Origin of the sequence: Mycobacterium sp. (genome assembly GCF_047975165.1) — a bacterium.
GTDB lineage: Bacteria > Actinomycetota > Actinomycetes > Mycobacteriales > Mycobacteriaceae > Mycobacterium.
This window is the reverse complement of record NZ_JBKECZ010000035.1, coordinates 1-45,360: the sequence shown is the minus strand read 5'-3', so window position 1 is coordinate 45,360 and position 45,360 is coordinate 1. Positions and strand designations below refer to the sequence as shown.

General features: G+C 66.0%; 39 protein-coding genes and 3 tRNA genes. 23 read left to right on the top strand and 19 right to left on the bottom strand.

The genetic code is table 11. The features are described from left to right. Both ACK5M9_RS03480 and ACK5M9_RS03475 read left to right on the top strand, forming a co-directional pair. On the top strand, positions 1 to 606 hold a 606-nt coding region (locus tag ACK5M9_RS03480), incomplete at its 5' end, for an IS256 family transposase (protein WP_416891807.1). 331 nt (positions 607 to 937) lie between these two features. Further along, positions 938 to 1,714 (top strand): transposase family protein, encoded by a 777-nt coding sequence (locus ACK5M9_RS03475; protein ID WP_416891806.1) that lies wholly within the window; start codon positions 938 to 940, stop codon positions 1,712 to 1,714. Here the strand turns inward: ACK5M9_RS03475 and ACK5M9_RS03470 are convergent. From ACK5M9_RS03470 to ACK5M9_RS03455, 4 genes are all read right to left on the bottom strand, one after another. After that, the gene (locus ACK5M9_RS03470) at positions 1,629 to 2,336 is read right to left on the bottom strand and encodes an exonuclease domain-containing protein (RefSeq protein WP_416891805.1); all 708 of its coding nucleotides are present in this window, start codon (positions 2,334 to 2,336) and stop codon (positions 1,629 to 1,631) included. The genes ACK5M9_RS03475 and ACK5M9_RS03470 overlap by 86 nt on opposite strands. A gap of 527 nt (positions 2,337 to 2,863) precedes the next feature. Then, positions 2,864 to 4,180 (bottom strand): IS256 family transposase, encoded by a 1,317-nt coding sequence (locus ACK5M9_RS03465; RefSeq protein WP_416891804.1) that lies wholly within the window; start codon positions 4,178 to 4,180, stop codon positions 2,864 to 2,866. 194 nt (positions 4,181 to 4,374) lie between these two features. Beyond that, positions 4,375 to 5,775 (bottom strand): type II toxin-antitoxin system HipA family toxin, encoded by a 1,401-nt coding sequence (locus tag ACK5M9_RS03460; protein WP_416891803.1) that lies wholly within the window; start codon positions 5,773 to 5,775, stop codon positions 4,375 to 4,377. Next, the gene (locus ACK5M9_RS03455) at positions 5,768 to 6,019 is read right to left on the bottom strand and encodes a helix-turn-helix transcriptional regulator (protein WP_416891802.1); all 252 of its coding nucleotides are present in this window, start codon (positions 6,017 to 6,019) and stop codon (positions 5,768 to 5,770) included. The genes ACK5M9_RS03460 and ACK5M9_RS03455 overlap by 8 nt, the downstream gene beginning before the upstream one ends. An 847-nt stretch (positions 6,020 to 6,866) precedes the next feature. On the opposite strand from ACK5M9_RS03455, the gene ACK5M9_RS03450 reads away from it, so the two are divergent. Both ACK5M9_RS03450 and modA read left to right on the top strand, forming a co-directional pair. Continuing rightward, on the top strand, positions 6,867 to 8,588 hold the full coding sequence (locus ACK5M9_RS03450) for a PPE family protein (RefSeq protein WP_416891801.1): 1,722 nt from the start codon (positions 6,867 to 6,869) through the stop codon (positions 8,586 to 8,588). A 73-nt stretch (positions 8,589 to 8,661) separates the two neighbouring features. Next, a complete protein-coding gene (gene modA / locus ACK5M9_RS03445; RefSeq protein WP_416891810.1) occupies positions 8,662 to 9,417 on the top strand; it encodes a molybdate ABC transporter substrate-binding protein in 756 nt (251 codons plus the stop codon). Between the two features lie 235 nt (positions 9,418 to 9,652). Here modA and ACK5M9_RS03440 read toward each other — a convergent pair whose 3' ends face one another. After that, positions 9,653 to 10,825: a Fic family protein gene (locus ACK5M9_RS03440; protein ID WP_416891800.1), complete on the bottom strand. Its 1,173-nt coding sequence runs from the start codon at positions 10,823 to 10,825 to the stop codon at positions 9,653 to 9,655. Between the two features lie 308 nt (positions 10,826 to 11,133). Between ACK5M9_RS03440 and ACK5M9_RS03435 the strand changes: the two genes are divergently transcribed. Both ACK5M9_RS03435 and ACK5M9_RS03430 read left to right on the top strand, forming a co-directional pair. After that, on the top strand, positions 11,134 to 12,216 hold the full coding sequence (locus tag ACK5M9_RS03435; RefSeq protein ID WP_416891799.1) for a helix-turn-helix domain-containing protein: 1,083 nt from the start codon (positions 11,134 to 11,136) through the stop codon (positions 12,214 to 12,216). An 18-nt stretch (positions 12,217 to 12,234) separates the two neighbouring features. After that, positions 12,235 to 12,780 carry a hypothetical protein gene (locus ACK5M9_RS03430; protein WP_416891798.1) on the top strand — a complete coding sequence of 182 codons (546 nt, stop codon included), beginning with the start codon at positions 12,235 to 12,237 and terminating at the stop codon, positions 12,778 to 12,780. A gap of 341 nt (positions 12,781 to 13,121) precedes the next feature. Here the strand turns inward: ACK5M9_RS03430 and ACK5M9_RS03425 are convergent. Beyond that, a tRNA-Leu gene (locus tag ACK5M9_RS03425) sits at positions 13,122 to 13,204 on the bottom strand. A gap of 588 nt (positions 13,205 to 13,792) precedes the next feature. Between ACK5M9_RS03425 and ACK5M9_RS03420 the strand changes: the two genes are divergently transcribed. The 7 genes from ACK5M9_RS03420 (at position 13,793) to pknB (ending at position 23,662) form a co-directional block, all read left to right on the top strand. Continuing rightward, complete coding sequence (locus ACK5M9_RS03420; RefSeq protein WP_416891797.1) at positions 13,793 to 15,550, top strand: DUF3662 and FHA domain-containing protein; 1,758 nt, start codon at positions 13,793 to 13,795, stop codon at positions 15,548 to 15,550. Between the two features lie 125 nt (positions 15,551 to 15,675). Next, on the top strand, positions 15,676 to 16,143 hold the full coding sequence (locus tag ACK5M9_RS03415) for an FHA domain-containing protein FhaB (RefSeq protein ID WP_416891796.1): 468 nt from the start codon (positions 15,676 to 15,678) through the stop codon (positions 16,141 to 16,143). Beyond that, positions 16,140 to 17,642, top strand: coding sequence for a protein phosphatase 2C domain-containing protein (locus ACK5M9_RS03410; RefSeq protein ID WP_416891795.1), 1,503 nt, complete (start codon positions 16,140 to 16,142; stop codon positions 17,640 to 17,642). Before ACK5M9_RS03415 ends, ACK5M9_RS03410 begins: the two co-directional genes overlap by 4 nt. Further along, positions 17,639 to 19,051, top strand: coding sequence for an FtsW/RodA/SpoVE family cell cycle protein (locus ACK5M9_RS03405; protein WP_416891794.1), 1,413 nt, complete (start codon positions 17,639 to 17,641; stop codon positions 19,049 to 19,051). The genes ACK5M9_RS03410 and ACK5M9_RS03405 overlap by 4 nt, the downstream gene beginning before the upstream one ends. After that, positions 19,048 to 20,526, top strand: a complete 1,479-nt coding sequence (pbpA, locus tag ACK5M9_RS03400; protein WP_416891793.1) for a D,D-transpeptidase PbpA — start codon at positions 19,048 to 19,050, stop codon at positions 20,524 to 20,526. The genes ACK5M9_RS03405 and pbpA overlap by 4 nt, the downstream gene beginning before the upstream one ends. Continuing rightward, a complete protein-coding gene (locus tag ACK5M9_RS03395) occupies positions 20,523 to 21,785 on the top strand; it encodes a protein kinase domain-containing protein (protein WP_416891792.1) in 1,263 nt (420 codons plus the stop codon). Before pbpA ends, ACK5M9_RS03395 begins: the two co-directional genes overlap by 4 nt. Continuing rightward, the gene (pknB, locus tag ACK5M9_RS03390) at positions 21,782 to 23,662 is read left to right on the top strand and encodes a Stk1 family PASTA domain-containing Ser/Thr kinase (RefSeq protein WP_416891791.1); all 1,881 of its coding nucleotides are present in this window, start codon (positions 21,782 to 21,784) and stop codon (positions 23,660 to 23,662) included. Before ACK5M9_RS03395 ends, pknB begins: the two co-directional genes overlap by 4 nt. Here the strand turns inward: pknB and ACK5M9_RS03385 are convergent. Beyond that, a complete protein-coding gene (locus ACK5M9_RS03385; RefSeq protein WP_416891790.1) occupies positions 23,640 to 24,347 on the bottom strand; it encodes an aminodeoxychorismate/anthranilate synthase component II in 708 nt (235 codons plus the stop codon). The two genes, pknB and ACK5M9_RS03385, sit on opposite strands and share 23 nt — an antisense overlap. A gap of 35 nt (positions 24,348 to 24,382) precedes the next feature. Continuing rightward, positions 24,383 to 25,126 (bottom strand): DUF881 domain-containing protein, encoded by a 744-nt coding sequence (locus ACK5M9_RS03380; protein WP_416891789.1) that lies wholly within the window; start codon positions 25,124 to 25,126, stop codon positions 24,383 to 24,385. 175 nt (positions 25,127 to 25,301) lie between these two features. Here ACK5M9_RS03380 and crgA point away from each other — a divergent pair, with 175 nt between their 5' ends. After that, complete coding sequence (crgA, locus tag ACK5M9_RS03375; protein ID WP_416891788.1) at positions 25,302 to 25,583, top strand: cell division protein CrgA; 282 nt, start codon at positions 25,302 to 25,304, stop codon at positions 25,581 to 25,583. A gap of 172 nt (positions 25,584 to 25,755) precedes the next feature. Continuing rightward, positions 25,756 to 26,199, top strand: a complete 444-nt coding sequence (locus ACK5M9_RS03370) for a PH domain-containing protein (protein ID WP_416891787.1) — start codon at positions 25,756 to 25,758, stop codon at positions 26,197 to 26,199. 112 nt (positions 26,200 to 26,311) lie between these two features. Here ACK5M9_RS03370 and ACK5M9_RS03365 read toward each other — a convergent pair whose 3' ends face one another. From ACK5M9_RS03365 to dnaA, 11 genes are all read right to left on the bottom strand, one after another. Then, complete coding sequence (locus ACK5M9_RS03365) at positions 26,312 to 26,860, bottom strand: peptidylprolyl isomerase (RefSeq protein ID WP_416891786.1); 549 nt, start codon at positions 26,858 to 26,860, stop codon at positions 26,312 to 26,314. 132 nt (positions 26,861 to 26,992) lie between these two features. Further along, positions 26,993 to 27,565: an orotate phosphoribosyltransferase gene (gene pyrE / locus ACK5M9_RS03360; RefSeq protein WP_416891785.1), complete on the bottom strand. Its 573-nt coding sequence runs from the start codon at positions 27,563 to 27,565 to the stop codon at positions 26,993 to 26,995. Positions 27,566 to 27,710: 145 nt separating this feature from the next. Beyond that, positions 27,711 to 27,783: transfer RNA gene (locus tag ACK5M9_RS03355), tRNA-Ala, on the bottom strand. Between the two features lie 48 nt (positions 27,784 to 27,831). Further along, positions 27,832 to 27,905 (bottom strand) — tRNA-Ile (locus ACK5M9_RS03350). 61 nt (positions 27,906 to 27,966) lie between these two features. Continuing rightward, the gene (locus ACK5M9_RS03345; protein ID WP_416891784.1) at positions 27,967 to 28,818 is read right to left on the bottom strand and encodes a DUF3566 domain-containing protein; all 852 of its coding nucleotides are present in this window, start codon (positions 28,816 to 28,818) and stop codon (positions 27,967 to 27,969) included. A 120-nt stretch (positions 28,819 to 28,938) separates the two neighbouring features. Further along, complete coding sequence (gyrA, locus tag ACK5M9_RS03340; protein WP_416891783.1) at positions 28,939 to 31,452, bottom strand: DNA gyrase subunit A; 2,514 nt, start codon at positions 31,450 to 31,452, stop codon at positions 28,939 to 28,941. 35 nt (positions 31,453 to 31,487) lie between these two features. Continuing rightward, positions 31,488 to 33,521 carry a DNA topoisomerase (ATP-hydrolyzing) subunit B gene (gene gyrB, locus ACK5M9_RS03335; protein WP_416891782.1) on the bottom strand — a complete coding sequence of 678 codons (2,034 nt, stop codon included), beginning with the start codon at positions 33,519 to 33,521 and terminating at the stop codon, positions 31,488 to 31,490. A gap of 251 nt (positions 33,522 to 33,772) precedes the next feature. After that, positions 33,773 to 34,312, bottom strand: coding sequence for a DUF721 family protein (locus ACK5M9_RS03330; protein ID WP_416891781.1), 540 nt, complete (start codon positions 34,310 to 34,312; stop codon positions 33,773 to 33,775). Continuing rightward, positions 34,309 to 35,466 (bottom strand): DNA replication/repair protein RecF, encoded by a 1,158-nt coding sequence (recF, locus tag ACK5M9_RS03325; protein WP_416891780.1) that lies wholly within the window; start codon positions 35,464 to 35,466, stop codon positions 34,309 to 34,311. Before recF ends, ACK5M9_RS03330 begins: the two co-directional genes overlap by 4 nt. A 12-nt stretch (positions 35,467 to 35,478) precedes the next feature. Further along, on the bottom strand, positions 35,479 to 36,675 hold the full coding sequence (dnaN, locus tag ACK5M9_RS03320; protein ID WP_416891779.1) for a DNA polymerase III subunit beta: 1,197 nt from the start codon (positions 36,673 to 36,675) through the stop codon (positions 35,479 to 35,481). Between the two features lie 479 nt (positions 36,676 to 37,154). Further along, entirely contained in the window at positions 37,155 to 38,639 is a 1,485-nt protein-coding gene (gene dnaA / locus ACK5M9_RS03315) for a chromosomal replication initiator protein DnaA (protein WP_416891778.1), read from the bottom strand. A 583-nt stretch (positions 38,640 to 39,222) separates the two neighbouring features. Between dnaA and rpmH the strand changes: the two genes are divergently transcribed. The 8 genes from rpmH to ACK5M9_RS03275 all read left to right on the top strand — a co-directional run bounded on the left by rpmH (position 39,223) and on the right by ACK5M9_RS03275 (position 45,220). After that, positions 39,223 to 39,366: a 50S ribosomal protein L34 gene (gene rpmH / locus ACK5M9_RS03310; RefSeq protein ID WP_077100535.1), complete on the top strand. Its 144-nt coding sequence runs from the start codon at positions 39,223 to 39,225 to the stop codon at positions 39,364 to 39,366. A gap of 22 nt (positions 39,367 to 39,388) precedes the next feature. Then, on the top strand, positions 39,389 to 39,748 hold the full coding sequence (gene rnpA / locus ACK5M9_RS03305; protein WP_416891777.1) for a ribonuclease P protein component: 360 nt from the start codon (positions 39,389 to 39,391) through the stop codon (positions 39,746 to 39,748). Continuing rightward, on the top strand, positions 39,745 to 40,107 hold the full coding sequence (gene yidD, locus ACK5M9_RS03300) for a membrane protein insertion efficiency factor YidD (protein ID WP_416891776.1): 363 nt from the start codon (positions 39,745 to 39,747) through the stop codon (positions 40,105 to 40,107). Before rnpA ends, yidD begins: the two co-directional genes overlap by 4 nt. Then, entirely contained in the window at positions 40,091 to 41,239 is a 1,149-nt protein-coding gene (gene yidC / locus ACK5M9_RS03295) for a membrane protein insertase YidC (RefSeq protein ID WP_416891775.1), read from the top strand. Before yidD ends, yidC begins: the two co-directional genes overlap by 17 nt. A 198-nt stretch (positions 41,240 to 41,437) precedes the next feature. Continuing rightward, positions 41,438 to 42,088 carry a protein jag gene (locus ACK5M9_RS03290; protein WP_416891809.1) on the top strand — a complete coding sequence of 217 codons (651 nt, stop codon included), beginning with the start codon at positions 41,438 to 41,440 and terminating at the stop codon, positions 42,086 to 42,088. 347 nt (positions 42,089 to 42,435) lie between these two features. Beyond that, positions 42,436 to 43,074: a 16S rRNA (guanine(527)-N(7))-methyltransferase RsmG gene (gene rsmG, locus ACK5M9_RS03285; RefSeq protein WP_416891808.1), complete on the top strand. Its 639-nt coding sequence runs from the start codon at positions 42,436 to 42,438 to the stop codon at positions 43,072 to 43,074. After that, a complete protein-coding gene (locus ACK5M9_RS03280; RefSeq protein ID WP_416891774.1) occupies positions 43,071 to 44,231 on the top strand; it encodes a ParA family protein in 1,161 nt (386 codons plus the stop codon). The genes rsmG and ACK5M9_RS03280 overlap by 4 nt, the downstream gene beginning before the upstream one ends. Then, entirely contained in the window at positions 44,228 to 45,220 is a 993-nt protein-coding gene (locus tag ACK5M9_RS03275) for a ParB/RepB/Spo0J family partition protein (RefSeq protein WP_416891773.1), read from the top strand. The genes ACK5M9_RS03280 and ACK5M9_RS03275 overlap by 4 nt, the downstream gene beginning before the upstream one ends. Positions 45,221 to 45,360 lie beyond the last annotated feature (140 nt).

The following is a 45,360-nucleotide window of genomic DNA, read 5'->3' as shown; positions in this document are numbered from 1 at the left end:
GGGTGGCTGACGTTCTGGCGGTCGCTGACCGCCCGCGGCCTGTCCGGGGTCAAGCTGGTCACCTCCGACGCGCACGCCGGACTGGTAGCCGCGATCGGCGCCACCCTGCCCGGCGCGGCCTGGCAGCGCTGCAGAACCCACTACACGACCAACCTCATGGCGAAGACACCCAAGAGTTCGTGGCCCTGGGTGCGTACCCTGTTGCATTCGGTGTTCGATCAACCCGACGCTGAAGCGGTTGCCGATCACTATGATCGGATCATCGACGCGCTCGCCGACAAGCTCCCCGACGTTGCCGACCACCTCGAAGCGGCCCGACCCGATCTGCTGGCATTCACCGCGTTCCCCAAACAGATCTGGCGCCAAATCTGGAGCAACAACCCCCAGGAGCGACTCAACAAAGAGATCCGGCGCCGCACCGACGTCGTCGGTATCTTCCCCGACCGCGACGCCCTGATCCGCCTCGTCGGCGCCGTCCTGACCGAACAACACGACGAATGGGCCGAATCCAGGCGCTACCTCGGCCTCGACGTCCTGAGCAAATCACGCACCGTCGGCGAGACCACGACAGAACAGGAGGCCACCCCCGCGGCACTGACCGCCTGAACCATCGCCTCGAAGAATCACACGACGACGTTGTACACCACGTTCCTGGACTTGACCCCGCCGCGCGGCGTCGAGAGCGGCAACACGGTTGGGCTCAACTTGTTCTGACCGCCGCAACCTCGCCATACCCGATTAGATAACGTATCTGGATGCCAACAGCATCTCAAATGTGTTGGCACGCAGCGAGAATGTTGCGGCGGTCCTATAATTCAGGCGCTTCCCGGTTCTGTGTGGGTCGGGAGCAGCCGGGTTGGGCGGTCAGCGGCAGGATCTGTGGGATGCGCGACATCGAGTTGTACCGCCATCTGTTGGGACTTCAGGCCTCTGGAAAGTGAGCCGAGTCGAGCTATCGGCCGACGACGGGCGAGTCGATGTCTGGGTGGAACATCCAGCCCGGACCCGGTTTGGCTGCCCGGATTGCGATGCGGTGTTGGCGGTCTATGACCACACCGACGAGCGCAGCTGGCGGCATCTGGACTCGTGCGCGTTCATGACGTTCCCGCATGCCAGCCCACCGCGGGTGGCCTGCCCCGATCACGGGGTGCGCCAAGCCCGGCTGCCGTGGGCCGAGCCGCACTCACGATTCACCATGCTGTTCGAGCGGCTGGCCACCGACGTGCTCGTGGCGTTCGACGTGGCCTGGGCAGCAAAGCTGCTGCGGATCAGCTGGGATGAGGCATGGCATCTGATGGACCGCGCGGTGGCCCGCGGTCTGGCCGCCAAACCCGCCAGCGTGCCGGTCCACCTCGGGGTCGATGAGAAAGCCGCGGGCGACAAGAGCTTGGCCGACTCAAAATATCTGTGGCTGTACTCCGCGGAGAACCTGCCCGCCCGCCACCACGACCGCTTCGCGGCCCTGCGCGCCGGGAACCTGAAAACCGCCCGGGCATGGGCCATCAAGGATGGCCTGCGCCACCTATGGTCCTATTGTCCAGCTCGACCTGCTCGGATAGCACCCTCCGCCGCGAGAATCGGGAACCTTCGCCGCCACCTGCCCCGGCCACCCGAGCTCAACTCACCCGTCAGCGCGACTCCGTCGGCCATCCCGGCCGGATCGACCGGGCGGCCTCCAGGTTGCCCTTGCGTTCAAAGAACTTGCCGAGGCTGAGCTGTTGCTCTTTGCGCCAGCGCTTTTGCCCATCGTGTAGTTCATCGAGTGAGTAGTCGGCCAACGCCGGGTACTGCGCCGCGATCCGGGGAACCAGCAGGGCGGCGGCCAGCGCATCCGCGCTCGAGGTGTGCGCATTCTCCAGCGGGACACCGTAGAGCTCCGCCAACGTCGTCAGCGTCCGCTTGCCCCGACGGTAGGTGTCGACGTGCTTGTCCAGAACGAACGGATCGATCACCGGGCGAATCTCACCCAGCCGTGCCACCAGAGTCGCCACACCGTGGCGTTCGTTCTCCACCTCCAACATCGTCAAGTCGTAGGAGGCGTTGAAGGCGACCACCGGGTTGGTGGCCGCAAGCCACACCGCGATTCGGGAGGTGATTTCTTCCAACGCCTGCGCCGGCGCGACGCCGTTGGCGGAGGCGTGCGCGGTGGAAATCCCGTGCACGGCTTCGGCACCGGCGGGAATCGGCACCCCCGGATCGAGCAGCCAGAACTGTTCGTTTTGCGTCGAGTCCGGGCCCACCTCGATGATCGACGCGGTGACGATGCGATCGGTCCAGGGATCGATTCCGGTGGTCTCGACATCTACGGCAAGGAATGGTCCGTCGGCCCAACTCATGGGCTCAAGTTAGCAGCGGGATCCGACACCACCGGGAATGCGGTTCTGCCGGCCACCCGATCAGGATACCCGCCGGCCGTCCTCCGCGTGCGGCTTCGGCGATCACCCCAGCGGCGGGCCGAGCAGCGCGCGGGCATCTTTGATCAACAGCGCCAGATGCAGCGGATCGGTCAGCGAAGATCGCGGGCTCCACACGGTCATGCCGCTGAACGCTCGTGGTGCACGTAGCCCCGGTACAACACGGTCCGATTCGCGAGAAGGGGATCCGGGCCGGGGCAGATCGCGCCGGAGACGACCCCGGGTAGCTCCGCGCTTTCAACCCGTCGGAGGTGCGGACATGTCGTTGCCTCCGCTGACCACGCTGAATCGTCTGCGGGCAACACTGGTGCACGGATTCACCGTCGCGCCCGAGCACCCGGATCCGACGTGCTGCCCGCCAGGACAGGATCAGCGCACCCACCCATGGACGCGACCGTCATAGTCACGAAAAGACTGGGAGAAATTGTCAAACCCGTGGATTGGCGTTTTCAGGCGACCTCCGTTTCGGTGTGCTGGGCGCCGTTTGAGGGCGGTGTCGGTGGGGTGATGCCGGTGGGTCGTTCGAGTAGCTTGCCTTTGTGGAAGACCGCGCCGGCACGGACCAGGGCGACCAGGTGGGGTGCGTTGACGGCCCGCCATCGGGCTTGGGCGGCATCAATGAGCTTGTAGGCCATGGCGATCCCGGCCGCCCGTGATCCGGGGCCTTTGGTGACCTTGGTCCGTAGCCGTACGGTGGCAAAAGTGCTCTCGATCGGATTTGTCGTGCGCAGGTGGATCCAATGTTCAGCCGGATATTTGTAGAACTCCAGCAGCGTGTCGAGATCGTCGGTGATCTTGGCGACCGCTTTGGGGTACTTGGAACCGTAGTCGACTTCGAAGGCCTTGACCGCCGCGCGCGCCTTGTCGATATCCTCGGCGTTGTAGATGTCCTTGATCGCCGCCAACGCCGATGGGTGGGTTGATTTTGGTAGTGCGGCAAGGATATTGGCTTGTTTGTGGATCCAGCACCGCTGCTCCTTGGTCGCCGGGAACACCTCGCGGATCGCTTTCCAGAAACCGAGAGCACCGTCACCGACGGCCAGGACCGGGGCCGTCATGCCGCGCCGCTTGCAGTCGCGCAGCAGATCAGCCCACGACTCGGTCGACTCCCGATACCCATCAGTCAAGGCGACCAGTTCCTTGCGTCCATCAGTGCGCACGCCGATCATCACCAGCAGACACAGCTTGGTCTGCTCCAGACGAACTTTGAGGTCGATGCCGTCGACCCACAGGTAGACGTAATCGGTGCCCGACAGATCCCGGCGCCTGAACGCCGCGGCTTCGTCCTGCCATTGGCTGGTTGGTCGAGTGATCGTCGAGGCCGACAGTCCCGCTCCCGAGCCGAGGAACTGCTCCAAGGCCGCGGTGAAGTCGCCGGTGGACAACCCATGCAGGTACAGCAACGGCAGCACCCCGCTCATCTGCGGAGACTTACGCGCCCAGGCCGGCAGGATCGCCGAGGAAAACCGCTGACGTTCACCGGTATCGGGGTCGACACGGCGGTCGTTGACTCGCGGCGCGGTAACCTCCACTGCGCCGGCCGCGGTCAGCACCTCGCGCGGTTGGTGATAGCCGTTGCGGACGACCAGGCGATGACCGTTCTCATCGAGCTGGTCGGTGAACTGCTCCACATGCGCGGCCACTTCAGCCAGCAGCGCCGCGGTCAACATCTGCCGAGCCCCATCGCGGACGATCTCATCGAGCAGCGACCGATGACCGGTCTGCTTGTCGTTGGCCTCCGCGTCGTCGTGAACTACGGTGAGCATGGGCGTACCGTCCCGAACCAACGTGTCAACGCCGGCTCTTGATCAGACCTTCAAACATTCAGATCATCCTCGGGAAGGTGCGCCCACTTTCGCACCCCACACCGAGGACCATCCACAAGTTCTGATCATTGCTCTTCTTCGGTGTTCGCTCAGGTCTACGCCGGAGTCGACCGCGGCCAGTGTTTCGACACGCTTTAACGTCGTGGCCGTTGCCTCCAGTGATCGTCGACCCGCCGCCCGCCCCGTTGGTGACCGCGGACGAATACCTGCTCGCTGTCACCTTGCCCAGGTGCTGGAGCCGATTGGGGGATTTCGGAACCTACCGATGGGGAGCCCCAGGACTTGCGGGTCCAGAACTCGTCCAGGTTCGATCGCATCTGTTCCAAACCGACACCGGTGGCGGTGTCGGCGATCGCCGAACCTGTTGCGTCGATGGTCGATTCGACGGTGCGTTGAGCGAGTTTGGCCGGCAGGCCCCAGGTGCGGGCCTCGGCGATGAGATCCTCGGCGTCGACGTCCATGATGCTGGTCTTGCCGTTGATGAGGTGCCCTGTTCCGCGAAATCGTTGCGCGATGAACATGACGGGGGCGCTGTCGTAGAGCGGAGCCAGCGACACCTCACCCCGCTGGCCGATCAGCAATGAGTAGTTCTTCGAGTGCGCGTCTCCGTTGCCGGTGATGACGTTGTAGGTCACCGCCCTAAGCAGTGCGGTACGCAGCTCGGTGGGGTCGCCGGCAGCCTGCCCCACCGCCCGGGCAACCAATCGGGACAGCCGCGATCCTTGCGAGCGCGACTCCTGGGGTGCTTCGTACTTGTTCTGCGGGGGCAGCCCGAGGGCTTGGCAGAAATCCTCTTGGTGTAGGCGCTGGCCCTGGGGGTCGCGGTCGTAACGGGTGAGCACGATCGCCATCCGGCCGTCGAAGGTCTCGATCCGCGACTGCGCAGCGGTCAAGCCCGCTGCCGCCGCGACGTGCAGCGACCAGTCCTCAGCCTGGATTAGATGAGGGATCGTGCCCTGTTGGGGCTCGGGTTTGATGATGTGCGTCGAGGCCGCGCCGTGTTGCGGGATCCCCCATCGCCCTCCGCCGAGGTCGGCCACCAGCACCTTGTCCTGAATCCCAGCCAGTGAGGCATGGGGCAGGGCCCCGTCGGGGAGGTTGTAGGTGGGTAGGTCAGCGACGATCCGGGCGACGTCGTCAGGGGTGAGCTCGCGCACCGTGGGCTCTGGTGGGGCGGCGCCGGCGCGCAGAAACTGCACGGCGCCGGCGCAGTCTCCGCCCACGGCATGCAGCAGGGCCATCAGATCGGTGGTCGGTACCCGCAGTGCTGTGGCCAGCTGTTGGCGCAGGTTGCCCTCGGGCAACAGGCCCTCAAGGAAGTTGGTGACAGGTAGTGGGCCGCCGACGGCGTCGGCGACGGGCTTGTGCGAAATGGGAAGTGCCAGCGACAGGATCCGTCGACCCTCGCCGTAGGTGTCGAGCGCTTCTTCGGTGAATTCGAGCCGGTAATGGATGCGTCCCGGGTTGGGTTGGGTCAGGCGTGCCAGAGGCCGCCGGTAAAGCCATACGTCGAGCGGTTCGACGCGCTCAGCCATCGATCACCGTGATCTGGGCGAACTTGGGGATGACGGCGAGCGCCATGCCGCATTCGGCGAGCGCGCGCAGCGCGGTGTCGACCGATACCGAGTCGCCGCGCTCCATGCGTGAGACGGTCATTCGGGAGACGCCGAGGCGTTCGGCCAGATCGGCTTGTTGCAGGCCCCGCCCACGTCGCGCGTCGCGAATGGCGCGGCCCAGGGCCGCGGAATCCGCTACCCAGGACCACGGGACATGCTTCATATTTGTAGCTTACCGCCAGGGCGCCATTGATGCTAGAAATTTATAGCTTTGAGCTCCACTGGATCTTATGATCGATATTTACGGCATTGAGCTGGGCGGGCGGGCCTGCGGCAGCTCTACCTGCCGGCACCGTCACATCCGCCGCTGCGCCCGAAGTCCAACTTGGCCGAGGCCTTCGTGGCGCGCACACCGGCGTTCTTGACGGTGGCTTTCGAGGCCACCACGTTCTTCGGTGTTCACTGAGCCACCACCGCACCTCCATCGACCGTCGATGGGTTTACCCGGTACCGCCGCGTGGACGTGCTTGACCACGACGTTTCTGCCGACGCGGGTGTCAGAGAGCCTCTCCACGAGTACTTTCGGCGGGATACTGGGCGCAGAAAGCCCCACGGAGAGCGGTCTGATTTTGGCTGCACCCCAGTTGCGCTGCCCGGCCGCCAAGAGCCATCGCGCTAGTGAGCGTGTGGCAGGCCTCCCAGTAGCCTAGCGCTGGTGGCACAGCGGGTTTTGACCCGGCCACGGGGGCTTTGGTGCAGGATGCCGGGTTGTCCGCATCATTCGCAGGTGACGGCCGAGGCGTGTTCGGCGTCGTCGGTGATGGCGTCCATGGCGTCGAGCAGATCCGGATCGGGGTCGTCGCTGCCGGCCTGAAAGTAGTAGCGTGCCCACGGTCACGTAATTCCCCAGGGGCTGCCGCGGAATCTCTGCCGACCCGCGCATCATGATCCGCACATGCGCGTTATATATCCAATTGTCACCATGCTTCCTGACTGAATGACGTTGTATCATCGTTTTTGCGGAACCGTCCCCTATCGACGGAACTTCACCTGATGGAGGGAAATCGATCATGTTGGCGCCGGCGTGGATGGCGTTCCCGCCGGAAGTGCATTCGGCACTACTGTCCGGCGGACCGGGACCGGGGCCGTTGATCGCGGCAGCGGTTGCGTGGAATTCGCTCAGCGCCGAGTACACCTCTGCGGCCGACGAACTCACCGCGCTGCTCGCATCCGTGCAGGCCGGCGCGTGGGAAGGGCCGAGCGCCGCGCAATACGCGACCGCACACACGCCATACCTTGCGTGGCTGCTACAGGCCAGCACCGACAGTGCCGCAGCCGCGGCCCATCACCTCACCGCGGCCGCCGCGTACACGACCGCGCTGGCCGCTATGCCGACACTGGCCGAGCTGGCCGCCAACCACGTCACTCACGCGGCGTTGGTGGCGACCAATTTCTTCGGGATCAACACCATCCCGATCGCACTCAACGAAGCCGACTACGTGCGGATGTGGATTCAGGCCGCCACCACCATGACGACCTATCAAGCGGTCGCGACGGCCGAGTCGGGCGGAGCGGCGCCGGTCACCCCGAGTCCCCAGATCATGCATTCCGAAAACGGTAGCCACGGAGGCCCGGGTGACGACGGCGGCATGAACGGCGGCGGCATGGACGGGGGAGGAAACATGGGCGGCGGCATGCACGGCGGCGGAAACATGGGCGGGGGCATGCACGGCGGCGGCATGAACGGCGGCGGAATGCACGGCGGCATGAAGATGGGTATCAACCTGCCCACGACGTGGGAGGAATTGCTGAAAGCCCTTTTCCCGCCGCAGTTCGATCCGTTCAATCCGAACTCCTTCAGCATGATGCAGCCGAATTTGACGATGTTCCTCCCGCGCGCTGAAAAGATGCTGGCGGCGTACGCGGGCAATCCCACCCAGTTGGCCCAGGCCGCAACGTTCCTCGGTGCCCAATTCGTCATTCACCGAACCATGTACTTGACCTGGATTGTTCTCCACGCTCCGGCGATGCTGCCGTCCTTTGTCGCCGCCAACCCGCTGTATTCGGTGGGGTTGGCTGCCGCGGCGGCCTCGCCGCTGGCGATCGCGCCCGTGGGAGCGGCCGGCGGATTGGCGGGTCTGGCGGGATTGGCCGGCATCGCTCAACCCGCAGCGGTCCCGGTCGTCCCGGCCCCAGCCCTGGCACCGGCGGTCGGCCCGGTATCGCCGGCCATCGCGGCCCCGGCCCCAGCTCCGGCTCCCGCCCCGGCCCCGGCTCCGGCTGCCGCCCCCGCGCCCCCGCCCGCCCCGGCACCCCCACCCGGCACAGCACCACCGACACCACCGGCGGCGTCACCACCGCCGGTCACTGGTACCGAGGGTTTCGGCTATCTGGTTGCCGCGTCCAGCACAGCGGCCGTGTCGCACCTGCACTCCAGCACTAGAGCGACGAACAGGGCGGCCGAAACCGCCGGCGCAGCGGTCGCGACCGCCACGGCCGTCGGCAAACCAGTCCGGGCCCGGCAGAGCCAGCGGTCCGGGATGCTTGGCCGTCGCTACGAATACTTGGATTTGGAACCGGATGCGGGCGTAAAACTCGACGACGGTCGCGCGCCGGCAGCCTCCGACCGGGGTGCGGGACCACTGGGATTCACCAATACCACCGCTCGGGCCGGTGGGCGGCGCGCGGCGGGATTGACCACGCTCGCCGCCGATAACTTCAACGACGGCCCGACGATGCCGATGGTGCCCGGTAGCTGGCAGCCCGACACCGACGAGCCGGACACGTGCTAGACGGGAAAGATCGCCGGTCGTTTTCGACCGGCGCCGGCGCGCGCGTGGACGTTTCGACGCAAGCGTGACGTCCGTGCACAGGATTCGGATGCTCGCCTACCTGATGTCAACGATGTTGGTAGCGAGCCAAACTGGCTGTGCCGCACGCACATCCTCGCCGTCGATCGTGGTGTTCGCCGCCGCATCGCTCAAGCCGACCTTCACCAGGATCGGCGAACGATTCGAAGCCGACCACCCGGGCACCAGCGTCCGCTTCGACTTCGCAAGTGCGTCCGATCTCGCGATCCGACTCACCCAGGGGGCGCGCGGCGACGTGTTCGCCTCGGCCGACACCGCGCAAATGACCAAGGTTGTCGATGCCGGCTTGATCGCGGGCACTCCGGTCGACTTCGCCTCCAACACGCTGGCCATCGTCACCGCCGTCGGCAACCCGAAGCGCATCGAGTCCTTTGCCGATCTCGCGCAGCCGGGACTCACCGTGCTGGTATCACCGCCGCCGACGCCGTGCGGAGTGGCAACCCTGCGCGTCGAGAACAGCACCGGCGTGCACCTCGATCCGGCCAGCGAAGAACCCAACGTCGAAGACGTTCTCAACAAGGTCATCACCGGTCAGGCCGATGCGGGCCTGGTCAACATCACCGATGCCCGTGCCGCCGGCGACACGGTGACCACGGTGATGTTCCCCGAGGCCGCGGAAGCGGTGACCACCTACCCGATCGCGGTGCTGAAACCGGCGGGCCAGCCGAGCTTGGCCGGAAAGTTCGTCGACCTCGTCACCAACGAGTACGGCCAGAAAATCCTGGGTCGGGCCGGCTTCGGCAAACCGTGACGCGGTCGCCGCGCGGTGGCGCAGGGGGGCGCGGGGGGAGCTCGGCTTCGAGTCGTTCGCGAGCGTAACGGGGGTGCGATTTCGCGCTCCGGATTTCGCCGTGGCGTTACGCTCGCGAGCAAGCGGGACGAATCGCCCCGGACAGAAAACCGGCAGGTCGCGGCCATGGCGGCCCAAAGCCCAGCGACCGTGTCCGAAATCAGGCGGGCAGCGCAGGTTCGCCGCTGTGCCGCCCTCAGTGCTCCAGCGCGGCCAGGACGGCGTCGCACTGGAAGATCCGGTCGTATCGACCGGGAGTTCGCTGCCGGAGAATCCCCTTGGCGACCAACTTCGCGATGGCCGAGTTCGCCGCTTGGAACGACACGTTGTACAGCTTCGCCGCCAGCGACGCGGTGATCATCGGATAGCCGATCAAGTCGTCGGCGATTCGCAGTGAGACCCCCTTTGAACCCCGCAGCGCTGCCTGAAAGCGCTCCCTCAACGCGAGCAACCTGTCAACGCGCGCGACGACCTCGCGGGCCTCGGCCTCGATGGCCGCGGAGATGAAGCGCACCCACGGATCCCACCGGCCGGTCTGAGACACCGCCAACAGTCCGTCCTGGTATTCGTCCCGACGCTGTTCAAGCCACGGCGAAATGTTCAGGACGGGGAACCGAAGATCACCGGCGGCCAGCAGTTGCAGCACCATGACGAGCCGGCCGAGTCGTCCATTGCCGTCATGGAACGGATGCAGCGCCTCGAACTGGTAATGCGCAACGGCGACGCGGACGACCGTCGGCAATGCACCGCTACCGTCGCGGACCCACACTTGCCAGGCCTCCAGCCCGTCGGTGAGGCGGTGGTCGGCGGGCGGCGGAACGAACCGCGCCGAGGCTACCCGGCGGCCCCCGACGCCGATGAACACCTGTGTTGTGCGAACGCTCCCCGCGTGCCGCCCATCGCTCGGCGTCCCCCGAAGCAGCTCGCCCTGAAGGCCCTCCAGCATTCGTATGGAGATCGGCTGGCCGTCGCCGATCAGTTCGTAGGCGGCTTCGGCTGCCGCCACATAGTTGCGCACCTCGCGCACCGACCCGGTTATCCGGTCGGCATCGAGGAAGTCGGCTTCGAAGACATCGGACAGTGCGGCGTAGGTGCCTTCCAGCGCCGACGTGCTCACTGCCTCGCGTCTGGTCGCGGGTCGAGCAAGCAACACCGGGTTGGGCAGCAGCGAGGCCGCCTGATCGGCGCGCGCCATGGCGGCGGCAGCGGCGACCACCGCAGAGTAGGTGGCGCCGTCGAGCGCGAATTCCTGCGGGAGTGGGTCCGGGACGTAGGCGAAGTAGTCGTAGGGCTCGCGAAACCGCAGGTCATAGCCCGAAATCGGCACCACCTGCCCGATCGGGCCGCTCCGCAACGCGTCAACATCCATCACATACATCCCAGAGGCCAGGGTTGAAAAACAGGTTTGTAATTTCAAGGTTACGGCCTCACCCTAAAATAGGATGTATTCGATTTCACGGTTGCGGTTGAGATCAGCACCGTTCTCGGGTCCGGTGTCGACTGGTGTCCGGCGTGCGGAATCGGTCTTGCGGGGTCTACATGATGTAGGTAGCGCGGGTGGGCCCTCGGACATGTCGGTGCATGTCGCTAGCGTTCTGACATGAGCCAAGGGGGCGGGGTACGACATGCCTGAATCCAGAGTTTGGGATTTTCCCAACTTCAACCCAATATCCGGTTATGGGCGCTGACATTGGAGCGCGCGTCGGATCGCTCATCCCCGCAGGACAACAGGGCCGGATCGCTGATGCCGTGGGCATGCCGGCAGACGCGATGTCACGTGCGGTGCGAGGGCAACGCAGCTTCTCCGCCGTAGAACTGGCGCGGATTGCCGAACACCTTGGAGCGGAGGTGCACTGGCTGATCACCGGGGAGCCCGATCCGCATCGGGTGACCGTCGTCGCACGCCACGACTACGACCCAAGCACTGGCAGCCGGGCCATTCCGGGTCATAGCGACGACCGGGATGTGCTCGACGACATCGCGTTGGCGTATAGGCAAGTGGCAACCACGCCGTTGCCGAAGTGCAAACCGCCCACGGACGCCACGGACGCGCTCGGGCAGTTGGGCTCCGGTTTCGTGCGGACGTTCTTGGAGGACGTCGAGACGACGTTCGGCATAAACACAATCCGGGTCGCCGAGCTGTCGACCGCCTACGGCTTCACGGTCGACGAAAACGCAATCATCGCGATTCCCGCGTCCGGAAACTGGTTCCGTGAGAACTGGGACATCGCACACGAACTCGGACACTTCGCCCACGGACACACCGACACCGGTCTATCGGAAGAGACACGAAACCTCCACGAATGGGCGGCCAATGGCTTTGCTGCAGAGTTGCTCATGCCCGCCACACGGGTACACACCCAGGACTGGGCGTCCATGACTGCGGGCGAGCTGGCCGCGCTGGTCTGGGATTTCGGTGTGTCGACCGCCGCAGTGGGACATCGGCTCGATTCGCTCCAGATTCCGGCATCGCCGGTCGTGGAGGAGTGGCGGACGAAACCGACGCAGCGCCTACTGCGACACCACTGGCGGCCGGCCGTGCCTGGTGATCCGATCACCGCCCGCATGGACGCCGCTGCACTTCGACGATTCCCGCCGGCCGTCCAAGACGCTCATCTGGAGTTGATCGCGCAGGGGCAATTACAGAAAGCAACCCTTGCGTGGATGCTCGGGGTCTCTGCCGACGCCTTGGAGGTCGACCAACCGGCCGCACCGGAGTCCATCAGCAGCTTGGAACTGATTACCGCGCTGGGGATCTGAGCTGCCACAGTGACTCTGGTGTTTTTTCCCGATACCACCGCGCGCATCAACTTCGCCACGATCGAGCGCATGGATCTGCTGGAGGATCTCGCCACCGAGCGAGCGTGGTGTGGATCGGTGTCCGACGAGTGCTCCACCTGGGCAGCTGAACCCGACCTCTCATCGATCCGGCGGGCGTGGGACATCTTCGGCGAGCCCTTGCGCCCGGACACGCCAGTCGAACACCTCACGACCAGGACGAATTTCGAGCGACTTCGGGTGCCCGGCGAACCACGCACGAAGAACCTAGGCGAGGCCGAGACGCTGGCGATCATCGAATGCCGCAGCCTCCCTGCGATTCTGTGCACCGACGATCACGCCGTCGGTGCCCTGGTAGCCGGAATGGGCACCGACTATCCGAAAGTGATCGGCACCTGGGATCTCCTGCGCATCGGCTACAAGCGAGACTTCGCCACCGGAGACGAGCTTTGGCAGTATTCGCGGACACTGCACCAGAAGCAACGACACACGCCTCCAACAGGCCCATTCGATCGCGGAAAATTTGACTCCTGGCTCAACGGTTGACGATCAGCGCCGATCCGAATCCCTATTGACGTGCAGCTGTGCCACGTCCGCCTCGAGTTCTGAGATGGCTTCTCTGGTGCTGCCGGGCGCGAGGACGGCCCGGTGGACACCCGCGCCCCGGCCACTCAACCAGCTCGGCATCCCCTGGGCGGGAACTATTGAGGAAGCAGCTATGCGGCCTCCGAGAGCCGCCCGGCTGACAGAAACGGGAGTTGGCAGCCGGAGTCCCCGGACCGCCCAGAAGATGACTTCCGACCGGAGAATCCCGTCAAACACAAAGGCCACGATCTCTTCCGAGTTCGTGACCTCTATGTGCCGCGGGTCTAAAGAACCGCTCACTGTGGGCGAAGGGGGACTTGAACCCCCACGTCCCGAAGGACACTGGCACCTGAAGCCAGCGCGTCTGCCATTCCGCCACTCGCCCGAAACAACCGAAGGACCATATCACTGTAATCGCCGCCGGCGGCAATCGCTGCCGGGCGCCCACCTGTCGCCCGTATCGACTATTGGCCGCTGCGCGTGTGCGCTGGTGGCGTCGACTGTGAATCGTTGGCGTCGACTGTGAGCCCAGGGCGAGATCTGCGCTAATTCCCCGCCCTGGGCTCACAGGGAAAGCCGTGAGTTCACAGTGAAAGCCCGGGCTTCACAGTCGACGCCAACGATTCACAGTCGAGCAGGACAACCCTGAGGTCCACCCCAACGGCCCCGCCCGAACGGGCTCTTCGCAGTCGAGGGCGTACAACGGATCGACGGGCCGCCACCGCGGCAGCGGCCCGGACAGCGGCCGCGAACGGAATCAGACCCCCACCACATCCTCGACCACGTCCACCCCCCGCACCTAAAGCCCCGGTCTCCAAAAGGTCTCGATGCGGTGCTCAGTATTGGCTCAGTATCGCCACAGCGTCGAGAAGTCGCGGCGCGCCGATACGATTATCCCCTGTCACGACGCGCGGCCGAGGCATCCCCGCCTCTGCCGATGATCTCCCCGATACACAGTTAGGCGAGCACACACATGGGTAGCCAACGAGGGCTGGTCCAGCGCATCGAGCGCCGGCTCGAGTCGACCGTCGGCGATGCATTTGCCCGGGTGTTCGGCGGGGCGATCGTGCCCCAAGAGGTCGAAGCGATGTTGCGTCGCGAGGCCGGCGACGGCGTCCGCGCCCTACAGGGCAACCGGTTCCTGGCGCCCAACGACTACGTCATCACCCTCTGTGAGCACGACGCGGAGAAGCTGGATGCCGATCCGGACCTTACGGCCGGTGTTTTTGCCCGACACCTGGCCGACTACATCGAGGAACACGGCTGGCAAACGTATGGTGAGGTGGTCGTCCGGTTCGAGCACTCCTCGAACCTGCATACCGGACAGTTCCGCACCCGTGGCACTGTCAACCCCGACGCCGAGCCCCGCCCGGCAGCTACCGATTACCCCCGGCCACAATTAGATGATGCGTTCGGCGCAGAACTAGGAGTACCACCGATGACCGACAATCCAGGCGACCGCGGAGGTCAGGGTCAGGGCCAGGGGCAGCCCGACGATTATTACGACGACCGCCACCCGCAGCCTCAGGAGGACCAGCGCGGCGGCTATCCCCAGGACGCCGACGGCTATTCGCGCCAGCAGGGTTACCCGCCCCAGCAGGGCTACCCACCGCCGCAGGGCGGCTACCCGGGTCAAGGCGGCTACGGCGATCAGGGCGGTTACCCCGGCCAGGGCGGTTACCAGCAGCACGGCAACCCCGAGCAGGGTCCGGGCGGTTTCGCGCCGACGTATCAGGCCCCGCCAGGCCCGGCGGGCGGCTACGGTAGCCAAAGCGGCTACGGCCAACCTCCGGGCGGCGGCCAGTCCGGCTACGGCCAACCCCAGGGCGGCGGCCAGTCCGGCTACAGCCAGCCTCCGGCCGCAGGCCAGCCCCAGGGCTACGGCCCACCCCAGGGCTACGGCCCACCCCAGGGTTACGGCCAGCCCCAGGGTTACGGCCCACCCCAGGGCGGAGGCCAACCCCAGGGCGGAGGCCAACCCGGCTACGGCCAACCGCAGGGTTACGGCCAGCCACCAGGTGGCGGCCAACCCGGCTACGGCCCACCCCCGGGCTATGGCGACTACGGGAATCCACCCCCCCACCAGGACCAGTCGGGCTACAGCGCTCCCGGCGCTCCGGACGCCCCCGCGGCCCCGGACGTCCAAGACGCCCCGGCCGCTCAGGACATTCAAGACGCCCCGGCGGCGCCTCCCGAACCTCAGAACCAGGGCTACCCCGACCAGGGGGGCTCTCAGGATCAGAGCTGGCAGCAGGGTGGCGGCTACGGCAACCAGTACGCCGAGGCGCCGCAAAGCGGGTATCCGCCTCCGGGCGGCCCCGGTGAGCAAGCCGGCCAACAGCCGGAATACGGTCGGCCCCCGGCCCCCGAATACGGCCAGCAACCCGACTACGGCCAGCAGCCCGACTACGGCAACTACCCCCCGGGCAACTACGGCCCCCCCGCCACCCAGGTCACGCTGCAACTCGACGACGGCAGCGGACGCACCTACCAGCTGCGGGAAGGCTCCAACATCGTCGGGCGCGGCCAGGACGCCCACTTCCGGCTACCCGACACCGGTGTGTCCCGGCGGCACCTGGAGATCCGCTGGGACGGCCAGGTCCCGCTGCTTGCGGACCTGAACTCCACCAACGGCACCATCGTCAACAACGCGCCGGTACAGGAGTGGCAATTGGCCGACGGGGACGTGATCCGGCTCGGGCATTCGGAGATCATCGTCCGCATCCACTGACCCCGGCGGCCCGAAGCGGTCGGCCGTCTCCCCATGTCGGCTACCACCGCAGTATCGTGACTGTGCCTAGGTGCTCGGGTTCACCGGTGCCGACCGGGCAGCCCCGGGACTGAAAGGACCGACAGATGCAGGGTTTGGTGCTGCAGCTGACGCGTGCCGGGTTCCTGATGATGCTGTGGCTGTTCATCTGGTCGGTCCTGCGCGTCCTGCGCACCGACATCTATGCCCCCACCGGGGCCGTGATGGTGCGGCGCGGCTTGGCCCTGCCGCGAACTCTGCTGCCCTCGCGGAACCGCAGCGGCGCGGCCCGCTATCTCGTCGTGACGGAGGGGGCGCTGACCGGCGCCCGCATCACGCTCGGCGGGAACCCCGTACTCATCGGACGTGCCGACGACTCGACCTTGGTGTTGACTGACGACTACGCGTCGGCACGGCACGCCAGGCTGTCTCAGCGAGGTTCGGAATGGTATGTGGAAGACCTAGGATCGACGAACGGCACTTACCTTGACAGGGCGAAGGTGACGACTGCGGTACGAGTTCCCATCGGTACGTCGGTTCGCATCGGCAAAACGGCGATCGAGCTCCGCCCGTGACCCTGGTGTTGCGCTACGCCGCCCGCAGCGATCGCGGCCTGGTGAGGTCGAACAACGAAGACTCCGTCTACGCTGGCGCGCGGCTGCTGGCGCTGGCCGACGGCATGGGTGGCCACGCCGCCGGCGAAGTCGCCTCCCAGCTCGTCATCGCGGCGCTGGCCCATCTCGACGACGACGAGCCCGGTGGCGACCTGCTGGCCAAGCTCGACACCGCCGTGCAGGCCGGAAACTCCGCGATCGCGGCCCAGGTAGCCATGGAGCCCGACCTTGAGGGCATGGGGACCACGCTCACCGCGATCCTGTTCGCGGGCAACCGGCTGGGCCTGGTGCACGTCGGCGACTCCCGGGGCTACCTGTTCCGCGACGGAGAGCTGGCGCAGATCACCAAGGACGACACCTTCGTCCAGACACTGGTCGAGGAAGGTCGCATCACCGCGGAGGAGGCACACAGCCACCCGCAGCGGTCGCTGATCATGCGCGCGTTGACCGGCCACGACGTCGAGCCGACGCTGACGATGCGCGAAGTGCGCCGCGGTGACCGCTACCTGCTCTGTTCGGACGGACTGTCCGACCCGGTCAGCGGCGAAACCATCGCCGACGCGCTGAAGAACCCCGACGTCGTAGCCACCGCCGACCGCCTGATCGAATTGGCCTTGCGCAGCGGCGGACCCGACAACATCACCGTCGTCGTCGCCGACGTCGTCGACGAGGACATCGGACAGACCCAGCCGATCCTGGCCGGAGCGGTATCCGGCAACACCGGCGACGACAACCAGGTGACTCTGCCCAACACTGCCGCCGGCCGCGCCTCCGCACTGCGGACTCGCGAGGAGATCGCCCCCCGCGCCGCTCCGCAGGTGCAGCCGCCCAAGCGGCCGCTCTGGACCCGCCGGCGGATCTTCCTGGTCGCCACGCTCGCGACACTGGTGCTGCTGGCCGGCATATTCATCGTCCGGGCGATCGTCCGGAACAACTACTACGTCGCGGCCGACCACGGCACGGTCGCGATCATGCGCGGTGTCCAGGGGTCGCTGCTGGGGTACTCCCTGCATCAGGTGCACTCGCTGGGCTGCATCGACGACGGAAACCAACTGACCGAGGTCGGTCCCCGGGCCCACCCGGACTGCCACCTGTTCAAGGTCGCGGATCTGCGGCCCTCCGAACGGGCATCGGTGCAGGCCGGGCTGCCCGCCGGCACCCTGGACAATGCCCGCGACCAACTCCGCACACTAGCGTCCGAGGCTCTGTTGCCGCCATGTGAGTCCCCGGCGACCGCGGAGCCGGAATCCGACGAGCCGTCGCCTCCGGCCACCGAAACCTCAGCCCCCTCGCACGCGCCGTCCGCCACCTCCGCGAGCCCGGCCCCAGACGCCACCACTCCGGCGGGCCCGGCCCAAGACACCACCACTCCGGCAGCGCCTGCCCCGTCGTCGACCCCGACGGCTGACCCAGCACCACCGGCACAACCGCCAGGCGTGGACTGCCGGGCGGCGGCATGACCACTACGGAACTGCCCGCGGTCGTTGCGGTCACTCCTCCGCTGCCCACCCGGCGCAACGCCGAATTGCTGCTGCTGTGCTTCGCCACCCTGATCACCTTCGCCGCCCTGGTGATCGTGGAGATCAACCAGGACCAGAGCGTGCATTGGGACCTCCCCCGCTACGGGCTCGGGTGCCTGGCCCTGTTCGTCCTGGCGCACCTGGCGATCCGGCGCTACGCGCCCTACACCGACCCGCTGCTGCTGCCGGTGGTCGCACTGCTCAACGGGCTGGGGGTGGTGATGATCCACCGCCTCGACCTCGTCGACACCGAAGTGGGCCGGCAAGGTCGCACCAACGCCAACCACCAGATGCTGTGGAGCCTGGTCGGGGTCATCGCGTTCTCGCTGGTGATCACGTTCCTCAAGGATCACCGCCAACTCGCGCGATACGGGTACATCTGCGGTTCAGCAGGCCTGGTGCTGCTGGTCATACCCGCACTGCTACCCGCCGCGCTATCCGAGCAGAACGGCGCCAAGATCTGGATCCAGATGCCGGGCTTTTCGATTCAGCCCGCCGAATTCTCCAAGATCCTGTTGCTCATCTTCTTCGCGACGGTGCTGGTGGCCAAGCGCAACCTGTTCGTCAGCGCCGGCAAACACATCCGGGGCATCACCCTGCCGCGGCCGCGCGATCTGGCCCCATTGCTGGCGGCCTGGGTGATCTCGATCTGCGTGATGGTCTTCGAGAAAGACCTCGGCACCTCGCTGCTGCTCTACAGCTCGTTTCTGGTGGTCGTCTACCTGGCCACCCAGCGATTGGGTTGGGTCGTCGGTGGGCTGGCACTGTTCGCCCTGGGCAGCGTGATCGCCTACCAGATATTCGGTCACGTGCAGGTCCGGGTGCAGAACTGGCTGGACCCATTCGCCGACCCCGACGGCGACGGCTATCAAATGGTGCAGGCTCTGTTCAGCTTCGCCACCGGTGGGATCTTCGGCACCGCGCTGGGCAACGGCCAACCCGACACTGTGCCCGCGGCCTCGACCGACTTCATCCTCGCCGCGTTCGGCGAAGAGCTGGGCCTGGTCGGCCTGGCCGCCATTCTGATGCTCTATACCATCGTCATCATCCGCGGGATGCGCACCGCGATAGCGACCCGGGACAGCTTCGGCAAGCTGCTGGCCGCCGGCCTGGCGTCGACCTTGGCAATCCAGCTGTTCATCGTGGCCGGCGGTGTCACCAAACTCATTCCGCTGACCGGCCTGACCACCCCGTGGATGTCCTACGGTGGATCTTCGCTGCTGGCCAACTACGTGATGCTGGCTGTCCTGGCCCGGATTTCCGACAGCGCGCGGCGCCCATTGCGCACCCGGCCCCGCCGGACGGCCCCCATCGCGATGGCCCGCACCGAGGTGATCGAGCGCCTATGAACACCTCCCTGCGCCGGATATCGATGGCCGTGATGGCCCTGATCGTGCTGCTGCTGCTCAACGCGACGATGACCCAGGTCTTCACCGCCGACGGACTGCGTGCCGATCCCCGCAACCAGCGCGTCCTGCTCGACGAATACTCGCGCCAGCGCGGCCAGATCGTCGCCGGCGGCCAATTGCTCGCCTATTCGGTGGCCAGCGACAGCCGGTTCCGCTTCCTGCGGGTCTATCCCAACCCCGAGATGTATGCCCCCGTCACCGGGTTCTACTCGCTGCGCTATTCCAGCGCCGGCCTGGAACGGGCCGAGGACCTGGTGCTCAACGGCTCCGACGAGCGGCTGTTCGGCCGCCGACTGGCCGATTTCTTCACCGGTCGCGACCCCCGCGGCGGCAATGTCGACACCACGATCAACCCGCGGATACAGCAAGCCGGGTGGGATGCGCTGCAGCAGGGCTGCGACGGCAAACCCTGCCGCGGAGCAATCGCGGCACTGGAACCGGCGACCGGCAAGATCCGGGCCCTGGTGTCGTCGCCGTCGTATGACCCCAACCTGCTCGCCTCGCACAGCCTCGACGTCCAGGCGCAGGCCTGGCAGAGCCTGCGGGACAGCCCCGAGGCACCCCTGGTCAACCGGGCGATCTCCGAAACGTACCCGCCGGGATCCACCTTCAAGGTGATCACCGCCGCGGCCGCCCTGGCCGCCGGCGCCAGCACCGACCAGCGACTCACCGCCCAAGCAAGCATTCCCCTGCCCGACAGCACCGCAACCCTGAGTAACTTCGGCGGCCTACCGTGCGGACCCGAGCCGACCGTGACGCTCGACGAGGCGTTCGCCAGGTCGTGCAACACCGCATTCGTCCAGCTCGGCCTCCTCACCGGCCGAGACGCCCTGTGCGCCATGGCCCGGGCATTCGGTCTCGACCAGACCCCCAACCCGATCCCGTTGCAGGTCGCCCAATCGACCGTCGGGCCCGTCGTCGACAGCGCGGCACTGGGAATGACCAGCATCGGCCAGAAGGACGTCGCGCTGACCCCGCTGCAGAACGCGGAGGTGGCCGCGGCCATCGCCAATGGCGGCGTCCTGATGCGGCCCTACCTGGTGGAAAGTCTGCGCGGGCCCGACCTGTCGAACATCGGCACCACGTCCCCCTATCAGCAGCGTCGCGCTGTTTCGCCGCAGATCGCGGCTAAGCTGACGGAGCTGATGGTCGGCGCGGAGAATGCCACGCCGCGGAAAGGGGCCGTACCCGGCGTGCAGATCGCATCCAAGACGGGTACCGCGGAACACGGCACCGACCCGCAGCACACCCCGCCGCACGCGTGGTACATCGCGTTCGCGCCGGCGCAATCACCCAAGATCGCGGTGGCGGTCCTGGTGGAAAACGGCGCGGATCGGCTGGAGTCGACCGGCAGTGCGCTCGCCGCGCCCATCGGGCGGGCAGTGATCGAAGCGGCCCTGCAGGGGGCGCCATGAGTCCCCGGGTCGGAGTGACACTGTCGGACAGATATCGCCTGCAGCGGCTCATCGCCACCGGCGGCATGGGCCAGGTTTGGGAAGCCGTCGACAACCGTCTGGGCCGGCGCGTCGCCGTCAAGGTGCTCAAGCAGGAATTCTCTCAAGACTCGGAGTTCATCGAGCGGTTCCGGGCCGAAGCCCGCACCACCGCGATGCTCAACCACCCCGGCATCGCCCAGGTCCACGACTACGGCGAAAGCCAAGTGGACGGCGAGGGGCCCACCGCCTATCTGGTGATGGAGCTGGTCAACGGCGAACCGCTGAACTCGGTGCTCAAACGCACCGGCAGGTTGTCACTGCGGCACGCCCTGGACATGCTGGAGCAGACCGGCCGGGCGCTGCAGGTGGCACACGCCGCCGGACTGGTGCACCGCGACGTCAAACCCGGCAACATCATGATCACCCCGACCGGGCAGGTCAAGATCACCGACTTCGGCATCGCCAAGGCCGTCGACTCCGCACCGGTGACGCAGACCGGCATGGTGATGGGCACCGCGCAATACATCGCGCCCGAACAGGCCCTCGGCCACGACGCCAGTCCCTCCAGCGACGTGTACTCACTCGGCGTCGTCGGCTACGAGGTGGTGTCGGGCAGGCGCCCGTTCACCGGTGACGGTGCCCTGACGGTGGCGATGAAACACATCAAGGAGCCCCCGCCGCCGCTGCCGGCCGACCTGCCCGCCAACGTCCGCGAACTCATCGAGATCACGCTGGTCAAAAACCCCAGCCAGCGCTACCGCAGCGGCGGACCGTTCGCCGACGCGGTGGCCGCGGTGCGGGCCGGCCGCCGTCCGCCGCGTCCCAGCCAGGTGCCGGCGGCAAGCCGTGCCGCACCCACCACCATCCCTTCCGCCACCCCGGCCCGCATCCCCGCCGCCTCGGCCACCCGGGCCGCCGCACCGCGCCGCACCCACCCGCCGGCCACGGTGCGCCGTACCCCGCCGGCCAAGCGCACCTTCACCTCCGGTCAGCGCGCACTACTGTGGGCCGCCGGGGTGCTCGGCGCGCTGGCCATCATCATCGCGGTGCTCATCGTCAACAATCACGCAAATGTCACCGACGCGCCGCAACACGTCCCGGCGACGGTCAGCGACACCGGAAGAGCACCGGACAACAGCCTTTCCGACGGTCTCGGCGGTCATCGCGGCGCACGGCCCGGCACCGCGGGGAGCCGGGAAAAACCTGAGGCGCCGCTTCGATTCGAGGCGCCGCGATGACCACGCCGAAGCATCTGTCCGACCGCTACGAGCTGGGTGACATCCTCGGTTTCGGGGGCATGTCCGAAGTTCACCTGGCGCGCGACCACCGGTTGCATCGCGACGTCGCGGTCAAGGTGCTGCGCGCCGACCTGGCGCGCGACCCGAGCTTCTATCTGCGGTTCCGGCGGGAGGCGCAGAACGCCGCCGCGCTGAACCACCCGGCCATCGTCGCCGTCTACGACACCGGCGAGGCGGAAACGCCCGCGGGCCCGCTGCCTTACATCGTCATGGAGTACGTCGACGGGGTCACGCTGCGCGACATCGTGCACACCGACGGTCCGATGCCACCCAAACGCGCCATCGAAGTGATCGCCGACGCGTGCCAGGCGCTGAACTTCAGCCACCAGAACGGCATCATCCACCGCGACGTCAAACCGGCGAACATCATGATCAGCTCCACCAGCGCGGTGAAGGTGATGGACTTCGGCATCGCCCGTGCCATAGCCGACGGCGGCAACAGCGTCACCCAGACCTCGGCGGTGATCGGCACGGCCCAGTACCTCTCACCCGAGCAGGCAAGGGGAGACACCGTCGACGCCCGCTCCGACGTCTATTCGCTGGGCTGCGTGCTCTACGAAATGCTGACCGGTGAGCCGCCCTTCACCGGCGACTCCCCGGTGTCTGTGGCCTACCAGCATGTCCGCGAAGACCCCGAGCCACCGTCGGAACGCAACGAGGACATCTCGACCGACCTCGACGCCGTGGTCCTCAAGGCGCTGGCCAAGAACCCGGAAAACCGGTATCAGACGGCCGCGGAGATGCGGGCCGACCTGGTCCGGGTGCACAACGGCGAAACCCCCGAAGCGCCCCGGGTGCTCACCGGCGCCGACCGCAGGTCGATGCTGGCCGCCTCGGGGGGCTTCCCCGGCGGGGCCCGCACCGACACGCTGGTGCGCCCCGCCTACGACGACGCCGACGACACCGGCGGTGCGGCCGCGGTGGGCCGGTGGGTCGCGGTGGTCGCGGTGCTGGCGGTGCTCACCGTCGTCGTCACCATTGCGATCAGCACGTTCGGCGGCAGCACCCGCAAGGTCAAGGTGCCCGACGTGCGCGGGCGGGTGTCCGCCGACGCGATCGCCTCGCTGCAGAACAGAGGGTTCAAGACGCGCACCCTACAGAAACCCGACTCCGCCATGCCGCCCGATCACGTGATCAGCACCGATCCCGGCTCCAATTCCTCAGTGGGCGCCGGTGACGAAATCACCATCAACGTCTCGACCGGACCCGAGCAGCGTGAACTGCCCGACGTGTCGGCAATGAACTACGCCCAAGCGGTCAAGAAACTCACGGCGGCCGGATTCAGCAAGTTCCGGCAATCCAAATCGCCGTCGACCCCCGAGCTCGCCGGCCGGGTGATCGGCACCAACCCGCCGGCGAACCAGACGTCGGCGATCACCAACGTGATCACGATAATCGTCGGCTCGGGTCCCGAGACCAAGCACATTCCCGATGTCGAAGGCCAGACTGTCGAGTTGGCACAGCGCAACCTCACCGTCTACGGTTTCTCGAAATTCGGCGAGGCCTCGGTGGACAGCCCCAGACCGGCAGGCGAGGTGATCGGCACCAACCCGCCCGCGGGCACCAACGTCGCACTCGACTCGGTCATCGAATTACAGATCTCCAAGGGCAACCAGTTCGTGATGCCCGACCTGCTGGGCATGTTCTGGACGGATGCCGAACCCCGGTTGCGCGCGCTGGGCTGGACCGGGCTACTGGACAAAGGGCTCGACGTGGACGCCGGCGGTTCACAGCACAACAAAATCGTGTTCCAGAAGCAGCCACCCGGCAGCGGGGTCAACTTCGACAGCAGCGTCACGCTGAAGTTCGGTCAGTAGCCTCGCCGGCCTCGGCGGCCCCGGTGGGGAGGTGCGGCCGCACCGCAGTGGCAACCTCGTTTTCCAGCCGGCGCACCAACGTGTCGTCGCGCGTCCATCCGCAGCAGGCGAGCCAGTTGGCCAGCATTCGGTGGCCACCCTCGGTCAGGATCGATTCGGGATGGAATTGCACCCCGTGGATGGGTAGCCGGGTGTGCTGCACGGCCATGATGACGCCGCTGCGAGTGTGCGCGGTGACCTCCAACTCCGGCGGCAGCGACTCCGGCAAGATGGTCAGCGAGTGGTAGCGGGTCGCGGTGAACGGATCGGTAAGCCCGGCCAGCACGCCGGCATTGGTGTGGAAGACGCTGCTGGTCTTGCCGTGCAGCAGCTCCGGTGCGCGATCGACGGTGGCTCCGAACGCAACACCGATGGCCTGGTGCCCCAGGCACACCCCTAGCAGCGGGGTGTTCGAACCGGCACACGCACAGACCATATCGATCGATGCGCCGGCGCGTTCGGGGGTACCCGGGCCCGGGCTCAACAGCACCCCGTCGAACCCGGCGGCAGCGGTGTCCGCGCCGTCCGGACCCGACAACCGCGGGTCGTCGTTGCGCCACACATCGGCCTCGACACCGAGCTGGCCCAGGTACTGCACCAGGTTGAACACGAAGCTGTCGTAGTTGTCGACGACGAGGATCCGCATCGTGACAGGTTACCGCCCACTCGGTACCGGCACCGTCAGTAACCAATCGGCCCCATCGGCTGGGCGAAATGCAGCCGCACCGGTTCGGGATGACCGACGATCAGCACATCGGACTGGACTTCCTGCCGATAGCCGAGGCCGAACCGCACCACGTACTGCTTGTAGAGGCTCACCAGCGGGTTGTCGGCCAGGGCCTTGCCCATGGCGGCCGCATCCCCGATCGCGGTGATCGAATAGGGCGGGCTGTAGGTGCGGCCGTTGAGCAGCACCGTGTTGCCCACGCAGCGGACCGCGGAGGTCGCGATGATGCGCTGGTCCTGCACCTGGATGGCCTCCGCGCCGGCACTCCACATCGCATTGAGGACCCCGTCGATGTCCTGCTGATGCACCACCAGGTCATCCGGGGTGGCGTCGCGCGGGAAGCGCCCGTGGGCGTCGCGCTGCGCGTCGTCGAGGACGACCACCAGGCCCGGGCCGTGCACGGGAGTCATGTCTGCCTCACCGGCGAGCTCGGCGGCGCGCCGCAGCATCGCCTGCAACGCGGCGTCGGTGGACCTCCCGTGCGATGTTGCGATCCGCTCGCTGAGCAGGTCACGTTCGGTAGCCAGCCGCCTCACTTCCGCACCGGTCTCCCGAACGAGGTCGACCAGACGCGGCGCGTCACTGCTGCGTATCTCCGCGCCACCGGAGACTCCGTGCGTCGCGGCCAGCAGCAGCCCCGCCAGCAGGCACACCACTGGGACACCGAAGCGCCAGGGAGATCGGCGCTGATCGGTCATCGCGGCTCCGTTTCCTGACGAGTTCCCGATGTCTTCCCGGCGGAGAGGTCCCGGGATCCCCGGTCCGGTGGGCTAGGCTCACTAGCCGAGCCGGAAAAAAATCCCTCCGCGGGTGCAACGGTAATCCCTGCCGCACGCGATGTTGCGGCGAGCCCGTCAAAACCAGAGGTAGCAGATGCCCAAGTCCAAAGTCCGCAAGAAGAATGACTTCACCGTAGGCGCAGTAAGCCGTACGCCGGTGAAAGTGAAGGTCGGACCGTCGAGCGTGTGGTTCATCGCGTTGTTCATCGGCCTGATGCTCATAGGGCTGGTTTGGCTGATGGTGTTCCAGCTGGCGGCGTACGGACCGCAGGCTCCAGCCGCCCTGAACTGGATGACGGAGCTGGGTCCGTGGAACTACGCGATCGCCTTCGCCTTCATGATCGCCGGCTTGCTTCTGACGATGCGCTGGCACTGATCCCGTTCGGGGGCGGCGGGGTCCGGGCCAACCTTCCCGACCCCTGCACGATGCGTCCGATTCGCTTGGTCGTTACCTATTCGTCACACAATCACACGCGTGTGATTCATCCCCACTGTTGATAACGTCTGGGGATAATCGGATCCGCCGAGGTACGAGGGCCGCAGAGCGCATGCAGCAAACACAATGGGCGCCGCACATCGCCGGGATAGCGGGCTGCGCGGTGGTCGGCGTCACAATCGCTGGAGCTGCTGTGACGCTGGTCACGGACCCGCCGGGGCGCGTCCTGGCCGCTATTGCCGGCGTGGGTCTGCTCTTCTTCGCAGCTGGTTCGTGGCGGGCACGCCCCAAGCTGGCAATCGTCGACGACGGGCTGGCGGTGCGCGGCTGGTTCCGCACGCAGCTGGTGCGGGCCGACCAGCTCGACGTCATCCGGATCTCGGAATTCCGCCGCTACGGCCGCCGGGTGCGGCTGCTGGAGATCGAAACCGTCGGTGGGGGACTGCTCGTGCTGTCCCGCTGGGACCTGGGCACCGATCCGCTGGACGTCCTCGACGCCCTCACCGACGCCGGTTACGCCCGACCCCGAAAGGGCAAGCGCCCAGACTCGTGCTGAGAGCCGTGGCCGACGCCGGGCCAGCGCTGGGGCCGGGGCTGAGGGCTGGGGCCGGAGCCGAGGGCTGGAGCCGAGGGCTGGAACCGGGGCCGAGGGCTGGGGCCGGGGCCGATCAGGAAATGGTGACCGATTCGATGACGACCGGCTCCAGTGGACGATCGCCGCCATCTGTGGCCGTCGTGGCGATCGCGTCAACCACCCGCTGCGAAGCCGGATCGACGACTTCGCCGAAGATCGTGTGGCGGCGGTTGAGATGCGGAGTCGGCCCGACCGTCACGAAGAACTGGGAGCCGTTGGTTCCCGGGCCGGCGTTGGCCATGGCCAGCAGGTAGGGCCGGTCGAACTGCAATTCGGGGTGGAACTCGTCGGCGAACTTGTAGCCCGGACCGCCGCGACCGGTGCCCGTCGGGTCACCGCCCTGGATCATGAATCCACCGATTACGCGGTGGAAAACCACGCCGTCGTAGAACGGGCCGGACGTGCCGCCCGAGGCATTCTGGGTCGAATATTCCTTGGTGCCCTGCGCCAAGCCCACGAAGTTGGCGACGGTCTTGGGTGCGTGGTTGCCGAACAGGGCGACCTTGACGTCTCCGCGGTTCGTATGCAGCGTGGCGGTGCCGGTCTGAATGGGGCTGTTAGTCACGGGATCACAGTCTGCCATCACCGGTCGGTGCGTCCGCAGGCGGTGCCGTCGGCGGGGCCGGGAGCCGTTCAGTGGCAGAGCTTGCCCGCCTCCCGCAGGGACAGGAGGCAAGGGGCAGGGGCAGGGGCAGGGGCAGGGGGCAGCGGGCCGTCACACCGGTTCGATGCCGAGGTCGCCGTAGGTCACCAGCGGAAAGTACGGCAGCCCCAGCTCGGCGAAGAGCTTCGTCGCCGCGTCGCCTCGATCGACCATCGGAATGACACCGGTGACCGTGGCGCCGGCTTCTCGTGCGCGGCTGCACGCCTGACCGATCGAACCGCCCGAAGTGACGACGTCGTCGACGACCAGTACCCGGGTGACACCGGGTTCGAAGCGCGCGCCCTCGATATATTGGTCGAGTCCGCGCTTCTTGCGCTCTTTACGAACCGAGAACCAGTCCTTGTGCGCCACGACGGCGACCGCGATGGCGATCGCGTCGGCGCCCATCGTCAAACCGCCGACCGCGTCGAACTCGATGTCCCGCGCCGCCGCCAGATCGGCTATCGCCCGCGCGGCTGTCATCAGATTGTCGCCGTATGCGACGGCGTGCTTGCCGTCGATGTAGTCGTGGCTTTTCCGGCCGCTGGCCAGGAGGAAGGGCTCCTGTCGGTACTCGTGGCCGATGTTTTTGACGAGGTCTCGCACTGCCTGCCAGGAATCCGGGCGCGTGGTCACGGCATTCATTTAACTCTATGCCGACCTCATTCTTGCTCGCGAGCGTACCGCCACGGCGAAAGCCGGGGCGTGAAATCGCAGCCACGTTACGCTCGCGAACGACTCGCGGCGGTCCATCGCCAATGCCGCCGTTGGGACGAGCGTTTGGAAACTGTGGAGCCTAGGGGAATCGAACCCCTGACACCCGCCTTGCAAAGGCGGTGCTCTACCAACTGAGCTAAGGCCCCCGGAGGGCGGCACGACTTTCGCACGACATGCCGACTGGCACGTGGTCGTGGGCCTAGGAGGACTCGAACCTCCGACCTCTTCGTTATCAGCGAAGCGCTCTAACCGCCTGAGCTATAGGCCCGTACTGCGGGCACGGCCGAGCGACGAGATTACCGCACCGGTCCGCCGACCCACAAAACGTGTCAGTCCCGGTCGGCCAGCGTGACTTCGATCCCGCCGATAAGTTCGGTCGCCGCGTTGTAGATGAACGCGCCGATGGTCGCCATCGCCGTCATCACAACGATATTCACCAGGCCGATCAGGATCGCGCCGCCGAAAACGGTGCCGCCGGAGACCAGCTCGGCGCCGCCACCGGTGTTGGTCAGCAGATCACCGACATTGCTGTTGAGCTTGGACCACACACCCATGCCGCCGAGCACCAGGTACAGGAAGGCCACCGCGATCATCCAGACGAAGAACATGGCCACCGACAGCAACAGCGACACCTTCAGCGTGCTCCACGGGTCGATGGTCCGGATCTGCATAGTGGCCCGCATCGGCCCGCGGGAGCGCCGGGTGCCGACGGTCACGCGGGATTCGCCCGATTCGCGGTCGCCGGTGCCAGGACGGTCCGTATCCGTCGAGCTCGCGGTGTCCGGATCGCCTTCCGGTGTGGGACCGGCCTGCGCCATCCGCGCGATCGGCCCGGACAGGTCGGGTAGCTCGCTGCCGTAGGACTCGCCGGGTGCCGACTCGCTGATCGTCGATTCGAAACCGGGGGGCAGCTCTGTGGCTCCGGCATGCCCCGGCCCGGAGATGTAGCGATTCAACGCGTCCCAGGCCGCTGGGGGATTGCCGTCGGCGGGCGGGTCGGCCACCGGCGACGAGCCCTCGGCCCGGGCGGCCGCCACCCGCTCCCAGGGCAGCTGGTCGGGGCCCTCCGCGGGGCTACCGAGGCCGGTCGTCTCCCCAGACGCACCGACGCCGGCGGCCACATCGTCCAGGCTTGCGGTCTCACCCGGATCATCGGTCTGCGGCTCGTTCGATGACGTCACCCCGGCTCCTTACTTGTGGGCTCCGGTTGCTGAGTGTATGCCCAGGCGGCCTGCAGCCGGACGGCCGGCCGGATCCCCGGGTTCGGTCCGCCCCACCGGGGACCACCGGGACGGCCCCGTTCAGCCACCGGAATCCACGTCGGATTCGGCGTCGCAGTCCTCGGCGTTCTCTTCGGCATTGCGGGCGATCGCCAACAGCGTGGCCCCCTCGCCGAGGTTCATCAACCGAACGCCCTTGGTCTGCCGTCCTGCCTTGCGGACCTGGCGGGCGGCAGTACGAATGACACCGCCGCCCGAGGTGATCGCGTACAGCTCGCTGTCGATGTCGACGATCAGCGCCCCGACCAACCGGCCGCGGCGCCGGTCGTACATGACGGTCAGCACACCCTTGCCGCCGCGGCCCTGGACCGGGTACTCCTCGATCGACGTGCGCTTGGCGTATCCCCCGGACGTCGCGACCAGCAGGAAAGTCTCTTCCTGCACGACGTTCAGCGATAGCAACCGGTCATCGGCGTTGAAGCGCATCCCCTGCACGCCGGAGGTGGCCCGGCCCATCGGGCGCAGCGCCTCGTCGGTCGCCGAGAACCTGATGGACTGCCCGTTGGCCGACACCAGCAGCAGGTCGTCGTCCGCCGAGCACAACACCGCGCCTACCAGTTCGTCCTCGCCGCGCAGGTTGATCGCGACGATTCCGCCTGAGCGGTTCGAGTCGAAGTCGGTCAAACACGATTTCTTCACCAGCCCGTTCTGCGTGGCCAGCACCAGATACGGCGCGTCCTCGTAGCCCTTGATCTGGATGACCTGGGCGATGCGCTCCTCGGGCTGGAAGGCCAGCAGGTTGGCGACGTGCTGGCCGCGTGCCGTGCGTGACGCCTCCGGCAGCTCGTAGGCCTTGGTCCGGTAGACCCTGCCCTGGGTTGTGAAGAACAGGATCCAGTCATGGGTCGAGCAGACGAAGAAGTGCCGCACGATGTCGTCCTGCTTGAGCCCGGCGCCCTGGACCCCCTTGCCGCCGCGTTTCTGGCTGCGGTACAGCTCGGTTTTGGTGCGCTTGGCGTAGCCGGTCTCGGTGATCGTGACGACGACATCCTCGCGGGCGATCAGGTCCTCGTCGCTGACGTCGCCGTCGGCGGCGATGATCCGGGTCCGGCGGTCGTCGCCGTGCTTGCCGACAATCTCGCCGAGTTCGTCGTGCACGATTTCGCGTTGCCGTTCGGGTTTGGCGAGAATGTCTTCCAGGTCGGCGATTTCGGCTTCGATCTTGGCCAGGTCGTCGATGATCCGCTGGCGCTCCAGCGCAGCGAGCCGGCGCAGTTGCATGTCCAGGATGGCCTGGGCCTGGATCTCGTCGATGTCCAGCAGTTCGATCAGACCCGCGCGAGCAATGTCCACCGTTTCCGACGCTCGGATCAGCGCGATGACTTCATCGAGTGCGTCCAGTGCCTTGACCAGACCGCGCAGGATGTGGGCACGTTCGTTGGCTTTTCGCAGCCGGTAGGTGGTGCGCCTGACGATCACGTCCAGCTGGTGTGCGACGTAGTGGCGGATCATCTGATCCAGGCGCAATGTCCGCGGCACGCCGTCGACGATCGACAACATGTTTGCCCCGAAACTGGTCTGCAACTGAGTGTGCTTGTAGAGGTTGTTCAGCACCACCTTGGCCACCGCGTCGCGCTTGATCTCCACGACGATGCGCAGTCCGACCCGGTCGCTGGACTGGTCCTCGATGTTGGAGATCCCCGCCAGCTTCCCGTCGCGAACCTGCTCGGCGATCGAGGTGATGAAGTTGTCGTGGTTGACCTGGTAGGGCAGCTCGGTGATCACCAGCGACGTCCGGCCGCGTGAATCTTCTTCCACCTCAACAACACCGCGCATCCGGATGGAACCGCGGCCGGTCCGGTAGGCGTCGGCGATGCCCTGCGAGCCGACGATCAGCCCCGAGGTGGGAAAGTCCGGGCCCTTCACCCTCTCCATGACCGCGTCCAGCGTCGCCTCTTCGTCAGCCTCGTGATTGTCCAGACACCAGAAGACGGCCTCTGCGAGCTCCCGCAGATTGTGCGGCGGGATGTTGGTGGCCATGCCGACGGCGATTCCCCCGGAGCCGTTGGCCAGCAGATTGGGGAAACGACTGGGCAGAACGGTCGGTTCCTGTACTCGGCCGTCGTAGTTGGGCGTGAAATCGACTGTTTCTTCGTCGATTTCGCGCAGCATTTCCATGGCCAGCGGAGTCAGGCGCGCCTCGGTGTACCTCATGGCTGCCGGCGGATCGTTGCCGGGGGAGCCGAAGTTGCCCTGCCCGTCTACCAGCGGATACCGCAGTGACCACGGTTGGGCCATGCGCACCAGCGTGTCGTAGATCGAGGCATCACCGTGCGGGTGGTAGTTGCCCATGGTCTCGGCCACCGAGCGCGCCGATTTGGCGTGGCTGCGATCCGGCCGGAAGCCGGAGTCGTACATCGCGTAGAGCACGCGCCGGTGTACCGGCTTCAGCCCGTCGCGCACTTCTGGCAGGGCGCGGCCCACGATCACGCTCATCGCATAGTCGATGTAGCTGCGCTGCATCTCGTGCTGGATGTCGACGGGTTCTATCCGGTCGCTCGCTGCGCCGCCGGGCGGCAGCGTCGTGTCTGTCATATGGCCCTCGTTCGTTCAGTCACCGCGGGATTCGGCTACACGTCCAGGAATCTGACGTCTTTGGCGTTGCGAGTGATGAAGCTGCGGCGCGCTTCGACGTCCTCACCCATCAGGATGGAGAACAATTCATCGGCCGAGGCAGCGTCGTCCAGGGTCACCTGGCGCAACACCCGCACCGTGGGGTCCATCGTCGTCTCCCACAATTCCTTGGCGTCCATTTCCCCCAGCCCCTTGTAACGCTGGATGCCGTCCTCTTTGTTGATCTTCTTGCCGGCCTCGAGGCCGGTGTCCAACAAGCCGTCGCGCTCGCGGTCGGAATAGGCGAACTCGGGATCGCTGCGCTGCCACTTGAGCTTGTACAGCGGCGGCTGGGCCAGGAACACGTGCCCGTTTTCGATCAGCGGACGCATGAAGCGGAACAGCAGGGTGAGTAGCAGCGTCGAAATATGTTGTCCGTCAACATCGGCATCGGCCATCAGGACGATTTTGTGATACCGCAGCCTGGCCAGGTCGAACTCATCGTGGATACCGGTCCCGAGCGCGGTAATGATTGCCTGCACTTCGGTGTTCTTCAATACGCGGTCGATACGAGCCTTTTCCACATTGATGATCTTGCCGCGTAGCGGAAGGATCGCCTGGAACATCGAATCGCGGCCACTCTTGGCTGAGCCGCCGGCCGAGTCACCTTCCACCACATACAGTTCGGACTTACTCGGATCGGTTGAGCGGCAGTCCGCGAGCTTTCCGGGGAGGCCGCCGAGGTCGGTTGCGCTCTTGCGCCGCACCAGTTCGCGGGCCTTGCGCGCGGCGATACGCGCTTGTGCCGAGGAAACTGCTTTGCTGACAACGGTTTTGGCTTCCGCAGGGTTGGCCTCGAACCAATGGCCGAGCTGCTCGTTGCAGACTTTCTGCACAAACGACTTTACTTCTGTGTTGCCCAGTTTGGTCTTGGTCTGGCCCTCGAACTGCGGTTCGGACACCTTCACCGAAATGACCGCCGCCAGGCCCTCCCGGATATCGTCTCCGGTGAGGTTGGGGTCCTTGTCCTTGAGTAGCTTCTTTTCCTTGGCGTACTTGTTGACCACCGACGTCAGCGCGCTGCGGAAACCCTCTTCGTGGGTGCCGCCCTCATGGGTGTTGATGGTGTTGGCGAAGGTGTGCACCGACTCCGAATATCCACTGTTCCACTGCATCGCGATCTCGACTTCGTGGCCCGTGCCCTTGCCGTCGAAGTCGATGATGCTCTGCTGAATCGCAGTCTTGGTGCGATTGATGTGCTTGACGAAATCCACCAGACCGCCCGGGTAGTGAAAGGTACGGTGCTTGAGTCTGTGCGGTGTGGCGGATTCGGCGACCTGCTGTTGGGCGGACTTGGGCGCCGCGGCGGTGTCGCTGACGACGTCCTCGACACCGTCGTCCTGGGAGACCCGCTGATCGGTGAGGTTGATGGTCAACCCCTTGTTGAGGAATGCCATCTCCTGCAGACGACGTGCCACGGTGTCGAAGTCGTACTTGGTGGTCTCGAAGATGTCCGGGTCGGCCCAGAACCGGATGGTGGTACCGGTCTTTTTGGCGGCGTCGCCCTTGGTCAGTGTGCCGGGCTGCGCATGGTCGTAGTGCTGCGACCACCGGTAGCCGTCGCGTTCGATATCGACTTCAAGGCGTGTCGACAGCGCATTGACCACCGAAACGCCGACGCCGTGCAATCCGCCGCTGACGTTGTAGCCGCTGTTCTCACCGCCGAATTTGCCGCCGGCGTGCAGTTGGGTCATGACGACGTCGACCGTTGGCGCACCGGTTGCATGCATCGCGACCGGGATTCCGCGGCCGTTGTCCGAGACCTCGACGCTGCCGTCATCGCGCAGGCACACATCGACCTGGCTGGCATACCCGGCCATAGCCTCGTCCACGGAGTTGTCGACGACCTCCCACACCAAGTGGTGCAGACCCCGTTCACCGGTGGAGCCGATGTACATGCCCGGACGTTTGCGGACGGCCTCGAGACCTTCGAGCACGGTGATCGCCGAGGCACCGTATTCGTCTTGCACCTTCTTCTTCTGGGCAGCCACGGTCGGAATGCTCTCCTTGGGGTTGAATGCGGGACCACTGCGGTGCGATCACCGAGGCGTTGGTAGCCACCCACTCTACCGCGACGCGCGGTCACCACCGATTCTCTGAGCGCGTTTCCGCCCATCTGGTTGCGCCGTGGATTCGATTTCTCCGCTATCGGTGCCTTTCTACGTCAGAAATTGGCGCCAGCGGGGCCGTGGCGGCTCTCAGGCGGCGGCGCGGGAAGTCCGGGGCGGGCTGTCGGGGCCGGCTAACCGTAGGTGTCCCGGGGGCCCCTACCGGCGACGTGGCGCGGGCCCTTTCGCCAGGACGGCGCCGCCGGCCCGGTGATTTTCAGCGCTGTCACCACACCATTGCCGACCGTCGCTGCGATCTTGGCCAGCAGCTGGGCCTGCACCAGGCGCAACTGGGTGGCCCACGCCGTTGACTCCGCAGCGATATTCAGGACACCATCGCGGAGTCCGGTCGGCCTCGCATGGTCGGCTATGTCGTCGCCCACCACCGATGACCAGGATCCGAAAACCGTTCCCTCGGCCACCCGCGGCGTCCAGCCGCGTTGCTTGGCCAGCAAACGCGCCACGCTTCCCAACGACTGCGGATCGCGTCCGTCGGGCCCCGGTCCCGACCAGCTACGCCGGGAACGGGTACTCCTGCCGCGCGAAGACATCGGGGCCGCCCGCCCCCGCCCCGTGTCCTGTCCCCGCGACCGGGCCGCGGCGCGGGCCTCCTCCAGGGTCCGCCGCACCAAGTCCATGCCGCGCCGCTGCGCGTCGTCATCGATTCCGGTCACGATTTCACCTCCGATACCGGGCCGTCGGGCCCGTCCCGCAACTCCACACGCACCTGTCGGGCCTTCCAGTCCGGGGGGATGTCGTCGACCACCGCAGCGGTGATCAGTACCTGTTCAGCCGATTCCGCCACCGTCGCCAACGCGCGGCGCCTCTTGGTGTCCAGTTCAGCGAAAACGTCGTCGAGCAACAACACCGGATCCGAATCGCCGGCGCGCAGCAGCTCGTACGCCGCCAGTCGCAACGCAACCGCGAACGACCAGGATTCTCCGTGGCTCGCGAATCCTCGGGCGGGATGGGCGCCCAACCGCAATTCCAAATCGTCGCGATGCGGCCCCACCAGGCAGACACCGCGTTCCAGCTCCGCCGTCCGGCGCTCCGCGAGCGCAGTCAAGAGCGACTCTTCCAGTGCTTCGGAGTCTACGCACTCCACTGGCCCCGGTCGCCACGAATCAACACTGGTCCGATAACCGATTGTCGCGAAACGGGATTCGGGCGCCAGCAACCGGTAGGCCCGTTCCAGCTCGGGCGCCAGCCGAGTCACCAGATCCATCCTCGCGGCCATCAATTGCGCCCCGTACCCCGCCAGTCTGCTGTCCCACACATCCAGAGTGTCCAGGGCTCCGTTGTCACGACGAAACCGACTCCCCGCCAATGACTTCAACAAGGCAGTGCGCTGCCGTAGAACCTTGTCGTAGTCGGCCCGCACCCCGACTATCGCCGGTCTCAGAAGAGTCGCCAGGTCGTCGAGGTAGCGTCTGCGTTCGGCGGGGTCGCCGCGAACCAGGACGAGATCCTCCGGAGCGAACAACACCGCACGCAATACGCCGACGACTTCGCGGGTACTACGGACCGGCGATTTGTTCAGCCGCGCCCTGTTGGCCCGACCCGCAACGATTTCAAGGTCGACGGCACACTCCCTGCCATCGTTGACCACGATTGTCGATACCACCGCACTCTGAGCTCCGGAACGAATCAACGGGGCGTCGGTACCAACCCGGTGCGAGCCCAGCGTCGTCGAATACCACAATGCCTCAACCAAATTCGTTTTACCGAAACCGTTCCTGCCGACGAACACCGTTCGTCCGGGCTCCAACTCCAGCTCGGCGCGTTCCCACGAGCGGAAATCGTGCAGACCCAAATGGCGGACGTACACCCGGCCCCCTGGTCAGCCCGGCAACCGCACCGGCATCAGCAAGTACACGTAGTCGGTCGGAACGGTAGGGAAAGGGCCGCTGCCACTGGGCAGCGGATCGTCGGCGGATGCGGGACGCAACAAAGCCGGCTTACCCGGTGTGGTGAAACCGAACGACACCCGGTCGGAGTGCACCGCGCTCAAGCCTTCGACAAGGTAGGTCGGGTTGAACGCGATCGTCAACGGCTCACCCCCGTAGTCGACGGCCAGATCCTCCTCGGCACGCCCGACGTCGTCGGCTCCCGCGGACAATCGCAGGCTGCCCTCGCTGAACTCCATGCGCACCTGTGCACCCCGGTCGGCCACCAGCGCGATCAGCTTGATGGCTTCGATCAATTCGGCCACATCGACGTTGGCCACACCGGTGTGTTCGGCCGGCAGCAACTGCCGGAACTTGGGGAACTCCGCGTCCAGTAGCCGCGTAGTGCTGCGTTTGCCGTCACCGCTGATGCCCAGCAAGCCATCCTGTCCGATAGTTTGTCCAGTGCCCAGCGCCAGGCTGACTTCAGAACCCCCGGCCCCGGTCTTTGCCGCGTCAGCGAGTGTTCTGGCAGGTACCAGCACCGACACCTCGGTGTCCGGGGACGACACCGACCATGTCAATTCACGGACCGCCAGCCTGAAACGGTCCGTAGCGGCCAGCACAACCTTCTCCCCGGCGATCTCGACTCGGATTCCAGTCAGCATGGCCAGGGTGTCGTCTCGTCCTGCCGCCACGGCCACCTGTCCGATCGCCTCGGCAAACAACTCGGCCGGCAACACTCCGGTCACGTCCGGCAAAGTCGGCAACACCGGGTAGTCCTCGACCGCCATCGTCGGCAACGAAAATCTGGCGCTGCCACAGCTCAGGGCAACCCGGTTGCCGTCGGTGTAGACATCAACCGGCTTGTTAGGCAGTGCCCGAGTGATATCGGACAACAACTTTCCGGATACTAAAACGCTTCCAACAGAATCGATTTCAGCTGGCACCTGGACTTCACAAGAGACTTCGTAATCGAAACCGGAGACTGTCAGGCCGTTGTCGGATGCCGTCAGCAATACCCCCGAGAGGACCGGCATGGTGTGACGTGCCGGCAGATTCTTCGCAACCCAGGACACAGCCTCGGCGAACGGCTCTCGAACCACACGAAAACTCAAGTCAGTGACAGTCCGTGTTGTCGCCGCGTCCATGGAGTCCCTTCGCCGGTAGGTCGAGTGCGCGGCCAGTTCCCACCTAGGGTGGGGACTCGTCGCAGCAGCGGCCGCAGAACCACCGTAGAGCCTCGCGGGCCAAGTTGAAAGCTCGAAATCCTGGCTGACAAAACGCCGCGGTGCTCCGGAGAACGGCCATGAGGACGGACTGTTCCCAAGAGGCGTTTTCGAAGGAGAACCTGGAAGAAGATCTCAATAACAGTATTAGGTGGTGTGCAAACTGGGGATTGCGGCATGTCGACGGCGCTGAGAGCCTCGGACAGGTGTGGATTACCGGCTCCATGGTTGTGGGGCAGATGGGGAGGGTGTGGGGATGAAGAGTGGATGAACACGGTTGGGGCCGTTATCCACGGCGGTAGTCGTGGGTTGTGCACAACGTTGACCACAGACGTCCGGCGTTGCGGGTGTTACGGATGATAGAGAAGTTTTTTGCGAACTGGCCGGTGAGAGTGGCTGATTCAGCGCTTGGAGCGTTGCCGGATCCGGGTGGTGAGCTCTTTGACGTTGTCGAATATTTCTTGTCGCTGAGCCATTTCACGGCGGATCTTCTTCTCTGCGTACATGACGGTGGTGTGATCGCGGCCGAACGCCTGACCGATCTTGGGCAGGGACAGATCGGTCAGCTCGCGACAGAGGTACATGGCGATTTGGCGGGATTGCGCCAGCGGTCTGGCCTTGCCCGGGCCACGCAGGTCCTCCACGGTTGTGCCGAAATACTCGGCCGTGGCGGCCATGATGGTCGCGGCGCTGATCTGCGTGCCGTTGGAATCGGCGACTAGGTCGCGCAGGACGATCTCGGCCAGTGGCATCCCGATATCCGTCTTGTTCAGGGAAGCGAACGCGGTGACGCGGATGAGGGCTCCCTCGAGTTCGCGGATGTTGCGTTCGATGCTGCTGGCAATGAGCTCAAGTACGTCGTCGGGCACCGCCAGGCGGTCCACCTGGGCCTTCTTACGAAGGATTGCGATCCGGGTTTCCAGATCCGGTGGCTGGACGTCAGTGATCAACCCCCACTCGAACCGGGTCCGGAGCCGGTCTTCGAGAGTGGCGAGTTGTTTGGGTGGGCGGTCAGAGGAGATGACGATCTGCTTGTTGGTGTTGTGCAGGGTGTTGAAGGTGTGGAAGAACTCTTCCTGGATGCCGTCTTTTCCTTCGATGAACTGAATGTCGTCCACCAGCAGGACGTCGACGTCACGGTAGCTGCGTTTGAACGAGACCTTGCGGTCGTCGCGCAGGGAGTTGATGAAGTCGTTGGTGAATTCTTCGGTGGAAACGTACTTGACACGCATCCCGGGGAACAGGCGCCGGGAGTAGTTGCCGGCGGCGTGCAGCAGGTGGGTCTTACCCAGGCCGGACTCGCCCCAGATGAACAGTGGATTGTATGCCCGGGCGGGAGATTCCGAAACGGCCAGCGTGGCGGCGTGGGCGAAGCGATTGGAGGAGCCGATGACGAAGGTGTCGAAGGTGTAGCGCCGGTTGAGGCTGGCTTCGGGGCTGTGGGGGCTGTCGGGGGTGTCCGCGTCGGTGTGGCGGTCGGTCAAGGATGGAGGCCATTCCCGTGACGCGTCGTGCGAGATCGTGGAAGTATTGGAGACGGTGTCGCCAGCTGGGCCGGGAGCGTCGGGGTCGGCGGCGGAATCCTCCGAGTCGGGTTCGCCCCCGACGCGGACGCCGAGTTGTACCTGCTGGCCGAGTAGGCGACTGAGAACGTCGGATATGGGAGTTCGCAGATGACGCTCGATTTCGTTCTTGACGAAGGTGCTGGGCACTGACAGCAGGGCAAAGCCCTCGACGAGGGCCAGGGGTTGAACCAGATTGAGCCAGGCCTTCTGCTGACGGGTCAGTGGGAGACCCGGGCTGGAGTCGTGGTCGGAATCGCCGTTGAGTTCGGAGACGACGGAGTTCCACACCGTGGCGAATCCAGAGCCGGTGGGATCGGTCAAGAGCTGATCCCCTTGTCCGACATCGATAGCACCGCCGGGCCGCACAGCAAAGTGTTTTTCCACATGGTTATCCACAAATGTGGATAGTGACGGTCGGTGACACCTCCGCGGCCGACTGGCAACGGCTGGGATTTCCTACGCCGGACACAACCCCGTTGTTGTCGGCAATCTAATGGACCGGCCACCCTGATATCACAGTCGCAAGCTTTGCGGGCCCACTGCGTTGTGGACCCCCGGGAAGAAAAGCGTCGGCTTGAAGCTAACAGCTTTCCGGCTGGCTGCCAACAGTTTTCCAAGATTTTCTGCGGTGTCCTTCTGCGTGGTTCCCGTCGACTGGTGTGGTGCGGGCAGGCCGGGGCCGGTGTCGGGGCAGACTCGGGAAACTCCGACGCGGCTAGTGGGGTTTGACCAGGGCAAGCCACGTCAGTACCCTCAAGCAGTCGCCCGAAAGTCGGCGATGCGGCTGCGACCTGGATCCTGGAGACCGGGGACCGCGCCGGCCAGCGAGCGGGAACACCACCGACCGGCGATTGTCCAGTCCCGGTGGGCACGTGATCACGCGCAACGCAGCGAGGAGAACGCCGTGGCCAAGGGCAAGCGGACCTTTCAGCCGAACAACCGGCGGCGAGCCCGAGTTCATGGTTTCCGGTTGCGGATGCGTACCCGTGCGGGACGGTCCATAGTGTCCAGCCGGCGTCGCAAGGGTCGCCGCGCTCTGACTGCCTGATTGCCGGGCCTGGTCTGCAGTCGTGCTTTCCGCACGCAACCGCATGAGGCGGTCCAGTGAGTTCGAGTTGACGGTCAAGCGCGGGATCCGCGCGGTACAGCCCGATCTGATTGTGCATGTGCACCGCGGCGGCGATCGCGATGCGCCGGGCCCCAGGGTGGGCCTGATCGTTACCAAGCGGGTTGGCTCGGCGGTGGACCGCCATCGGGTTGCCCGACGGCTGCGCCACGTTGTGCGGCCGATGATTTCCGACATGGACCCGCGCGATCGGGTCGTGATCCGCGCGCTGGCGAACAGTGGCCGGGTGTCCTCGCCGCGGTTCGAACAACAGTTGCGTGCCGGGCTCCTGCGAGCCGCGCAACCGCCGGGTGCGGGCCGATGAGCGTTTCGTTGCCGAGCCGAAGGGTTTCTGCCCGGCCGCTGAGGAAAGTGGGCACGGCGGCCACGCGGGCTGTGATCTACCTGATTGGGCTCTACCGGCACATGGTGTCGCCGTTGCGGCCGGCCTCGTGCCGGTTTGTTCCGACCTGCAGTCAGTACGCCGTCGAGGCCCTGACCGAGTACGGGATGCTTCGGGGAGGGTGGCTGGCGGTGCTGCGACTGGGTAGGTGCGGTCCGTGGAATCGGGGAGGGTGGGACCCGATCCCGGAGCGCGGTGAGTGCGGCAAGGACACCGGCGCAGCGGACGAAGATCGCACGAATTGTGTTGCTACGCAAGGAGAAAGTGAAGCCGTTGTTTGATTTTTTCAGCCTGGACTTCGTCTATTATCCGGTGTCGGCGATCATGTGGGTCTGGTACAAGGCGTTTTCGTTCCTACTCGGACCGGAGAACTTCTTCGCCTGGGCACTGGCGGTGATGTTCCTGGTCTTCACCCTGCGCGCACTGCTGTACAAGCCGTTCGTCAAGCAGATCCGGACTACTCGACAGATGCAGGAGTTGCAGCCCCAGATCAAGGCGCTGCAGAAGAAGTACGGCAAAGACCGGCAACGCATGGCGTTGGAGATGCAGAAGCTCCAGCGCGAGCACGGGTTCAACCCGATCCTGGGCTGCCTGCCGATGCTGGCGCAGATCCCGGTATTCCTGGGGCTGTACCACGTGCTGATGTCGTTCAACCGCACTCAGTCCGGCATTGGCCGGATGGGCCTGTCGGTCGAGCAGAACCGGAGCCTGGGGAACTACGTGTTCAGCGCCACCGACGTCGGGCATTTTCTGGACGCCAACCTGTTCGGCGCTCCTATCGGCGCGGCGATCAGACAGACCACCGGATTGGACGCGTTCAGCTATTTCGACCGGGGTGCGCTCATCGCGGTGAGCTTGCCGGTGATGATTCTGGCGGGGGCGGCCACCTACTTCAACAGCCGGGCATCGGTGGCCCGGCAGAGCCCGGAGGCGGCCGCGAATCCTCAGACGGCGATGATGAATAAGCTTGCGCTGTACGTCTTTCCGCTCGGGGTGCTGGTCGGCCCGATCTTCTTTCCGATGCCGTTGGCGATCATCTTGTACTGGTTCTCGAACAACATCTGGACGTTCGCCCAGCAGCATTTCGTGTTCGGGATGATCGAAAAAGAGGAAGAAGCCAAGAAGCAGGAAGCGCTCGACCGCAGAGCGGCCAATGCTCCGGCGCCGGGAGCCAAACCGAAGCGTGGACCGAAATCCGCATCGGCGCGGGGGGAGAGACCAGCCGCTGACGGCGGATCCGGAGGCGGCGCAGAGGGTTCGGCGGGTGCGGTGGTGGACATCGAGGACGGCGCGGCAGACAACCCCGTGAAGGCGTCCCAGAAGCAGTCCGGCAAGCCGAATCCCAAAGGCCGTAGCGCCGGCCCGGGCCGGACGCCGCGGCCGGGTGCGCGACCGAAGAAACGCAAACGTTAGGGCTCCGGAGTCGCGCGGCCTCGGGCGCGGCGGACTTCGGAACCCGTCCGGCAAGACACCGCGGCCGGAAAATCGCGGTGATGAACCTGTGGAGGAGAGGGACTGATGACAGACGCTGATGTCAGGGACGCGGGCGCCGACGAACGGGTCGACCCCCGGCTCCCAACCCAGAGCCCCAGCAGCGGGTCCGGGACCGATGTGGAATCCGGTGGCGCGGCGGCGCTTGCAGCCGCAGGGGATGCCGAGGTCGAGGCAGCCGGCGACGCGCAAGCCGACGACCCGCAAGCCGACGACCCGCAAGCCGACGACCCGCAAGCCGACGACCCGCAAGCCGGCGACCCGCAGGCCGGCGACCCGCAAGCCGGCGACCCGCAGGCCGACGAGGAGGAAGAGCGCTTGGTCGCCGAGGGGGAAATCGCCGGCGACTATTTGGAAGAGTTACTGGACCTACTGGACTTCGACGGCGACATCGACCTGGATGTCGAGGGCAACCGGGCGGTGGTGAGCATCGACGGAAGCGACGACCTCAATAAGTTGGTGGGCCGCGAGGGGGAGGTTCTCGATGCACTGCAGGAACTCACTCGGCTGGCTGTGCATCAGCGGACCGGCGCCCGCAGCCGATTGATGCTCGACGTCGCGAGTTGGCGGCGGCGTCGCCGGGAAGAGCTAGCGGCGCTGGGTGACAAGGTGGCGCGCCGGGTCGCCGACACCGGTGACCGCGAAGTGTTGGACCCGATGACCCCGTTCGAACGCAAGATCGTTCACGACGCGGTCGCCGCGGTCGAGGGAGTCCGCAGTGAGAGCGAGGGCGTGGAGCCCGCGCGGCGGATCGTTGTGCTGCGTGATTGACTCGTAATCCGGCGTAATCCGGATCGTTACCGGGTTCGAGGCGAACACGGTAGAGCGGAGGATTGTTTCACGTGAAACATGGCAATCCGCGCCGACGGCCGGAGCGCGATCGACCGACAGCGGCCCCGGCCCGGGTGTCATCCGTGTCATCCGCGCCGTCCCCGGCGTCCGTGCCTCCCACGGCATCCGGACCATCGGTGCCATCCGCGCCATCGGTGCCATCCGCGCCATCCCGGCCACGCCCGGCATCCGCATCGTCCCAGCCACCCAAACCATCCCCGCCACCCAAACCATCCCCGCTACCCAAACCATCCCCGCCACCCGAAGCACCCGCGTCGGCGGAAACGATCTTCGGCCCGCGGCTGGATGTGGCCCAGCGCTATGCCGAGATGTTGTCCGGCGCCGGGGTGCAGCGGGGGTTGCTGGGCCCACGTGAAGTTGACCGGATATGGGATCGGCACCTATTGAACTCTGCAGTGGTCGCGGAGCTCCTGACCGAAGGGGCCCGCGTGGTCGATATCGGCTCCGGTGCAGGCCTCCCGGGGCTGCCGCTGGCGATCGCGCGCCCCGACCTAGACATGACATTGCTGGAGCCGATGCTGCGACGCAGCCAGTTTCTACGGGAAGTCGTGGACGAACTCGGTCTGCCGGTCGAAGTCGTACGCGCGCGCGCGGAAGAACCTGCGGCAGAGCGGGCGTGCGGAAACAGCGATGTCGCGGTGTCACGAGCCATCGCCGCATTGGACAAGTTGACGAACTGGAGCATGCCGTTGCTGAGGGAAGGCGGGATCATGGTGGCCATCAAGGGTGAGCGCGCCCCCTCGGAGGTCCGTGAACACCGGCGGGCGATGGCAGCCGCCAACGCTGTCGACGTCCACGTGGTGGTGTGCGCCGCGACGCTGTTGGACCAGCCGACGACCGTGGTGGTGGCTCGGCGGGGAAGTGTGCAGCGGAACCCGAAGGTGCGGAAAGGTGTGGGGGTATGAGAGTCGGGAGCATCGACGGCCGTGGCGAAGCCAGGACAGCACCGCCGGCCCCCGGCGCCGGCGTGTACGACCACCGCGCCGTTGCAGCGCGGTCGGACGCCGGCCGGGAGGTAGCCGGTACTACTGAGCCGCGGGCGGCGTCGGAGATCGCGCCGGCGGGTGTACCGGGTTACCGGGGGGCACCGGCATCCGGACGGCCCGCGGTGGCCAGGGTGGGGTCGATACCGCCGGAGGAGCGCAGTTCGAACGACGACGTTTCACGTGAAACATCGACCGAACTGGACACCCCGATCGGCGCCGCGGCCGAACGGGCGATGCGAGTTCTGCACACCAGCTACGAGCCCCTGCCGCGACCCCGGCGGCGGCGGGTTTTCACGATCGCCAACCAAAAAGGCGGGGTGGGAAAAACCACCACGGCCGTGAACCTGGCCGCTGCTCTCGCCGTCCAGGGACTCAAAACCCTCGTCATCGACCTGGATCCACAGGGAAACGCGAGTACCGCGTTGGGTATCACGGACCGGCAATCCGGTACGCCGTCGTCCTACGAGGTGCTGATCGGGGAAGCCTCGCTGGCGGGGGCGCTGCGACGCAGCCCGCACAACGATCTCCTATTCTGTCTCCCGGCGACGATCGACCTCGCGGGCGCGGAGATCGAATTGGTCAGCATGGTGGCGCGGGAAAACCGGCTGCGCAATGCGGTTGCCGAATTGGACAGCTTGGGTTTCGACTACGTCTTCATCGACTGCCCACCCTCGCTCGGGCTGCTCACCATCAACGCCCTTGTCGCTGCCCCGGAAGTCCTCATCCCGATTCAGTGCGAGTACTACGCGCTGGAGGGTGTATCCCAGCTGATGCGCAATATCGAGATGGTGAGGGCGCACCTGAATCCGCAACTCGAGGTGACCACCGTGATGCTCACGATGTACGACGGGCGGACGAAGTTGGCCGATCAGGTCGCCGAAGAGGTCCGCCGCTACTTCGGCGACAAGGTTCTGCGAACGGTGATCCCACGTAGCGTCAAGGTATCCGAAGCGCCGGGCTACAGCATGACGATCATCGATTACGATCCGGGATCACGCGGGGCGATGAGTTATCTTGACGCCAGCCGCGAACTCGCCGAACGCGACCAGCCATCCGCCGGGAAGGGACGACCATGACGCAGCCGTCACGCAGGAAGGGCGGCTTGGGCCGAGGTCTGGCTTCGCTGATTCCCACCGGTCCGGAAGAAGGGGATCCGCGCTCGGCCGGCTTGGGGCCGCGAATGGGTTCGGCGGCAGCCGATGTGGTGATCGGCGGACCAGCCCCGGATGCCGCCATGGGGGCGGTGTACCGGGAGGTTGCACCCTCGGACATCGAGCCGAACCCGCGGCAGCCGCGGCAGGTCTTCGACGACGAAGCACTGGCCGAACTGGTGCACTCGATCCGGGAGTTCGGCCTTTTGCAGCCGATCGTGGTGCGCGCGGCCCCGGCATCCCCGGGGCAGCAGAGAGGGGTGCGCTACCAGATCGTGATGGGGGAGCGGCGATGGCGGGCGGCCAAGGAGGCCGGCCTGGCGGCAATCCCCGCCATTGTCCGCGAAACCGGCGACGACAACCTGCTGCGCGATGCGCTTCTGGAGAACATCCATCGCGCGCAGCTGAACCCCTTGGAAGAGGCGGCGGCCTACCAGCAACTCCTCGACGAGTTCGGGGTCACCCATGACGAGTTGGCGGCCCGCATCGGGCGATCGAGACCGCTGATCACCAACATGATCCGCTTGCTCAAGCTGCCGATCCCGGTGCAGCGGCGCGTTGCCGCCGGGGTGCTCTCGGCAGGCCATGCCCGCGCCCTGCTGGCACTGGAAGCCGGACACGAAGCGCAGGAGGAACTGGCGAGTCGCATCGTCGCCGAAGGCATGTCGGTGCGAGCCACCGAGGAAGCGGTAACCCTGGCCAACCGAGGAGATGGCGCACGAACGCCGCCACCGCCCCGGCGCAAACCCATCCAGATGCCTGGGCTGCAGGATGTCGCCGAACGGCTGTCGAACATCTTCGACACCCGCGTCACGGTTGCGTTGGGCAAGCGCAAGGGCAAGATCGTCGTCGAGGTCGCCTCGGTGGACGATCTCCAGCGGATCATCGTCCTGATGGGCGCGAAGAACGCGTGAGACGGTGTGACCCGTCATACCGTGTAATTACGTCACTGTGACACTGGAGCCGCCCGGATGCGGTGAATACCGGATTCGGAAATCGCTATGGGGATGAAATTGGATGTCCCCCAGTAGTTTTCGAAGATCAACCGGAAAAT

Bases quoted from the DNA above. Each gene is read 5' to 3' on its own strand.
- ACK5M9_RS03470 (WP_416891805.1), bottom strand. From the start codon at position 2,336: ATGAGTTGGGCCGACGGACCATTCCTTGCCGTAGATGTCGAGACCACC.
- ACK5M9_RS03465 (WP_416891804.1), bottom strand. From the start codon at position 4,180: ATGCTCACCGTAGTTCACGACGACGCGGAGGCCAACGACAAGCAGACC.
- ACK5M9_RS03460 (WP_416891803.1), bottom strand. From the start codon at position 5,775: ATGGCTGAGCGCGTCGAACCGCTCGACGTATGGCTTTACCGGCGGCCT.
- ACK5M9_RS03455 (WP_416891802.1), bottom strand. From the start codon at position 6,019: ATGAAGCATGTCCCGTGGTCCTGGGTAGCGGATTCCGCGGCCCTGGGC.
- ACK5M9_RS03450 (WP_416891801.1), top strand. From the start codon at position 6,867: ATGTTGGCGCCGGCGTGGATGGCGTTCCCGCCGGAAGTGCATTCGGCA.
- ACK5M9_RS03440 (WP_416891800.1), bottom strand. From the start codon at position 10,825: ATGGATGTTGACGCGTTGCGGAGCGGCCCGATCGGGCAGGTGGTGCCG.
- ACK5M9_RS03435 (WP_416891799.1), top strand. From the start codon at position 11,134: ATGGGCGCTGACATTGGAGCGCGCGTCGGATCGCTCATCCCCGCAGGA.
- ACK5M9_RS03420 (WP_416891797.1), top strand. From the start codon at position 13,793: ATGGGTAGCCAACGAGGGCTGGTCCAGCGCATCGAGCGCCGGCTCGAG.
- ACK5M9_RS03415 (WP_416891796.1), top strand. From the start codon at position 15,676: ATGCAGGGTTTGGTGCTGCAGCTGACGCGTGCCGGGTTCCTGATGATG.
- ACK5M9_RS03405 (WP_416891794.1), top strand. From the start codon at position 17,639: ATGACCACTACGGAACTGCCCGCGGTCGTTGCGGTCACTCCTCCGCTG.
- pbpA (WP_416891793.1), top strand. From the start codon at position 19,048: ATGAACACCTCCCTGCGCCGGATATCGATGGCCGTGATGGCCCTGATC.
- ACK5M9_RS03395 (WP_416891792.1), top strand. From the start codon at position 20,523: ATGAGTCCCCGGGTCGGAGTGACACTGTCGGACAGATATCGCCTGCAG.
- pknB (WP_416891791.1), top strand. From the start codon at position 21,782: ATGACCACGCCGAAGCATCTGTCCGACCGCTACGAGCTGGGTGACATC.
- ACK5M9_RS03385 (WP_416891790.1), bottom strand. From the start codon at position 24,347: ATGCGGATCCTCGTCGTCGACAACTACGACAGCTTCGTGTTCAACCTG.
- ACK5M9_RS03380 (WP_416891789.1), bottom strand. From the start codon at position 25,126: ATGACCGATCAGCGCCGATCTCCCTGGCGCTTCGGTGTCCCAGTGGTG.
- crgA (WP_416891788.1), top strand. From the start codon at position 25,302: ATGCCCAAGTCCAAAGTCCGCAAGAAGAATGACTTCACCGTAGGCGCA.
- ACK5M9_RS03370 (WP_416891787.1), top strand. From the start codon at position 25,756: ATGCAGCAAACACAATGGGCGCCGCACATCGCCGGGATAGCGGGCTGC.
- ACK5M9_RS03365 (WP_416891786.1), bottom strand. From the start codon at position 26,860: ATGGCAGACTGTGATCCCGTGACTAACAGCCCCATTCAGACCGGCACC.
- pyrE (WP_416891785.1), bottom strand. From the start codon at position 27,565: ATGAATGCCGTGACCACGCGCCCGGATTCCTGGCAGGCAGTGCGAGAC.
- gyrA (WP_416891783.1), bottom strand. From the start codon at position 31,452: ATGACAGACACGACGCTGCCGCCCGGCGGCGCAGCGAGCGACCGGATA.
- dnaN (WP_416891779.1), bottom strand. From the start codon at position 36,675: ATGGACGCGGCGACAACACGGACTGTCACTGACTTGAGTTTTCGTGTG.
- yidD (WP_416891776.1), top strand. From the start codon at position 39,745: ATGAGCGTTTCGTTGCCGAGCCGAAGGGTTTCTGCCCGGCCGCTGAGG.
- ACK5M9_RS03280 (WP_416891774.1), top strand. From the start codon at position 43,071: ATGAGAGTCGGGAGCATCGACGGCCGTGGCGAAGCCAGGACAGCACCG.
- ACK5M9_RS03275 (WP_416891773.1), top strand. From the start codon at position 44,228: ATGACGCAGCCGTCACGCAGGAAGGGCGGCTTGGGCCGAGGTCTGGCT.